52 protein-coding genes, 1 pseudogene and 1 riboswitch (2 of these 54 cut by a window edge) are annotated in these 56946 nt (G+C 62.4%); of the genes and pseudogenes, 23 read left to right on the forward strand and 30 right to left on the reverse strand.

The features are described 5' to 3' along the window. Together kdsA and ACE3PH_RS07225 are read right to left on the reverse strand one after the other, a co-directional pair. Positions 1 to 538: the 5' portion of a 3-deoxy-8-phosphooctulonate synthase gene (gene kdsA / locus ACE3PH_RS07220; RefSeq protein WP_374317369.1), read on the reverse strand. It extends 317 nt beyond the left edge of the window; 538 of the gene's 855 nt are visible here — the first part of the coding sequence; its start codon is at positions 536 to 538; the stop codon falls past the left edge of the window. Positions 539 to 541: 3 nt separating this feature from the next. Continuing rightward, the gene (locus tag ACE3PH_RS07225) at positions 542 to 2197 is read right to left on the reverse strand and encodes a CTP synthase (protein WP_374317371.1); all 1656 of its coding nucleotides are present in this window, start codon (positions 2195 to 2197) and stop codon (positions 542 to 544) included. An 86-nt stretch (positions 2198 to 2283) separates the two neighbouring features. Here ACE3PH_RS07225 and ACE3PH_RS07230 point away from each other — a divergent pair, with 86 nt between their 5' ends. Then, positions 2284 to 2736, forward strand: coding sequence for a GNAT family N-acetyltransferase (locus ACE3PH_RS07230; protein ID WP_374317373.1), 453 nt, complete (start codon positions 2284 to 2286; stop codon positions 2734 to 2736). On the opposite strand, the gene ACE3PH_RS07235 is transcribed toward ACE3PH_RS07230, so the two are convergent. From ACE3PH_RS07235 to ACE3PH_RS07245, 3 genes are read right to left on the reverse strand one after another with little or no spacing between them, the layout of a single operon-like run. Continuing rightward, positions 2737 to 3564: a peptidase gene (locus ACE3PH_RS07235; RefSeq protein WP_374317375.1), complete on the reverse strand. Its 828-nt coding sequence runs from the start codon at positions 3562 to 3564 to the stop codon at positions 2737 to 2739. Further along, positions 3561 to 6275 carry a DNA mismatch repair protein MutS gene (mutS, locus tag ACE3PH_RS07240; protein ID WP_374317377.1) on the reverse strand — a complete coding sequence of 905 codons (2715 nt, stop codon included), beginning with the start codon at positions 6273 to 6275 and terminating at the stop codon, positions 3561 to 3563. Before mutS ends, ACE3PH_RS07235 begins: the two co-directional genes overlap by 4 nt. A gap of 34 nt (positions 6276 to 6309) precedes the next feature. Beyond that, entirely contained in the window at positions 6310 to 7272 is a 963-nt protein-coding gene (locus ACE3PH_RS07245; RefSeq protein ID WP_374317379.1) for an inositol monophosphatase family protein, read from the reverse strand. A 219-nt stretch (positions 7273 to 7491) separates the two neighbouring features. Here ACE3PH_RS07245 and ACE3PH_RS07250 point away from each other — a divergent pair, with 219 nt between their 5' ends. Then, positions 7492 to 8292: an RNA methyltransferase gene (locus ACE3PH_RS07250; protein ID WP_374317380.1), complete on the forward strand. Its 801-nt coding sequence runs from the start codon at positions 7492 to 7494 to the stop codon at positions 8290 to 8292. A 40-nt stretch (positions 8293 to 8332) separates the two neighbouring features. Next, positions 8333 to 9133, forward strand: coding sequence for a serine O-acetyltransferase (cysE, locus tag ACE3PH_RS07255; protein WP_374317382.1), 801 nt, complete (start codon positions 8333 to 8335; stop codon positions 9131 to 9133). 79 nt (positions 9134 to 9212) lie between these two features. On the opposite strand, the gene ACE3PH_RS07260 is transcribed toward cysE, so the two are convergent. Both ACE3PH_RS07260 and ACE3PH_RS07265 read right to left on the reverse strand, forming a co-directional pair. Then, the gene (locus ACE3PH_RS07260; protein ID WP_374317384.1) at positions 9213 to 9989 is read right to left on the reverse strand and encodes an SDR family oxidoreductase; all 777 of its coding nucleotides are present in this window, start codon (positions 9987 to 9989) and stop codon (positions 9213 to 9215) included. A gap of 23 nt (positions 9990 to 10012) precedes the next feature. Then, entirely contained in the window at positions 10013 to 11092 is a 1080-nt protein-coding gene (locus ACE3PH_RS07265) for a phosphotransferase family protein (RefSeq protein ID WP_374317386.1), read from the reverse strand. Between the two features lie 128 nt (positions 11093 to 11220). On the opposite strand from ACE3PH_RS07265, the gene ACE3PH_RS07270 reads away from it, so the two are divergent. Continuing rightward, complete coding sequence (locus ACE3PH_RS07270; protein WP_374317388.1) at positions 11221 to 12144, forward strand: LysR family transcriptional regulator; 924 nt, start codon at positions 11221 to 11223, stop codon at positions 12142 to 12144. Positions 12145 to 12150: 6 nt separating this feature from the next. Here ACE3PH_RS07270 and mog read toward each other — a convergent pair whose 3' ends face one another. Together mog and yjgA are read right to left on the reverse strand one after the other, a co-directional pair. Next, positions 12151 to 12750 (reverse strand): molybdopterin adenylyltransferase, encoded by a 600-nt coding sequence (gene mog / locus ACE3PH_RS07275; RefSeq protein WP_374317390.1) that lies wholly within the window; start codon positions 12748 to 12750, stop codon positions 12151 to 12153. Next, positions 12747 to 13334: a ribosome biogenesis factor YjgA gene (gene yjgA / locus ACE3PH_RS07280; protein WP_374317392.1), complete on the reverse strand. Its 588-nt coding sequence runs from the start codon at positions 13332 to 13334 to the stop codon at positions 12747 to 12749. The genes mog and yjgA overlap by 4 nt, the downstream gene beginning before the upstream one ends. 61 nt (positions 13335 to 13395) lie before the next feature. On the opposite strand from yjgA, the gene pmbA reads away from it, so the two are divergent. After that, complete coding sequence (gene pmbA / locus ACE3PH_RS07285) at positions 13396 to 14793, forward strand: metalloprotease PmbA (RefSeq protein WP_374317394.1); 1398 nt, start codon at positions 13396 to 13398, stop codon at positions 14791 to 14793. Positions 14794 to 14813: 20 nt separating this feature from the next. On the opposite strand, the gene ACE3PH_RS07290 is transcribed toward pmbA, so the two are convergent. From ACE3PH_RS07290 to ACE3PH_RS07330, 9 genes are all read right to left on the reverse strand, one after another. Continuing rightward, positions 14814 to 15164, reverse strand: coding sequence for a TIGR01244 family sulfur transferase (locus ACE3PH_RS07290; RefSeq protein WP_374317396.1), 351 nt, complete (start codon positions 15162 to 15164; stop codon positions 14814 to 14816). 88 nt (positions 15165 to 15252) lie between these two features. Then, the gene (locus ACE3PH_RS07295; RefSeq protein ID WP_374317398.1) at positions 15253 to 15699 is read right to left on the reverse strand and encodes a GatB/YqeY domain-containing protein; all 447 of its coding nucleotides are present in this window, start codon (positions 15697 to 15699) and stop codon (positions 15253 to 15255) included. A 126-nt stretch (positions 15700 to 15825) separates the two neighbouring features. Next, complete coding sequence (gene rpsU, locus ACE3PH_RS07300; RefSeq protein ID WP_009551973.1) at positions 15826 to 16038, reverse strand: 30S ribosomal protein S21; 213 nt, start codon at positions 16036 to 16038, stop codon at positions 15826 to 15828. A 238-nt stretch (positions 16039 to 16276) separates the two neighbouring features. After that, complete coding sequence (gene folK, locus ACE3PH_RS07305; RefSeq protein WP_374317401.1) at positions 16277 to 16792, reverse strand: 2-amino-4-hydroxy-6-hydroxymethyldihydropteridine diphosphokinase; 516 nt, start codon at positions 16790 to 16792, stop codon at positions 16277 to 16279. Further along, positions 16785 to 18368: a polynucleotide adenylyltransferase PcnB gene (gene pcnB / locus ACE3PH_RS07310; RefSeq protein WP_374317403.1), complete on the reverse strand. Its 1584-nt coding sequence runs from the start codon at positions 18366 to 18368 to the stop codon at positions 16785 to 16787. Before pcnB ends, folK begins: the two co-directional genes overlap by 8 nt. Continuing rightward, positions 18365 to 19033, reverse strand: coding sequence for an HAD family hydrolase (locus tag ACE3PH_RS07315; protein ID WP_374317404.1), 669 nt, complete (start codon positions 19031 to 19033; stop codon positions 18365 to 18367). Before ACE3PH_RS07315 ends, pcnB begins: the two co-directional genes overlap by 4 nt. After that, positions 19030 to 19779, reverse strand: a complete 750-nt coding sequence (locus ACE3PH_RS07320; protein ID WP_374317406.1) for a DnaA regulatory inactivator Hda — start codon at positions 19777 to 19779, stop codon at positions 19030 to 19032. The genes ACE3PH_RS07315 and ACE3PH_RS07320 overlap by 4 nt, the downstream gene beginning before the upstream one ends. Before the next feature lie 5 nt (positions 19780 to 19784). Then, positions 19785 to 20885, reverse strand: a complete 1101-nt coding sequence (locus ACE3PH_RS07325; RefSeq protein ID WP_374317408.1) for an AI-2E family transporter — start codon at positions 20883 to 20885, stop codon at positions 19785 to 19787. A gap of 49 nt (positions 20886 to 20934) precedes the next feature. Next, positions 20935 to 21669: a hypothetical protein gene (locus tag ACE3PH_RS07330; RefSeq protein WP_374317410.1), complete on the reverse strand. Its 735-nt coding sequence runs from the start codon at positions 21667 to 21669 to the stop codon at positions 20935 to 20937. 156 nt (positions 21670 to 21825) lie between these two features. On the opposite strand from ACE3PH_RS07330, the gene plsY reads away from it, so the two are divergent. Together plsY and ACE3PH_RS07340 are read left to right on the forward strand one after the other, a co-directional pair. Next, entirely contained in the window at positions 21826 to 22467 is a 642-nt protein-coding gene (gene plsY, locus ACE3PH_RS07335; protein WP_374317412.1) for a glycerol-3-phosphate 1-O-acyltransferase PlsY, read from the forward strand. Positions 22468 to 22493: 26 nt separating this feature from the next. Beyond that, the gene (locus ACE3PH_RS07340) at positions 22494 to 22913 is read left to right on the forward strand and encodes a glutaredoxin family protein (RefSeq protein ID WP_374317414.1); all 420 of its coding nucleotides are present in this window, start codon (positions 22494 to 22496) and stop codon (positions 22911 to 22913) included. Here the strand turns inward: ACE3PH_RS07340 and ACE3PH_RS07345 are convergent. The 4 genes from ACE3PH_RS07345 to dcd all read right to left on the reverse strand — a co-directional run bounded on the left by ACE3PH_RS07345 (position 22874) and on the right by dcd (position 25706). Beyond that, complete coding sequence (locus ACE3PH_RS07345; protein ID WP_374317416.1) at positions 22874 to 23500, reverse strand: L-threonylcarbamoyladenylate synthase; 627 nt, start codon at positions 23498 to 23500, stop codon at positions 22874 to 22876. The two genes, ACE3PH_RS07340 and ACE3PH_RS07345, sit on opposite strands and share 40 nt — an antisense overlap. Before the next feature lie 47 nt (positions 23501 to 23547). Beyond that, positions 23548 to 24411 (reverse strand): 3',5'-nucleoside bisphosphate phosphatase, encoded by an 864-nt coding sequence (locus ACE3PH_RS07350; protein ID WP_374317419.1) that lies wholly within the window; start codon positions 24409 to 24411, stop codon positions 23548 to 23550. Positions 24412 to 24487: 76 nt separating this feature from the next. Further along, positions 24488 to 24853, reverse strand: a complete 366-nt coding sequence (locus ACE3PH_RS07355) for a DUF1801 domain-containing protein (RefSeq protein WP_374317421.1) — start codon at positions 24851 to 24853, stop codon at positions 24488 to 24490. A gap of 283 nt (positions 24854 to 25136) precedes the next feature. Next, a complete protein-coding gene (gene dcd, locus ACE3PH_RS07360) occupies positions 25137 to 25706 on the reverse strand; it encodes a dCTP deaminase (RefSeq protein ID WP_374317423.1) in 570 nt (189 codons plus the stop codon). 180 nt (positions 25707 to 25886) lie between these two features. Here dcd and ACE3PH_RS07365 point away from each other — a divergent pair, with 180 nt between their 5' ends. Next, positions 25887 to 27128 carry a nitrate/nitrite transporter gene (locus ACE3PH_RS07365; RefSeq protein ID WP_374317425.1) on the forward strand — a complete coding sequence of 414 codons (1242 nt, stop codon included), beginning with the start codon at positions 25887 to 25889 and terminating at the stop codon, positions 27126 to 27128. A gap of 64 nt (positions 27129 to 27192) precedes the next feature. On the opposite strand, the gene ACE3PH_RS07370 is transcribed toward ACE3PH_RS07365, so the two are convergent. Further along, positions 27193 to 28923, reverse strand: a complete 1731-nt coding sequence (locus tag ACE3PH_RS07370; protein ID WP_374317427.1) for a protein kinase — start codon at positions 28921 to 28923, stop codon at positions 27193 to 27195. 212 nt (positions 28924 to 29135) lie between these two features. Between ACE3PH_RS07370 and nirB the strand changes: the two are divergent. The 4 genes and pseudogenes from nirB to ybiB all read left to right on the forward strand — a co-directional run. After that, positions 29136 to 30791 (forward strand): annotated as a pseudogene (nirB, locus tag ACE3PH_RS07375) (nitrite reductase large subunit NirB); the annotation flags it as partial. 54 nt (positions 30792 to 30845) lie between these two features. Further along, the gene (locus ACE3PH_RS07380) at positions 30846 to 31652 is read left to right on the forward strand and encodes a type IV pili methyl-accepting chemotaxis transducer N-terminal domain-containing protein (RefSeq protein WP_374317429.1); all 807 of its coding nucleotides are present in this window, start codon (positions 30846 to 30848) and stop codon (positions 31650 to 31652) included. A gap of 82 nt (positions 31653 to 31734) precedes the next feature. Then, positions 31735 to 34557, forward strand: a complete 2823-nt coding sequence (locus ACE3PH_RS07385) for a molybdopterin-dependent oxidoreductase (protein ID WP_374317431.1) — start codon at positions 31735 to 31737, stop codon at positions 34555 to 34557. 42 nt (positions 34558 to 34599) lie between these two features. Further along, on the forward strand, positions 34600 to 35532 hold the full coding sequence (gene ybiB, locus ACE3PH_RS07390; RefSeq protein ID WP_374317433.1) for a DNA-binding protein YbiB: 933 nt from the start codon (positions 34600 to 34602) through the stop codon (positions 35530 to 35532). A 9-nt stretch (positions 35533 to 35541) separates the two neighbouring features. Here the strand turns inward: ybiB and ACE3PH_RS07395 are convergent, their stop codons facing one another. After that, positions 35542 to 35880, reverse strand: a complete 339-nt coding sequence (locus tag ACE3PH_RS07395; RefSeq protein ID WP_374317435.1) for an ArsR/SmtB family transcription factor — start codon at positions 35878 to 35880, stop codon at positions 35542 to 35544. A 170-nt stretch (positions 35881 to 36050) separates the two neighbouring features. Between ACE3PH_RS07395 and ACE3PH_RS07400 the strand changes: the two genes are divergently transcribed. The 9 genes from ACE3PH_RS07400 to ACE3PH_RS07440 are packed head-to-tail and all read left to right on the forward strand — an operon-like array spanning position 36051 to position 44779. Further along, a complete protein-coding gene (locus ACE3PH_RS07400; protein WP_374317437.1) occupies positions 36051 to 37109 on the forward strand; it encodes an efflux RND transporter periplasmic adaptor subunit in 1059 nt (352 codons plus the stop codon). A 14-nt stretch (positions 37110 to 37123) separates the two neighbouring features. Next, positions 37124 to 40357 carry an efflux RND transporter permease subunit gene (locus tag ACE3PH_RS07405; protein ID WP_374317438.1) on the forward strand — a complete coding sequence of 1078 codons (3234 nt, stop codon included), beginning with the start codon at positions 37124 to 37126 and terminating at the stop codon, positions 40355 to 40357. Positions 40358 to 40359: 2 nt separating this feature from the next. After that, entirely contained in the window at positions 40360 to 40569 is a 210-nt protein-coding gene (locus ACE3PH_RS07410) for a DUF2892 domain-containing protein (protein WP_374317440.1), read from the forward strand. 40 nt (positions 40570 to 40609) lie between these two features. Next, entirely contained in the window at positions 40610 to 41032 is a 423-nt protein-coding gene (trxC, locus tag ACE3PH_RS07415) for a thioredoxin TrxC (protein ID WP_374317442.1), read from the forward strand. 14 nt (positions 41033 to 41046) lie between these two features. After that, positions 41047 to 42423: a TolC family protein gene (locus tag ACE3PH_RS07420; protein WP_374317444.1), complete on the forward strand. Its 1377-nt coding sequence runs from the start codon at positions 41047 to 41049 to the stop codon at positions 42421 to 42423. 43 nt (positions 42424 to 42466) lie between these two features. Then, the gene (locus tag ACE3PH_RS07425; protein WP_374317446.1) at positions 42467 to 43750 is read left to right on the forward strand and encodes an NAD(P)/FAD-dependent oxidoreductase; all 1284 of its coding nucleotides are present in this window, start codon (positions 42467 to 42469) and stop codon (positions 43748 to 43750) included. Further along, entirely contained in the window at positions 43747 to 44082 is a 336-nt protein-coding gene (locus ACE3PH_RS07430) for a rhodanese-like domain-containing protein (RefSeq protein WP_374317448.1), read from the forward strand. Before ACE3PH_RS07425 ends, ACE3PH_RS07430 begins: the two co-directional genes overlap by 4 nt. A gap of 35 nt (positions 44083 to 44117) precedes the next feature. After that, positions 44118 to 44309, forward strand: a complete 192-nt coding sequence (locus ACE3PH_RS07435) for a DUF2892 domain-containing protein (protein ID WP_374317450.1) — start codon at positions 44118 to 44120, stop codon at positions 44307 to 44309. Between the two features lie 17 nt (positions 44310 to 44326). Further along, positions 44327 to 44779, forward strand: coding sequence for an OsmC family protein (locus tag ACE3PH_RS07440; RefSeq protein WP_374317452.1), 453 nt, complete (start codon positions 44327 to 44329; stop codon positions 44777 to 44779). Positions 44780 to 44802: 23 nt separating this feature from the next. Here the strand turns inward: ACE3PH_RS07440 and ribB are convergent, their stop codons facing one another. From ribB to ompR, 3 genes are all read right to left on the reverse strand, one after another. Next, entirely contained in the window at positions 44803 to 45456 is a 654-nt protein-coding gene (gene ribB, locus ACE3PH_RS07445) for a 3,4-dihydroxy-2-butanone-4-phosphate synthase (protein WP_374317454.1), read from the reverse strand. Between the two features lie 83 nt (positions 45457 to 45539). After that, positions 45540 to 45695: riboswitch (FMN riboswitch) on the reverse strand. A 39-nt stretch (positions 45696 to 45734) separates the two neighbouring features. Beyond that, positions 45735 to 47078, reverse strand: a complete 1344-nt coding sequence (locus ACE3PH_RS07450; protein WP_374317456.1) for an ATP-binding protein — start codon at positions 47076 to 47078, stop codon at positions 45735 to 45737. 10 nt (positions 47079 to 47088) lie between these two features. Beyond that, on the reverse strand, positions 47089 to 47808 hold the full coding sequence (gene ompR, locus ACE3PH_RS07455) for a two-component system response regulator OmpR (protein WP_374317458.1): 720 nt from the start codon (positions 47806 to 47808) through the stop codon (positions 47089 to 47091). Positions 47809 to 47989: 181 nt separating this feature from the next. Between ompR and ACE3PH_RS07460 the strand changes: the two genes are divergently transcribed. Both ACE3PH_RS07460 and ACE3PH_RS07465 read left to right on the forward strand, forming a co-directional pair. Then, entirely contained in the window at positions 47990 to 48535 is a 546-nt protein-coding gene (locus ACE3PH_RS07460; protein WP_374317460.1) for a hypothetical protein, read from the forward strand. 53 nt (positions 48536 to 48588) lie between these two features. Then, positions 48589 to 49608: a hypothetical protein gene (locus ACE3PH_RS07465; RefSeq protein WP_374317462.1), complete on the forward strand. Its 1020-nt coding sequence runs from the start codon at positions 48589 to 48591 to the stop codon at positions 49606 to 49608. 10 nt (positions 49609 to 49618) lie between these two features. On the opposite strand, the gene recD is transcribed toward ACE3PH_RS07465, so the two are convergent. The 3 genes in view from recD to recC are tightly spaced (each overlapping or abutting the next) and all read right to left on the reverse strand, a layout consistent with a single transcriptional unit that may run on beyond the window. Further along, positions 49619 to 51613, reverse strand: a complete 1995-nt coding sequence (recD, locus tag ACE3PH_RS07470) for an exodeoxyribonuclease V subunit alpha (RefSeq protein WP_374317464.1) — start codon at positions 51611 to 51613, stop codon at positions 49619 to 49621. Further along, complete coding sequence (gene recB, locus ACE3PH_RS07475) at positions 51610 to 55341, reverse strand: exodeoxyribonuclease V subunit beta (protein WP_374317466.1); 3732 nt, start codon at positions 55339 to 55341, stop codon at positions 51610 to 51612. Before recB ends, recD begins: the two co-directional genes overlap by 4 nt. Further along, a protein-coding gene (gene recC, locus ACE3PH_RS07480; RefSeq protein ID WP_374317468.1) for an exodeoxyribonuclease V subunit gamma crosses the window boundary here: on the reverse strand, positions 55338 to 56946 show its 3' portion. 1901 nt of this gene lie beyond the right edge of the window; only the last 1609 of its 3510 coding nucleotides appear in the window; its start codon lies beyond the right edge, outside the window — the gene reads right to left on this strand; its stop codon occupies positions 55338 to 55340. The genes recB and recC overlap by 4 nt, the downstream gene beginning before the upstream one ends.

The following is a 56946-nucleotide window of genomic DNA, read 5'->3' on the forward strand; positions in this document are numbered from 1 at the left end:
ACACCAGGTTGTTGTAGCCAAAGCTGGCCCCACGCTCGCAGGCCATGAAGTTGTCGTCGTTCAGACCGGCAGCACGTGCAGCAGCACGGGCCTTGTCGATGACGTTCTTCATGTCGCCAGGGGCCAGGAACTGCCCCTTCTTGATGTTCACGGGCTTGCCACACTGGGCAACCGCGTGGATGAAGTCGGTCTGGCGGCACAGGAAAGCAGGCGTCTGCAGCACATCGACCACGGCCGCTACAGCCGGGATCTCGGCCTCCGAGTGGACGTCCGTCAGGATGGGGACATTCAGCTCGCGCTTCACCTTGGCCAGGATCTCCAGCCCCTTTTCCATGCCAGGGCCACGGAAGGAGGTACCGGAAGACCGGTTGGCCTTGTCGTAGCTCGACTTGAAGATGAAAGGAATGCCCAACTCGCTCGTGATTTCCTTGAGCGTACCGGCGGTGTCCATCTGCAGTTGTTCCGACTCGACCACGCAGGGGCCGGCAATCAGGAAGAACGGGTGCTCAAGACCAACGTCGAATCCACAGAGTTTCATAGATCAGGCTTCCTTGGTTGCAGCCTGGTGGTCCAGGGCAGCCTTGATGTAAGCAGTGAACAGCGGATGGCCATCCCACGGCGTCGACTTGAACTCGGGGTGGAACTGCACACCAACGTACCAAGGGTGAACCGTCTTGGGCAACTCGATCATCTCGGTGAGCTTTTCACGCTGGGTGATGGCCGAGATGACCAGACCGGCTTGTTGCAGCTTGTCGAGGTAACGCTCGTTGGCTTCGTAGCGGTGACGGTGACGCTCGGTCACAACCGGGCCATAGATGTCATGGGCAATGGTGCCGGGCTTCACGTCGGAGCTCTGAGCACCCAGGCGCATCGTGCCACCCAGGTCGGACGAGGCGTCGCGCTTTTGCACGGTGCCATCGGCGTCCAGCCACTCGTCGATCAGCGCGATCACCGGGTGCGGGCAACCGGGCTCGAACTCGGTCGAGTTGGCATCGGTCAGGCCAGCCTTGTGGCGTGCGTATTCGATGGTGGCCACCTGCATACCCAGGCAGATGCCCAGGTAGGGAATGCCGTTTTCACGCGCGAACTGCGCAGCACAGATCTTGCCTTCCACGCCACGCTTGCCGAAGCCGCCCGGCACCAGGATGGCGTCGAACTGTGCAAGCGACGAGACGGTTTCGGGCGTCAGTGTTTCGGAATCCACATAGCTGATGTCCACGCGGACATGGTTGTGGATGCCGGCGTGACGCAGGGCTTCGTTGAGCGACTTGTACGAATCCGACAGGTCGGTGTACTTGCCGCACATGGCGATGCGCACCGTGCCCTTCGGGTGTTCGACCTCATAGACCAGCTTGTCCCAGCGCGACAGGTCGGCTGGTTTGGTCTGCAGTTGCAGCTTGGCGCAGATCAGATCGTCCAGGCCTTGCTCGTGCAGCATGCGTGGCACCTTGTAAATGGTGTCGGCATCCCACACGGAGATCACACCAGAAGATGACACGTTAGTGAACAAAGAGATCTTTTCGGCCTCGTCTTCCGGGATGCGGCGGTCAGCACGGCACAGCAGCGCATCGGGCTGGATACCGATTTCGCGCAGCTTCTGCACCGTGTGCTGGGTCGGCTTGGTCTTCAACTCGCCAGCGGCCGCAATGAACGGCACATAGGTCAGGTGCACGAAGGCCGCGTTGCCGGCGCCCTGCTTCAGGCTCATCTGACGCACGGCTTCCAGGAAGGGCAGCGACTCGATGTCACCAACCGTGCCACCGATTTCCACGATCGCCACATCCACAGCCTCAGGCGTACCGACACCGGCGCCACGGCGGATGAAGTCCTGGATTTCGTTGGTGATGTGCGGGATGACCTGAACCGTCTTGCCCAGGTAATCACCACGGCGCTCCTTCTCGAGCACGCTCTTGTAGATCTGGCCGGTGGTGAAGTTGTTGGTGCGCTTCATCCGGGTGGTGATGAAACGCTCGTAGTGGCCCAGGTCCAGATCGGTTTCGGCACCATCGTCGGTGACGAACACTTCGCCGTGCTGGAAGGGAGACATCGTGCCCGGATCAACGTTGATGTACGGATCCAGCTTGATGAGGGTGACATTCAGGCCACGCGATTCGAGAATGGCAGCCAGAGACGCGGCGGAGATGCCCTTACCGAGAGAGGACACCACCCCGCCGGTGACGAAGACAAACTTGGTCATTGCGCGGTTGCGTTGGCGGTTCACGCCGGACGCTGCGTTGGTAAAGCGGCATTATAGGCGGAGCGCAGGGATGCCACTGGCGCAAAATGTCCGAAAACAGCGCAAACATGATGAACGACAGACTGACTTACCGCGACGACGCGCCACTTGATGTCGATACGGTCATCGCACTTTACAAACGCACCAGCCTGGGCGAGCGACGCCCTGTGGATCGGCCTGATGTGTTCCAGTGCATGCTGGACAACGCCAACTTGATCGTGACTGCGTGGGACGGCCATCAATTGGTGGGCATTGCACGCACCATGACGGATTTCAGCTATGCGGCGTACCTGTCGGATCTGGCCGTCGACGAGGCATACCAGAAACAGGGCATTGGCCGACGCCTCATTGATGAGACACGCCAGCGTCTCTGGCCTGAGTGCATGCTGATCCTGCTCGCCGCCCCCGCCGCCAACGACTACTACCCGAAGATCGGATTCGAGCCCCACCCGCGCGCATGGACGATCGGCGGGCGGAAGAAAAAACCCTCAGCGGGCTGATCAGGCGTCAGGGCCGGCGATCCGCACCAGCGGGTTCATGGCCTGATGCTGGCGTGGTGCCGTGTTGGGCTGCAGATCACCCTCGGCGTGTCCCCAGGTCGGCTCGGGAATCGAGTCGAACACATCGCGCAGACGCTGCCCCCAGCTGCTGCGGATCATGCGGAAGTAGGCATTGCTGTCATCGATGTTGATCAGCTTGTCCACCTTCAGCGTGTCAGCCTCGTAGACCATCAGATCCAGCGGCAGCCCGACCGACAGGTTCGACTTCAGGGTCGAGTCCATCGAGATCAGGGCGCACTTGGCGGCTTCCTGCAGCGGCGTATTCGGCGTGACCACGCGGTCGATCACGGGCTTGCCGTACTTCGACTCACCAATCTGGAAGTAGCAGACCCCATCAATGCCCGCTTCGACGAAGTTGCCGGCGGCATAGATGTTGAACAGGCGCATGGTCTCGCCCTTGATCTGTCCACCCAGAATCAGGCTGCAGTTGAAGTCGATGCCATGCTTCTTGAGCGCATCGGCGTCACGCGCGTGAACCTTGCGCACGGCACTGCCCACGATGCGGGCACAGTCGAACATGCTGCGGGCGTTCCAGATGGTGATTTCTTCGCCATCCGGCCCCTCGATGGATTCGTGGCCGAGCAACTGCTTGACCGCCTGGGTGATGGCCAGATTGCCCGCCGACAGCAACACCATGACCCGGTCACCGGGCTTTTCATACACCGTCATCTTGCGGAAGGTGCTGATCTGGTCCATGCCAGCATTGGTTCGTGAATCAGACAGGAAAACCAGGCCGGCATTGAGGCGCATGGCCACGCAGTAGGTCATGATGAAATCACCGTTTTGAGTCGATACAAGGCATCCAGGGCCTCGCGTGGGGTCAAGGTATCAGGATCGATGCTGGCCAGCAAGCTCAGCGTCTCAGCCTCTGCATCCGTCATGGCGGGGCCCGAAGCCGATGGCATGTCGACACCTGCCGAGGCGGGCAGCACGACATCAGCATGCTCGGCCGCAGCAAACAGGTCGATCTGGTCTTCGGCGTGCCGCTGTTGGGCTTCCAGCGCCTCCAGCGTGGCGCGAGCCTGACGGATGATGGGGTGTGGCATGCCGGCCAGTCGGGCCACCTGCACACCATAGCTGCGACTGGCGGGGCCAGGCTGCAACTCGTGCAGGAAGACGATGTCGTCACCCGACTCGGCCACCCCCACATGCACATTGAGTGCGCGGGGGTGTTTTTCGGGCAAGGCTGTCAGCTCGAAATAGTGGGTCGCAAACAGGGTGAAGGCCTTGTTGCGGTCATGCAGATGGCTGGCAATGGCACCGGCCAGAGCCAAGCCATCGAAGGTCGACGTGCCCCGCCCGATTTCATCCATCAGGACCAGCGAATGCTCGCTTGCACCGTGCACGATGGAAGCCGCCTCGGTCATCTCCATCATGAAGGTCGACTGCGCATTGGCCAGGTCATCAGCCGCTCCGATGCGGGTGTGGATGGCATCGATCGGCCCCAGTCGACAGGATGCAGCCGGCACAAAAGAGCCCATGGCCGCCAGCAACACGATCAGGGCCACCTGGCGCATGAAGGTCGACTTACCGCCCATGTTCGGGCCGGTGATGACCAGCATGCGGTGATTGGCATCCAGCCGGCAGTCGTTGGGCATGAACGCGGTGCCGGAGGTTTCCAGCAAGCGCGCCTCGACCACCGGGTGACGCCCCTTTTCAATGTCGATGCAGGGATGGTTGACGAACTCCGGGCGTACCCAGCCCAGCGTGGAGGCGCGCTCGGCCAGGGCGGCCAGGGCGTCCAGCGAAGCCAGGGCTCGCGCCAGGGCACTCAAGGCAGACAGATGCGGCTGCAACACATCGATCAGTTGCTCGTAGAGCCACTTCTCACGCGCCAGCGAACGCTCTTGCGCCGACAAGGCCTTGTCTTCAAACGCCTTCAACTCGGGCGTGATGAAGCGCTCGGCGTTTTTCAGAGTCTGGCGACGCTGGTAGTCCATGGGGACCTTGTCGACCTGGCCCGCAGAGACCTCGATGTAGAACCCGTGCACCTTGTTGAATTGAACCCGCAGGTTGCTGATGCCTGTGCGGGTTCGCTCACGCGCCTCCAGGTCGAGCAGGAAGGCGTCGCAGTTCTGCGCAATGCCACGCAACTCATCCAGGTCTGCATCAAAGCCCGTGGCGATGACGCCACCGTCGCGCAGCAGCACCGCCGGCGTTTCAGCCAAGGTTTGCTGCAGGCGCAGCGCGATGTCCGCGTCGGGCTGCAGCGCCGCATGCAAACGCTCCAGCAGCGGGCAGGCCTGGTCAGTTGACCGGGCGCCTGGCACGCTCAGGCGCAGCGTTGGCAGCCCCAGCAAGGTATCGCGCAGCCCTGCGAGCTCACGCGGACGAACCTGACGCAGGGCGATGCGGGCCGTGATGCGCTCGACATCACTGAGGTTGCGCAGGGCTTCACGCAAAGCGTCAAAACCCTGCTCTGGCGACGGAGGTTGCAGCAGGTTGATGAGCGCATCGTGGCGCTCGGATGCCAGACGTCGGTCGCGCGGCGGATGGGTGACCCACTGGCGCAGCGTGCGGCTGCCCATGCCGGTGCGACAGGTGTCCAGCAGCGACAGCAAGGTTGGCGCATCTTCGCCGCGCAGGGTTTGCGTCAGCTCCAGATTGCGCATGGTGGCCGGCGGCAACTCCAGCAGGTCGCTTGAGCGCGGCACATCCAGACTGGCCACGTGCGACAGCGCCCTGCCCTGCGTGTGTTCGGCGTACGTCAGCAAGGCCGCTGCAGCCGCATGGCCGAGGGTCAGATCCTGGGCGTTGAAGCCCTGCAGACCGGCCACCCCAAGTTGCTCGCACAGCTTGCGCTGCCCAAGGCCACCATCGAACTGCCAGCTCGGGCGCGACGTGAGCGCCGTGCGAGACAGGCCCAGGGCTTGTTGCAAACCCGCCGGGGCCTTGTCCCGATCAAAGAGCACTTCTGCCGGCTGCAGACGCGCCAGCCAGCCCGGCAGCTCGCGCTCTGCACACTCACTCAAGCCCAGCCGCCCACTGGACAAACCCAGCCAGGCCAGGCCACAACGGCCGGGCGCATCGGCGCGACCGCGCTTTTCCACCACAACGGCCAGCAGCAAGGCATCTGCCCGCTCGGACAGCAATTCCGAATCGGTCAGCGTACCCGGGGTGACCACCCGCACGACCTTGCGCTCGACCGGGCCCTTGCTGGCGCCCACCTCACCCACCTGCTCGCAAATCGCCACGGACTCGCCAAGGCGAATGAGCTTGGCCAGGTAGGTTTCGACGGCGTGAACAGGCACGCCAGCCATCACCACGGGCTCCCCGGCCGATTGGCCACGGGTGGTCAATGTGATGTCGATCAGGCGGTTGGCCTTGCGCGCATCGTCGAAGAACAGCTCGTAAAAATCCCCCATGCGGTAGAACACCAGGGTATCCGGGTGCTCATGCTTGATGCGCAGGTACTGCTGCATCATGGGGGTGTGCGCACTGAGATCAGGAGCGGCTTGCTCCTTGATGGGCTGCGTCATGTGGAAAACAGGCGCGGGGCGCCGGGTTCAGTGATCAGAACGGGGCGTCGCCACCACGCGGGGTGACCTTGATGCGGGTGCGAGTCGGCTTGGGCTGACCCTCGTCGGCTGCAGCAGCCTTGCTCAATGCCGCTTCCGGCGTTTCGCCGTCGGCATCGGTCTGCTCTGCAGCTTCGGCAGCCAACTGTTCAGGCATGGTGCTGTACTGCGTCAAGGTCTTGACCAGTTGACCGTAGATACGCGGCGAGCCCGCCACCAGTTCGCGGCGATACAGGAAGTCAGCCTCACCCGTGAAGTTGCCCACCAGGCCACCGGCCTCAGTGATGATCAGCGAGCCTGCGGCGACATCCCAAGGGCTCAAGCCGGTCTCGAAGAAGCCGTCATAGAAACCGGCGGCCACGTAGCAGAGGTCCAGCGAGGCGGCACCCGGGCGACGCACGCCGGCGCATTGCACCATCACTTCTTCGAACATCTTCATGTAGCGCTGGAAGTTGTCGCCCTTGCGGAAAGGGAAGCCCGTGCCGATCAGGGCTTCGAGCATGCGCGAACGCTTGGACACGCGGATGCGGCGGTCGTTCATGTAGGCGCCGCGGCCCTTCGATGCATAGAACAGGTCATTGCGGCTGGGGTCATACACCACAGCCTGCTGCACCTGACCGCGGAAAGCCAGAGCAATCGACACGGCATAGACCGGGAAGCCATGGATGAAATTGGTGGTGCCGTCGAGAGGATCGATGATCCAGACGAAGTCGCTGTCTTTGGCGCCCTGGGTGTTGCCCGACTCTTCGGCCAGGATGCCGTGCCCTGGATAGGCTTCCAGGATGGTCGAGATGATCGCGTCTTCTGCTGCCTGGTCTACTTCGGTCACGAAATCATTGTGCGACTTGGCCGTGATGGTCAGGCGCTCCACATCGAGCGATGCCCGGTTGATGATCGCTCCAGCTGCGCGGGCAGCCTTGATGGCGATATTGAGCATGGGATGCAGGGCTTGGGACATGACTAGACCTTGGGAACGTCAGATGGGACGGACAAATGGCACTGGATGGCACAAAGAGGCACTTGTACACCAACACCGGCGGCCAGACGGACGCAAACCGGCTCGGAACAAGCAAAAAGACGCGCAACGATGACCAAAGAGCGAGGAGAATTGCGGATTCTATCCATTTCGGCTGAATCTCTCAAGCGCATGAAGGATTTAGCGGACATTGTTGAAGTCATGACGACCGTTGATGCCATCACGCCCGACCCCACACGTTTCATCCTGATTGGCACCAGCCACCCTGGCAATGTCGGCTCGACAGCACGCGCCATGAAGGTCATGGGTTTTTCGGATCTGGTGTTGGTGCGCCCGCGTTTTGCAGATGTGCTGAGCCAGGAGGAGACCGTGGCCATGGCCAGTGGTGCCGCCGATATCCTGACCCGTGCCCGCATCGTCGACACGCTCGAAGAGGCACTTGATGGCATCACCTACGCCATTGGCACGGCCATGACGCCGCGCGACTTTGGCCCCCCTACCCTGACGCCCCGCAGCGGCTTCGCAGCCCTCGCTGAGCACGCGCCTCGCCATCGTGTCGGCCTGGTCTTTGGCAGCGAACGCTATGGCATGGCCAATGAAGATGTGTACCGATGCCATGCAGTGATGAGCATCCCCACCAACCCTGGGTATGGATCGCTGAACCTGTCCCAGGCCGTGCAGTTGCTGGCCTACGAGTGGCGCCAGGCCCTGGGAGGTTTCACGGTGGAGGCCCGCACGGCCGAACCGGATCTGGCCGATGGCGGCGCCGTGCAGGGTCTGCTGTCACACTGGGAAAAGGCACTGATCCACCTGGGTTTCCTGGACCCCAGTGCGCCCAAGAAGCTGATGCCACGACTCAACCAGTTGTTCAACCGGGCGCAACTCCGGCAGGAAGAAATCCACATCCTGCGCGGCGTGGCCAAGCACATGCTGGAAGCGACACCTCGCCACCCCAACCCAAGTGCTGCCGCACCGACAGACGGGTCTTTGCCTGACCGGTAAACTCGGGCACCCAAGACAACAATAAATAGAGACACCGCCCATGTTCTTCGCCCGTCTGAGAGAAGACATCCGCTGCATCCTTGAACGTGATCCTGCCGCCCGCTCGGCCTGGGAGGTCCTCACCTGTTATCCCGGCCTGCATGCCCTTTCGATGCACCGGGCCGCTTACTGGTGCTGGACACATGGCTTGAAATGGCTGGGTCGCTGGATCTCTCACTGGGCTCGGTTTCTCACCGGCATTGAAATTCACCCGGGCGCACAAATCGGCCGACGCGTATTCATTGATCACGGCATGGGTGTCGTCATTGGCGAGACGGCCGAGATCGGCGACGACTGCACGATCTACCAGGGCGTCACCCTGGGCGGCACCTCGCTGACCAAAGGCTCGAAGCGCCACCCCACGCTCGGCAAGGGTGTCATCGTTGGCGCGAACGCGCAGGTGCTGGGCGGCTTCACGGTGGGAGACGGTGCCCGTGTTGGTTCAAACGCGGTGGTCACCAAGCCGGTTCCAGATGGCGCCACGGCGGTAGGCAACCCCGCCCGCATCATCGTCGCCAAGAAAACGGTGATGGATGAAAAGCAGGCGGAACGGGAAGCGGTGGCCGCCCGCATGGGGTTCTCTGCCTATGGTGTCACCGAAGGCGATGACCCACTGGCCCAGGCTCTGCGCGGTCTGATCGACAACGCATCGACCCACGAGCATCAGATCACATTGATCTGGCAGGCCATTGAAAAGCTGGCCAATGCCGCCAACAGCGACGACGCCCGCGGCTGCATGCCTTGCGACGCACGCAAGACCGAAGACTTCGACGCCGAAGGCATGAACCAGTTGGTCAAGTGAGGATCGCGGCACCTGGGCGTGCCACACAAGACAAAGGGCCCCTCGGGGCCCTTTTCACTGGCTGGCTGACAACATCAGCTCAACCCAGCAGGTAGCCGCCATCCACATTCAGGCAGGTGCCCGTGGTGTAGCTCGCTGCATCGCTGGCCAGGTACAGCGCTGCGCCGGCCATTTCAGACGGATCGGCCACACGGTTCATCGGTGTATGCGCCATCACCATCTTCAAAATGGCGTCGTTGGTGGTCAACGCTGATGCGAACTTCGTGTCGGTGGCGCCCGGCAGGATGGCGTTCACACGCACCTTCATCGGTGCACACTCCTTGGCGAAGGCGTGCGTCATGGAGATCACGGCCGCCTTGGTGATGGAGTAGATGCCCTGCGCCATGCCAGGAATGACGCCGTTGACCGAAGCGATGTTGATGATCGAACCCCCACCATTCTTGGCCATCAGCTTGGCACCCTTGGAGCACATGAAGAAGTAGCCACGGATGTTGACATCCACGGTCTTCTGGAAGGCCGACAGGTCGGTGTCGGTGATGTGCCCGAAGTAAGGGTTGGTGGCAGCGTTGTTGACCAGGATGTCCAGGCGACCGAACTGCTGCTCGACCGCGGCAAACACGGCATCGATCTGCTCCATCTCACCCACATGGCAGGCCAGCACGGAGGCCTTGCCACCCGCTTCGCGGATCGATGCAGCCACTGCCTCACACGGCTCGGCCTTGCGGCTGGAAATAATCACATGGGCACCATGGAGCGCCAGCAGGCGGGCAATGGCTTCACCAATGCCACGGCTTGAGCCGGTTACCAGGGCGACCTTGCCGGTCAGGTCAAACGTCGAAGCTGCAGTCGAAGTCATCAAACATCCTTACTCAAAAACGATCACAGAGCCGAGCGCGCGATGGTCTCTTCGCAGCGCTTGCCCAGGTAGTTCACAAAGAAGCCGAACGAAGCAAAGGCCGGGTTTTTCGCGTTGCCCTCGCTGTAGCGCTTGTAGATCTGCTGGGCGATGCCTGCCAGACGGAACAGGCCGTAGACGATGTAGAAGTCGAAATTGGCCACACTCAGCCCGGTGCGTTCGCCGTAATAGGCGATCACCTCGTCACGGGTCAGCATGCCGGGGGCATTGGTGGGCTGACGGCGGCTTTGCTGGAAGACCGGATCATCATCGGCCTGCACCCAGTAGGCCAGCGAACTGCCCAGATCCATGAGGGGGTCACCCAGGGTGGCCATTTCCCAATCCAGCACACCGATCACATGGGTCGGGTCGGCAGGGTTCAGTACCACGTTGTCGAAACGGAAATCGTTGTGAATCAGCCTGATGGCGACTTCACCCTGCGGCTGCTTGGCTGCCAGCCAGGCCATCACGGACTCCATGTCCGGCACGTCCTGCGTGCGCGCTGCACGGTAGCGCTTCGTCCAGCCTTCAATCTGGCGTGCGACATAGCCTTCGCCCTTGCCCAGGTTGTCGAGGCCACAGGTCTTGGGGTCCACCATGTGCAGGGCAATCAGCTTGTCGAGCACATTCAGGCACAGCTGGCGGGTCTTGTCCGCATCCAGACCGAGCTCAGGTGGCAGATCACGGCGCGGGATGGCGCCATCGAGACGCTCCATCACGTAGAAAGGCGCGCCGATCACCTCTTCGTCTTCGCAGATGGCATAGACCTGCGGCACCCATGGGTAGACCGGCAGCAACGCCTTCATGATGTGCGCCTCGCGGGCCATGTCGTGTTGCGACTTGGCAATGTGACCCAGCGGCGGACGGCGCAGGATCATGTCTTGTGAAGGAAAGCGCAGCAGATAGGTCAGGTTGGAAGCACCACCAGAAAACTGATACACCTCAGGCACCGTATCAGCCAGCAGGCCCTGCCCCTTCAGGTAATGGGCCACAGCCACGGCATCCAGTTCTTCACCCTTGCGAACCGGGCCGGCGCCTTCAACGGGAGCGAGTTGTTGCGTCATGAACGTCGTTTCCTTTTCTGTATGGGTAAGCGCATCCCGAGGCCATCTGGCCTCTGAACAGCGGCGAGTGTAGAAAAGCCTTCAGCAATGAATCAAATGAATTGTTTGAATTCTTTTATATTCTCACCATGAATTTGAGCAAGCTTGATCTCAATCTATTTCTGGTGTTTGACACCATCTACCACGAGGCCTCGCTGACGCAAGCCGCACTCAAGCTGAACCTGAGTCAGCCAGCTGTCAGCCACGCCCTGGCGCGCCTGCGTGACCACCTCGGCGACCCCCTGTTTACGCGGGAAGGGCGTCGCATGGTGCCCACAGCCTACGCCCGCACACTGGCCCCATCCGTGCGCAGCGCACTCAACAGCCTGCAAAGCGGCCTCAAAGGCCCAACAGACTTTGCGCCAGAACAGGCAGAGCGCAGCTTCGTGATTGGCATGTCGGATGTGGTGGAAGCGATGATCCTGCCCGGCCTGCTGGCCAATTTGCAGCGCAGCGCCCCCAAGGTCACCGTCACCAGCATCCGGATGGAACGACATGAGATGGCGGCCAGCCTGCGCGGGAACCGGGTTGACCTGGTGCTCGATGTGGCACTGCCCGTCGAGGCAGATATTCAGCACACGCGCCTGATGCTGGAGCGCCTCGTGGTGGTGGCCCGTCACGGGCACCCCCAGCTGGAAGCCGGGCCGCTCACGTTGCCGGCCTACCTGGATGCCAACCACATTCTGGTGTCATCCCGCCGCAAGGGGCTGGGTCTGGAAGACTTCGAACTCAGTCGCCTGGGCATGCGGCGACGGGTGGGTCTGCGCTGCCACCATTACTTTGCGGCTTGCCGCGTGGTCAGCCAGACAGATCTGCTGCTGACGATCCCGGAGTACTACGCCCGCATGCTGCAAAAGCAACTGGGCTTGCGCATCGAACCGTTTCCGATCAGCAGCCCGCCGGAGCTGGATGTTCACCTCTACTGGCACGCCAGCGCCGACGCAGACCCCACCAATGTGTGGCTGCGTCAACAGGTTGCGCAGGCCATCATTGACGCCGCACAACCAGCCTGAAGGCATTCAGGCCTGCACAACGCGCTGCGCCGACTTGGGACGGAAGGCAGCGCACACCACGCCGTCCGTTTCGATGTAAGGGCCGCCAATCAGGTCGATGCAATACGGCACCGCTGCAAAGATGCCCGGCACGATCGAGCGCCCTTCAGCATCACGCAGTCCTTCCAGCGTCTCGGCAATCGACTTCGGTTGCCCGGGCAAATTCAGAATCAGCGATTGCTTGCGGATCACGGCGGTCTGGCGAGAGAGGATCGCCGTCGGCACGAAACGCAGGCTGATCTGGCGCATTTGCTCACCAAAGCCCGGCATTTCCTTGTCTGCCACGTCCAGGGTCGCCTCGGGCGTGACATCACGGGGCGACGGGCCAGTTCCACCGGTGGTCAGCACCAGGTGGCAACCTTGCTCGTCCACCAGTTCACGCAAGGTGGCTGCAATGCCGTCTCGCTCATCCGGAATCAGCCTGGGCACCCACTCGATGGGGTTGCGAACCGCACGCCCCAGCCAGCTCTGCAGGGCTGGCAGACCTTTGTCTTCATACACACCCGTGCTGGCGCGATCCGAAATCGACACCACACCAATCTGAACGGTTTCCAGCTCCGTGCTCATGCCTCGTCCTCGTCGCCGTCTTCCATGCCCTCGTGGTCGTCCTCCTCGGGCCCTTCAATGTGCTGTTTGACGAACTGGAACAACTCGCGAAAGCCGCGTCCACTGCGCTTTTCGGGCTCGGCAGCGGCGTCCTTGCGCGCATTGCGAATCAATGCACGCAAGGCCTGGATGTCGGTGCCAGGGAAATCGCCGATCCAGCGCGTCAGGGCATCGTCACTGGCAATCAGCTCGGCGCGCCAGCGCTCGGCGTCGTGCAATGCCAGGGCGTTGCGTGCATGCCCCAGCTCGAACGCTGCAATCGCGTCCTTGATGGGCTGTGGGTCGGCACTGCGCATGAGCTTGCCGATGTACTGCATCTGGCGGCGGCGCCCTTCGTGGGATTTGGTCCGGCGGTAGGCATCCAGCGCTTCACGCAGCAGTTCTGGCATCTCAATGGCGTCGACGCGGCTCTTGGGCATCGTCACCAGCGTCTGGCCCATGGACTGCAATTCGTGGCTGTCACGCTTGCGTTGGGACTTGCTGGGACGGCTGTAACCGTTCGCGTCGACTTCATCGTCGGGGTGAGTATTCTGGTCGTGATTCATGTCCTCGCTATGATACGAGTTCGCACCTCCTCTTTTGTCTTCATCGACGCGACACGCATCAATGGCCGCCAACAAATCCTCCAAGTCGACATCCGCCTCTGCCAACCACGGTTTCGCGCACACGCAGGAGCAGTTTCAGCAACTGATCGAAGACACCCTGCATCTGGCCCGCAAGCTCGGCGCCACCGATGCGGCGGCCGAAGTATCCGAGGGCATGGGCCTGTCGGTGTCGGTGCGCAAACAGAAGCTGGAAAACGTCGAGCGCAACCGCGACAAATCGATCGGCGTGTCGGTGTACATCGGCCAACGCCGCGGCAATGCCAGCACCTCCGACTTTTCTCCCGCCGCACTGGAGCAGACCGTGCGCGCGGCCTACGACATCGCCCGCTACACGGCGGAAGACCCCGCAGCCGGCCTGCCTGAAGTCGAAGACCTGGCGCTGGGCCGTGCCGCCCGCAAAGACCTGGACCTCTTCCACCCCTGGCACATTGACGCAGGCGATGCCGCGGAACTCGCCCGCCGCTGCGAAGCGGCCGCCCTCGGAGTCGATCGCCGCATCACCAACTCGGAAGGCGCCTCCGTTTCGGCACAACAGTCCCACTTTTTTGCAGGCAATACCCGCGGCTTCCGTGGCGGCTACGCCTCATCCCGCCACTCCCTGTCGGTCTCACCCATTGCCGGGCGTGGCAACGACATGCAGCGTGACTTCTGGTATTCGTCAGAGCGATCAGCCAAGGACCTGTCCAAGCCAGAGGCCATCGGTCGCTATGCCGCCGAACGGGCCCTCGCACGTCTGAAGGCCCGCAAGATCGCCACCTGCGAAGTGCCCGTGCTGTTCGAGTCGCCCCTGGCGGCCGGCCTGCTTGGCGCTTATGTGCAAGCCACCAGCGGCGGCGCACTCTACCGCAAAGCCACCTTCCTGCACGACAGCCTGGGCCAGCAGGTACTGCCCACACACATCAACATCGTTGAAGACCCCCATATCCTCAAAGGCAAGGGCAGCGCGCCCTTTGACGATGAGGGCGTGGTCACCCGCAAGCGCAAGGTCGTGAAAAATGGCGTGGTGCAGGGCTATTTCCTGTCCAGCTACTCTGCCCGCAAGTTGGGCATGCAGACGACCGGGCACGCCGGCGGCTCACAGAATCTGGTGTTGCAAAGCCGCCTGACCAACCCGAAGGACAACCTCAAGGCCATGCTCAAGAAGCTGCACTGCGGCCTCTTCGTGACGGAGTTGATGGGCCAGGGCGTCAACTACGTGACGGGCGACTACTCCCGCGGTGCGGCCGGCTACTGGGTGGAAAACGGCGAGATCGTCTTCCCCGTGGAAGAGATCACCATCGCCAGCAACCTGAAGAACATGTTCCAGCAGATCGTGGCCGTGGGCGCCGACGAGTACACCTATGGCAGCAAGACGGTCGGCTCGATCCTGATCGAGGACATGAAGATCGCCGGCCACTGAGCTCGGCGATCTGCTTCGACTCAGTTGTCCAGGGCCAGTGCCTGCATGTACAACTTGGTCGAACGTGCACCACTGCGGCAGAACATCAGCAAGGGGCGCGGCAGCTCCTTGAGCAAGGCTGCGCATTGGGCGATCTCTTCGGGCGACTGGTAGCCGCCCTGCACGGGCAGGTGGGCGTAAGCCAGGCCTGCCGCACGCGCTGCTGCCTCAATGGCGGCGCTGGTCGGCTGATCCGGACCACCTTCGGCATCAGGCCGGTTGTTGATGACGGCCTTGAACCCTGCTTCGGCGGCCGCTGCCATCGCTTCCGGGGTCAGTTGCGGTGCGGCATACACGTCAGGGGCGATGGGCTGCAAGGTGATGTTGCTCATGATCGAGTCATTTTCCGAATAAACACAATGGGTGCTAGCCTAGCAGTTCGCAGGGGCACGGCATCGCAATACCCCTGCCCACCACATATCAGCCAGCCAGGGCTGCCTTGACGGCGGCAGACACCTGCCCCATGTCGGCCTTCCCAGCCAGACGCTGCTTGACCACGCCCATCACCTTGCCCATGTCGCCAGGGCCGGTTGCACCCATCTCGGTCACGATGGCCTTGACGGCGTCAGCCACCTCTTCGGCACTCATCCGCTGAGGCAGATACACCTCCAGGATGGCCATCTCGCTCTTTTCCTTGTCAGCGAGGTCAGCTCGGCCACCCGCCTCGTACTGTTGGGCAGCGTCCTTGCGTTGCTTGATCAGTTTGTCGACGATGCTGACGATCATGGCGTCATCGAGTTCCACACGCTCATCGACTTCCTTTTGCTTCATGGCTGCCAGCAGCATGCGGATCGTGCCCAGGCGCTCGGCTTCCTTGGCGCGCATGGCGTTCTTCATGTCATCGGTGATGCGTTCTTTGAGGCTCATGGTGACTCCAGTGATGGGTGCAAAAGAGATTTACAAAAGACAAAGCCCGCTTGGGCGTCCCCGCGCGGGCTTGTTGTCAGTTTCAGGCCGGGGCTTGCGCCGCACCGGCTGGAACAAAGAAGCTGATCAGTACAGCTTCTTGGGCAGCTGCATGCTGCGCACGCGCTTGTAGTGACGCTTGACGGCAGCGGCCTTCTTGCGCTTGCGCTCAGAAGTCGGCTTTTCATAGAACTCGCGGGCGCGCAGTTCGGTCAGCAGACCCAGCTTTTCGATGGTGCGCTTGAAGCGGCGCAGGGCCACGTCAAACGGTTCATTTTCCTTGACACGGATGGTCGTCATGTACGGTTCACTTTCTGTATGAATGCATTCACTGGGTCGATGACACTTGACGTGCCTTGCGCATGCTGCCGGTTGCAGACCACCCGGGCCAGGGCCCGTTCCCGGTTTCCGCGGAGGAAACGGGCATTGCCCCACGAGGTGTACCGCCTGCGCGCATGCATCAATCGGTCAGATGTTTTGGCATCAAACTCGAATTGACCCACCAACAAAGCCTGCGATTCTACCCCGATTTTCAGTGTTATTCCAGAGAAATGCCTTGCTCAACTGCCAATTTCGCGCGATAAGCGGCATCAGGCAGCACTGGATCGGTCTTTTCGGGTGGCAATTGAGCCAGCAATTCGGCCAATGGCTCCAGCACAAACGCCCGCTGGTTCATGCGCGGATGAGGCAAAGACAGAGCCGGCGTATCGCGCTCGGCTCCGGCCATCCACAGCAAATCCAGGTCCAGCGTACGCGGTGCCAGAGGCTTCGGCCGCTCGCGGCCATGCATCAACTCGATGCTCAGCAGCGCCGACAGCAACTCGTGCGGCCCCATGGCGGTCTGTACGGCGGCAACGGCATTCAGATAGTCTGGCCCGTCGGTGCCCACCGGTTTGGTCACGTAGAACGACGACACCCCTTCCAGGGATGTCCAGGGCAGCTCATCCAGTTCGACCAGTGCCAGGCGGAGGTTGTCGTAGGTGGCGCCCAGATTGGCACCCAAGGCGACGTAGGCACGAAAACGGGCGGGGCCGGCAGAAAAACACTCACTCACCCGCATCACCCCCGATCGGACGAGGATCTGCCCCGCCCTCGGTCGGCTTGCGGCGACGCCGACGACGCTTCTTGGCGGCAGGCGCGGTGGAATCCACAGCGTCCTCATCAGACGGTGTCGCGGCAACCGCGGCAGGTCGACGCGCTGCCTGCACCCGACGCGCCGACTCCTGGTTGCGGGCCTGCTCCATCAGATCACGCCGCTCTGGCATGTCCGCCATCGAAAACGCTTCCCACCAGGTCGACAGTTGGGTCTCGATTTCACCCGACTGCGCACGCAGACGCAGGAAGTCGAAGCCAGCGCGGAACCGGGGCTGCTCGACCAGGGTTAAAGGGCCACTGCCCACACGCTTTTCGAAGCGAGGCTGCATGCTCCAGATCTCGCGCATGTCGGCCGCCAGCTTGCCTCGACCAGAAATGTCGCCTATACGGGCGTTGAAAACCGTGTCGATGGCCGTTTGCAATGCCGGGAAATTGGGCTCTCCTGCCGCCACATTGCGCTTCCAGTGATCGAGCACGTCATGCCACAGCAGACAAGCGAGGAGGAAACTGGGTGCCACCGGCTTGCCTTCGGCGACACGTCGATCTGTGTCATTCAAGGCCAGGCGCACGAACTGATCTCGCCCTGGGTGACGGCGCGTTTCGTCGAACACGGCATCCAGAATCGGGAAAACGCCGCGGTCGAGGCCCAGCTTCTGCAACTGGTCAAGCGACGCCTGGGCATGCCCTGTCTGGAGCAGCTTGATCATCTCGTCAAACATGCGCGACTGCGGCACATTGGCCAACAGCGCGGCCATCTCCTGCAGCGGTTCACGTGTCTTGGCTTCAAGCTCAAAGCCCAGCTTGGCCGCAAAGCGCACCACGCGGATGATGCGCACCGGGTCTTCGCGATAGCGCACGTCTGGCACGCCGATCATGCGGATCACACGCTTCTTGGCATCCTTGATGCCACCGTGATAGTCCACCACGATCTGGGTCGTGGGGTCGTAATACATGGCATTGATGGTGAAGTCGCGACGGGCCGCATCCTGATCCTGAGGGCCCCAGACGTTGTCGCGCAGCACACGGCCACTGGCATCCACCACATGGGATTTGCCCGCCAGATCATGCTTGGACGTCTTTTCGTTGCCACTCACCTGCTCGGCTGCATCAGCATCCAGGTAGGCCCGGAAGGTGGAGACTTCGATGACCTCGTTCTCGCGCCCCCGGCCAAAGACCACGTGCACGATGCGGAAGCGTCGCCCGATGATGAAGGCGCGCCGGAACAGGCCCTTGACCTGCTCGGGCGTGGCGTTGGTCGCCACGTCGAAATCCTTGGGGCGTAAACCAACCAGCAGGTCGCGGACGGCACCGCCCACGATGTAGGCCTCGTAACCCGCGTTTTGAAGCGTCTCGACCACCTTGCGGGCGCGGTCGTCCACCAGCCGAGGGTCAATGCCATGCTCGCTGGCTGGAACTTCCACCCGCTTGCCCACCGGAATGCGCGATGTCGCCCGCGAGGCCGCCGGCTTACCGCCAGCACGGGCGGTCTTGCCCTGGCTCTTGCCCAGGATCTTGTGAATCAGTGTCTTGATCATGCAAACAGACGAAGAATGCGCCAGCCACGGTCTGTGGCGATGGCTTCCAGCGCAGGGCTGGGATTGGTGGCAACCGGGTCGCTGGCCAGTTCCAGCAAAGGCAGGTCGTTGGGCGAGTCGCTATAGAAGCTGACCCGCTGGAAATCACCCAGCTTCAGCTGGCGCTCAGCCAGCCATTGTTCCACACGTGTGATTTTGCCCTCACGGAAGGACGGAACGCCATCAATTTCACCCGTCACCCGCCCCATGCTATCCCTGACGAGTCGGACAGCCAGCAATTCCGGCACACCAAAAGCCTGGGCAATGGGTCGGGTCACGAATTCGTTCGTGGCCGTCACAATGGCCACCAGATCGCCCTGTGACTCATGTTGCCGCACCAACGACACTGCTTGCGGCTGGATGGCAGGCACGATAACCTCATCCATGAAGCGCGCCTGCAGGGCCTGCTGCTCGACTGGGGTCAACTGACGCCAGATGCTGGTGGTGAACTCGATGTACTCGGACAGTTTCAGCGTGCCTTCGACATACTGACGGTAGAACCCGTCATTGCGCGAACGGTAGCTCACAGGGTCTGCCAGCCCGATGCGAATGAGAAATTCACCAAACTCGTGGTCCGAATCCAGCGGCAAGAGCGTGTGGTCGAGGTCAAAAAGGCAAAGATTCATGGGTTCTCCAGTGCCAGCATCTGCTTGAGCAGGGGCACGGTCACGGTACGGTGCTCAGCCAGAGCAAATCGGTCAAGGCGGTCCAGCAGGCCCATCAAAAAAGCCAGATCACGGCTGTAATGGCTCAACAGGTAGGACACCACCCCGTCAGCCAGTGCCATCCCTCTGCGTTGTGCCTCGGCCTGCAAGACGGTGCGCACACCGTCCTCACCCAGCGCGGACACAGCAAAGATCTGCCCCCATCCTAGCCGGGTACGCAGATCATCGCGCACGGGCAGATCAACTGGCGGAACATGACCGGCTGCAATGATGGATACACCCCCACCTTGCGCGCCGCCACCCGAGCCAGCCGCCCATTCGATGAAGAGATTGAACGCAAGGTGCTGCATCTGTTCATCAAGTTGCTCGCAGTCGTCCATCAGAGCCAGCGACGGCGCCATGGGGTCATCGGCGTCCCACATCTGGCAGCCCTGACCACTGATCCAGATCACGCCATAGCCCATGGCCAAGGCGCGAGGCACCATGGCACGCAGCAAGTGGGTCTTGCCTGCACCTGCAGCGCCCCAGAGGTAGGCTGAAGGCAAGCGGCCTGTGCTCGACTCATCCCCCCCTTGCGGCCAGCGTCGCAGCCAGTCCAGCAATTGCCCGTTGCCATCAGGCAGAAAATCATCCAGGCCCGGCAGGGAAACCGGTCCGAGATCAAGCGGGATCTGGCGCATGCCTTGCGCCACAGACGACACCATCATGACGGTCAGTCCTGCACCGAGTCACTGGCCCGTTGGTACAAAAAGCTGGCGCGGTAAATCATCAAGGCACGACGCCCCAGCACCACCAGCAAGGCGCTGACGGGCAGCGCCACCAGCACGCCCACAAAGCCAAACCATTGCCCGAACAGCATCAAGAAAAAAATCACAGCGAGCGGGTGCAGGCCAATTCGCTCACCCACCAGGCGAGGCGTCAGAAAAAAGCCTTCCAGGACCTGCCCCAGGCCATACACCACGGCGACAGACAGGACAGGCTGCAGCAAAGCGCCGCCTGCCGCACTGAACTGCAGCACCCCACTGAGCAAGGCCAGTACCAGCCCGACGCCAAAGCCCAGGTAGGGAATGCACACAGCCAAGCCGGTGAACACGCCAATCGGCAAGGCAAGATGGAACCCGCAAAGTGCCAGGCCCACGCTGTAGAACATGGCGAGCACCAGCATCACCAGCAACTGCCCTCTCAGGTACTGGCCCATCACGTCATCGCACTCATCGAGCACGTCAGACAAACCAGGGCGCCAGCGTGGTGGCAACAGGCCCCACCCCAACTGGGTCAGGCGACTCCAATCAAGCAACCAATAGAAGGCCAGCATGGGCACCAGGACCAGGTTGCCCAGCACGGCCATGATGTTGCTGCTTCCTGACAAGAAGGAATCAAGGAACGCTGAAGCCCACTGCCCTGCGTGATCCGCCACCCAGGGCATCACCACGACACGCGCCTCGGCCATGGAGGCGGGCAGATGCACCCCCCATTGCATGAGCCAGGGGGCCAGCACAGCCCACAGCCGCTCCAGCAACGGCGGCACCTGGCTGCGCAGCATGGGCACCAACTGAGACACGATCGGCACCAGCAGCAAGACCACAACCAGCGTCAGCAGCAAGGCCAGACATAGCCACACGGCTATGGCCAGGGCCCTGGGTACACGCTTGTCTACCGAGCGTTCGATCAGAGGCTTGAGCACATACGCCAGGATGAAGCTCAGCAGGAACGGCAACAGCACGGAAGAATTCACCCACACCAAAGCCAAAAGGCCTGCGATGAGCAGGCCCGTCAAGCAGCGTTGCAGGAGTGTCGAACTGATTGGAAACATCACAGGCCGATTCTATCGACCTGGCACCCCATATCACCGTCGTAAAACGTCAACGTGCATCGCTTCGATAAATCGCCCTGCGTGCATCTTCCAGTGACTGCTCCAGCGCAGCCTGATCACGCATGCCGACCGGGCGCGCCTGCCATTCAGCCACGATGGCGGCTTCTCTGCGTTTGTATTCAGCCAATTGGCGTGCCTCGCGATCAGTTTGAGCCTTATCTGGCTGCGGCACCGCCTCCAGCAGCGTTGATCGGTAGGCATCCATGCGCTGGCGCCGGGCAGCCTCGTCGGGCTCGACGTCACTGATGAGTGCAGCCGCCAGCATTTCAGCCTCTCCCCCAGTCACCTCGGCCTGAGCCAGCCGTTGTGGCAGATCGTTCAGCAACTGCTGGGCCAACGCACGCCTCTGAGCCACATCCGCCGAGTCTTTCAAGGACTGCCAAAGCGCAAACCGCTTCTGAAACCGGACATAAGTAAGCAGGCGCTGCAACTCGGCCTCAGGTCGTGCCTCGCTGGCTGAGGCCTCCTTCAAGGCTCGCCATTCTTCGGCCGTGAAGTCCGACGGCCGGCCATCCGACAGCACGACAGGGTCAAGCCGACCAGCCCCCGGGGCCGATTCGGCGGTTGAAGATGGCCCCGCCGCGCCGCTGGTCACAAGCACATTGCCTGAGCCTGTGTCCGCATGCGTCTGCAGCCACCAGACGAGCAGGCCGACCACGGCGCCACCCACCAGGGCAGCGAACCAGGCGTGTTGCCAGAATTTTGCGCGTTGAATACTGATCATGAATCGGCTCTCGGCATAAGGACCAAGGCGGCGATTGTGGGCAATACTTCACAAACGAAACCATGGGATAAACCCATGTGCCACCGATTCGGGTGCCACTACACTGGCGCCCTGTTGTTGTTGGCGCCGATCTGGCGCCCTGCCCCGGATTTTCAGATGGAAGCTACTCACTCGTTCGCCCCTCAACTCCTGCTGGTCATTGGCGCTGTCGTGGCCTACCTGATCGGCTCGCTCTCGTTTGCCGTGATCGTCAGCCGCCTGTTTGGCCTGGATGACCCCCGTACCTATGGTTCGGGCAACCCTGGTGCGACCAATGTGCTGCGCTCCGGCAACAAAGGCGCAGCAGTCCTGACCTTGCTGTTCGATGCACTCAAGGGCTATCTGCCCGTTTTCGCGGTGATGCAACTCCATGGCAACGTGACACTGGCTACCGTCGTCGGCCTGGGCGCGTTCATTGGCCACCTGTGGCCGGTTTTCTTCAAGTTCGAGGGCGGCAAGGGCGTCGCGACCGCAGCAGGCGTCCTGCTGGGTTTTGCGCCGGCACTGGGTGGCCTCGTTTTACTGGTCTGGATCGTGATGGCCGTGGCGTTTCGCTACTCTTCGCTGGCTGCCCTCACTGCGTCTCTGGCCGCACCCGTCATCCAGTATCTCGGTTGGGGATTCAACAGCATGACCATCGGTGTCATCATCATGAGCGCCCTGCTGATCTGGCGCCATGAAGCCAACATCCGCAAGCTGCTGGCTGGTCAGGAAAGCAAACTGGGCCAAAAGGCTGCCAAAGCCGGCCCAAGCGCCTGATCCGCACCGCGACCACTGAGCCCAACGTGGCCCGAAACACCCGACCAATGCGCCAGTGGTGGGTGCTCGCCGCACTGATCCTGAGCACCTGGTGCCTCAGCCAAGGCTGGTCTTGGTGGCAGGAGCGGGACACGATTCGCGCCTTGCAACGCAGCGTGCAACCCGGCGACATCGTGATCTACACAACCGCAGACTGCCCCTTCTGCGCTCGAGCCAAACGCTGGCTGACAACCCATGCCATCCCATGGCAGGAGTGCCCCATCGAGAGCCAGCAGCGGTGCCAGCACGACTATGCGGTTCAGGGTTCGCCAGGGGTGCCGCTGCTGCGCGTGAGACAAACCTGGCACCTGGGTTTTGACCCAGAGTGGGTCAGGCTGCTTGTCGAGACAACACCAGCCAACAGCCGTCAGGCCAGCCCCAGTCTGTCGAGTGAGCCCCGCCCCTGACGGATCAATTCGGGCTCAGGCCCGCAGAGGTCGAGCACGGTACAAGGCTGAGCCGGACACGCACCCGCATCGATGATGCCCTGCACCAGCTTTTCCAGCCGCGCGCGGATCTCCTGCGGGTCATTGAGGGGGTCTTCCTCACCCGGCATGATCAGCGTCGAAGCCAGCAAAGGTTGCCCGAGGATCTCCAGCAGCGCCTGCGTCACGGGGTGCTCGGGCACACGCAGACCTATGGTGCGCCGCGATGGATGCGATACCCGCCGCGGCACTTCCTTGGTGGCCTCCAGCACGAACGCATAAGGCCCCGGTGTGCCCAGCTTGAGCAAGCGATATTGCTTGTTGTCGACGATCGCATAACTGGCCAGCTCGGAGAGGTCCCGACACAGGAGACTGAGCAGGTGACGCTCATCAACCCCCTTGATGCGCCTCAGCGCATCCACAGCGGCCTTGTCATCCAGATGGCAAACCAGCGCATAGCTGGAGTCGGTCGGGATGGCCAGCACACCACCCTTGTGGATCAATTCCGCAGCCTGCTTGAGCAGACGCTGTTGCGGTTGAACCGGATGAACTTCGAAATATTGAGCCATGGCTTGAGACTACACCTCTCACCCAAAGCCGGCGTTGTTTTCCTGGCTCAGGGGTGCAGGATGCGCTGTTCGAGCGCTTCCCATACGGGGGTGACACGACCAGGCAAGTCAGGCAAACGCCCGAGGTCAATGTGGCTTTCACCCGGGTCATGGAAGTCGGATCCACGCGAGGCCAGCAGATCAAACTCACAGGCCATGTCGGCGTACTTCACGTATTCCGAAGCCGTGTGGCTGCCGGTAACCACTTCAACCCCCTGCCCGCCCAATGCCTTGAACTCGGTGAAGAGCGCGTACTCCTCGTTGGGCGTGAAATCGTATCGCCCTGGGTGGGCAATGATGGCGACGCCGCCGGCACCGACGATCCAGCCAACGGCATCGGACAAGGTCGCCCAACGGTGTTCGACATAGCCTGGCTTGCCTTCCGTCAGGAAGCGGCGGAACACCTCATGCGTCTCACTGCACACACCGGTTTCAACCAGATAGCGCGCGAAATGGGTACGCGAGATCAGGTCCGGATTGCCCACATAGCGCAACGCCCCTTCATAGGCCCCTTTGATACCGACCCTGGCCAGGTCATCACTCATCTCGCGTGCCCGGCGCTCACGTCCGCCGCGGGTGTGCTCCAGACCACGCTGCAAAGCCTCGTCATATGGGTCAAACCCAAGCCCGACGATGTGAACCGTCTTGCCAGCAAAGGTCACGGACACCTCGGAGCCAGACAGGAACAGCATGCCCTGCGCAGCCGCAGCCGCCCTGGCCCGCTGGACGCCACCCACCTCATCATGGTCCGTCAACGCCCACAGATCGACACCATTGAGACGCGCGCGCTCCGCGAGCTGCTCAGGCGTGAGCGTCCCGTCGGAAACGTTCGAGTGGCAGTGGAGATCGGCATTGAGGAGATGCATGGTCATGGCAGAAGTATGCGACCATTCTATGAAGCCAGCCGTGTCTTACGCACGGCTTGCGCCAATAACCCCACGGGCAGTGTCAACGCCCCCAGGCCCTCAGGCATGCTGTGGTGAGATCCTTGATCAACTGCTCGTCCACCGCCTGCCGATACCGCATCTTGAGGTGCCGCATACCGCGGCCTGCCCCCTCCAGCTCGGGGAAGTCGCTCAACAAGAGCACCCCGTTGAAAATCTGCAGATGGGCGTTCTTGTTGTACAGGACGATCGCCATGACATTGTCGCGGTCATTGACAAAGCACAGATTGCCCCACTTCACTTCCTGACGAAGCTGTGGCGCAGCAGACAGGATCGCCTGCTGAATGGCTTGAGCCGTGTCTCGCTGTTCAGGACGAAGACTATCGAAGAACGCGTTGACAAGAGCGGGTGACTGCAGGGGACGACGCATGACGAAGACAAACCAGGATTGGGCACGATTCGCGGCGCGACTGCCCACCCCGCCCTCTTCGCGGCACACGGACCGTGCCGCGCAGCGCACACTCAACATGTACGCAGATCGATTTGCCCGATTTGCAGTGAGCAGTGTTCCGGTACCTGCCGGTACCTCACGCTGATGCGCCAATCGTAACCGAACGTAATCACCCGGTACTGAGCGGACAGCACGTGACCGCCAAAAAGACGCTCATTTGCGGCTTTTTAACGGGTGAAATCACACAGAAGTCAGATGATCATCAGGTCTTAGGCAAAGTCACACCGATTTGGCCCTGGTATTTGCCGCCGCGATCCTTGTAACTGGTCTCGCAGACCTCATCGCTTTCAAAGAACAGGACCTGCGCACAGCCCTCGCCCGCATAGATCTTGGCGGGCAACGGCGTGGTGTTGCTGAACTCGAGGGTGACATACCCCTCCCACTCAGGCTCGAACGGTGTCACGTTGACGATGATGCCGCAACGCGCATACGTGCTCTTGCCCAGACAGATGGTCAGCACATTGCGCGGAATGCGGAAATACTCGACGGTGCGCGCCAGTGCAAAGCTGTTGGGCGGGATGATGCACACATCGCTGTGGATATCGACAAAGCTCTTTTCGTCGAAATTCTTGGGGTCCACCACGGTCGAGTGGATGTTCGTGAACACCTTGAACTCGGGTGCACAACGGATGTCATAGCCATAGCTGGAAGTGCCATAGCTGACGATCTTCTGACCATCTGCCGAATGGCGAATCTGGCCCGGCTCAAACGGCTCGATCATGCCGTGCTCTTCGGCCATGCGACGAATCCAGCGGTCTGACTTGATGCTCATGAAATCTCCTGATGTGCAGGCGTGATTGTCACAGATTGGCGAGCGTTTACCCCCGATGCACCCTGATGTCAGCAAGATTCACATTGGTGCATCGCACCCGTTTCGGGCATAAAGTTTGCTTATTCATCGATGCAAATCAAGCGCACACCAAGTAGGTGCGCCAACACGCTGAGGACATCGATGAGTAACTTCAAGACCTTTCTGAAGTCGGGTCATGCCCCGACTTTGTTCGCTTCATTCCTGTACTTCGACTTCACCTTTGCCATCTGGGTGTTGAACGGCGCCATGGCACCGTTCATCAGTGAAACATTTCACCTGAGCCCCGCGCAAAAAGGCTTCATGGTGTCGGTACCCATTCTGGCCGGCGCCCTGATGCGCTTCCCCCTGGGCATCCTCTCGCAATACATTGGCCGCAAGAGCGCAGCTCTGGTGGAGATGGGCCTGATCATCCTGGCCCTGGCATATGGCTACTTCTTCGTGAACTCACTGGACACCGTGATCACCATGGGCGTCCTGCTGGGCATCGCCGGCGGCAGCTTCGGTATCGCCCTGTCGCTGGGCTCGGGCTGGTTTCCACCCAAGTACAAGGGCCTGGCGATGGGCATTGCCGGTGCTGGTAATAGTGGCACGGTGCTGGCGGTGTTGTTCGCCCCGCCGCTGGCAGCCAAGTTTGGCTGGCAGACTGTGTACGGTCTGGCCGCCTTCACGATGGTGATCCCGATGATCGTGATGGCGATTGCAGCCAAGGAGCCGCCTGACCGCGAACATCAGACCTTCCGCGAACACATTGCCTGCCTGTTCGAAAAAGATGGCTGGGCTTTCAGCCTGATCTACGTGATCACATTCGGTGGCTTCATTGGTCTGGCCAACTTCCTGCCCACCTATTTCTATGACCAGTTCAAGGTCACCAAGGTGGAAGCCGGGCAACTCACCATGCTGGCCACACTGATGGGCTCCGCCACGCGCGTGGTCGGCGGCTGGATGTCGGACCGCTGGGGTGGCGTGAACGCACTGACCGCCGTGCTGGCGATGGTGATCGTGTCCCTCGTCATTTGCGGCACGATGGGCGAGCAACTGGCCCTGACGACCCTGCTGTTCATGTTCTGCTTTGGTGCGCTCGGCGCAGGTAATGGTGCCCTGTTCCAGCTGGTGCCGCTGCGCTGGCCGCTGACCACTGCGGTGGCCGGCTCCATGATCGGGGAGCTGGGTGCCCTGGGTGGCGGCTTCATTCCCAATGCGATGGGGCAATCCAAACAGCACTTTGGCACCTATTTCTACGGCTTCCTGGCGTTTGCTGCGCTGGGGGTGATCGTCCTGCTGATGCTGCGTGTGATGCAAATCCGCTGGACCCGCACCTGGGCCGAAAAGGGTGGCCGCGCCCGCACCACCGGTGCCACGGCAGCCGCCTACCAAGGCCGCTGAGGCCAACGCCGGTTCCATGCAAAAGGGCGACCCTGGGGTCGCCCTTTTTTTATTAACAAGGCCCTCACACCTTGGGCAAGAAAAGCAGCCAGTAGACAAGCAACACATTGACCAGCACAGACAAGCCCAAGCCGATCTTCCAGACAGCAGCAGGGTCGCGCGCCAGGAGCGGGCTGGCCAGCGGCGCAAGCAAGGGGCGAGATGCGCCTCGATCAAGTGCCAGGAGCATTTCTTCAGCAGTCTCGAAGCGCTGCACCGGATCACGAGCGACGGCCTTCAGCACAATGTTGTCGAGCCAGATCGGCACATCCGGACGCAGGCGCGAGGGTGCGATGGGATCGCGGCGATACCGCCCTGTCTGATAGGGCTCCACCTCGCCATAGGGCAAGCGCCCGGTCAACCACTGGTAGAGCGTCACGCCCAGGGCGAACAAGTCACTCTGACTGCTGACCTTCGCCTTGACTGGATCATCGCTCCACTGCTCAGGGTTCATGTAGCTGGGCGTACCGGCATGCAACTCCCTCAGTGCTGCTGGCTCCTTGCCCGACAAGGCCACCCCCAGGTCCAGCAGCCGCCAATGCCCGTCGTCACCCAGATGCAAGTTGTCGGGCTTGATGTCGCGGTGGATGACGCCGTGCTGATGAAGCCGACCGACCGCACGGGTGATGACCTGCATCGCAGCCACGATATAGGGCACATCAAAACGCTCCTCCGCAGCCAGCAAGTCGGCCAGACTCCGGCCCGCATGCCATTCAAACAAGGCGTAGAAGGCGCTGGGCGCCGCAGGCTCCACGACCTTGACCAGGCCGACGGCATCACGCTCGGTCACCCGGGCCCCAAGCCAGGCTTCGTGGGCCAGCATGCTGCGCTCTTCCGGGTCACTGGCACGTGATTCGTGGAGGGTCTTGAGGGCGAACAGGCCGCCCGTCCGCTCATCCTCCACACGGTACAAGCGGTGCACACCGTTGCTGAACACGGCATCTCTGACCCGATAGCCGTCAATCAGGTCGCCAGCCTGCAACCTCGAAGGAACCGGCAGCTGCCGCCCACGGCGCTCGGCATCCTCCAGTTGTGCCGAAGCCAGCCCCTTGATCCGGATGACCAATGCCGTGGCATTGTCTCGCCCACCACTGGCCAATGCGGCCGATACCAGATCACGGCTGGCTCTGGCTGCATCATCCTGGCTGGCCAAGGCCAGAAGCTGCTTGCGCTTCAGGTACCCATGCACCCCGTCTGAGGTCAGGACGAAGACATCGCCTATCTGCAGGTCGCCATCGACATAGTCGATGCGCACCCCCACATCCAGCCCCAGTGCCCGCGTGAGTCCGTTTTGAAACTCACCCTGGCCGAGCGTGTGGTCGGTGGTCAGTTGCACGCACTCGCCACCGCGGATCAGGTAAGCGCGGCTGTCGCCGACGTGTGCCACGGTGTACCCGTGCCCACGCAACACCAGGGCCGTGAGCGTGGTCATGGCCGCCGCCCCTTGCTGGCCGCTCAAACCCTGACGGCGGCGATTGTGATCGAGCAACCAATCATTTTGCGCACCGATCAGACGGTCCAGCGCCACCGAGGTGTCCCAGGTGGCGGGGGTCGCGTAGTAATCGGACAGGAGCCCCAGCACGGAACTCTGGGCCGCCTCCAGACCGAGGCCGCCGGTAGACACGCCATCGGCCACAGCGGCCAACACCCCCCACGCCTCCTCGTGGGGCGCAGGCCGCACCACATCGGCGAAATCTTCCAGCCTGTCGCGGGGGCCTTGCTCGCTGGCAAACCCCACGTCCATGTCAAAACTCATGTGATCAACCGTTCTCAGCGTATCGTTTTATGCACCACGAGCGTGCGTTGCCGCCCGGAGGTGCAAGACAGAAGCAATTTGCTGGCCGACAAACAAGCAATGGCCTAGCAATTCGGACAGGATCCCAATATGGTGCGCAAGACTCATATTTGGCCTCGTTCTTGCTTGATATCGCGCATAACTATTTCGATATCCCGCTGCGGAGTTTCGCCATGAAGAAGATGCGCCTGGTAATGGTGGGCAATGGCATGGCCGGCGTGCGCACACTTGAGGAACTGCTCAAGGTCGCACCAGATCTCTATGAGATCACCGTCTTCGGTGCCGAGCCTCACCCCAATTACAACCGGATCATGCTGTCGCCCGTCCTGGCTGGCGAGCAGACCATCGACGAGATCATCCTCAACCCGGTCAGTTGGTACGAGGAACACGGCATTCGCCTGCATCTCGGCAAGAAGATTGTCAGCGTCGACCGTGTGAAGCGCGTCGTGACCGCCGAAGATGGCACCACGGCAGAGTACGACCGCCTGCTGCTGGCCACCGGGTCATTTCCCTTCATCCTGCCGGTACCAGGCAAGGAGCTCAACGGAGTCATCGCCTACCGAGACATCGCCGACACCAACAAGATGATCGAGGCCGCACAAACGCATACCCATGCGGTGGTGATCGGTGGTGGTGTGTTGGGCCTGGAGGCTGCCAACGGTCTGAAGGTCCGCGGCATGAATGTGACCGTCGTGCACATCGGCCCGTGGCTGATGGAGCGACAGCTCGACGAGGTGGCCGGCAAGATGCTGCAGGCCTCACTTGAAGAGCGCGGTCTGCAGTTCCTTTTGAACGCCCAGACAGAGTCCCTGATTGGCAATGCCAGTGGCCAAGTTGCGGCAGTGCGCTTCAAAGATGGCCTGGAAATACCTGCTGACCTGGTCGTGATGGCTGCAGGCATCCGCCCGAATACGACCCTGGCTGAAAAGGCCGGCGTGCTGTGCAACCGGGGGATTGTGGTCACCGACACCATGCAGACCGTGACCGACCCGCGCGTCTATGCCGTGGGCGAATGTGCTGCCCACCGTGGCATTGCGTATGGTCTGGTTGCGCCGCTCTACGATCAGGCCAAGGTGTGCGCCAACCACCTGGCTCTCTACGGGATTGGTCGCTATGTCGGCTCGCAGGTATCGACCAAATTGAAAGTAACCGGGATCGATCTGTTCTCGGCAGGCGATTTCATGGGGAATGCAGATACGGAGTCGATCACCCTGTCGGACCCGTTCTCCCACGTCTACAAAAAACTGGTCCTCAAGGGCAACAAGCTGGTGGGTGCGTGTCTGTACGGCGACACCGTCGACGGCAGCTATTACTTCCACCTGATTCGCGAAGGGCGGGACATTTCCGAGCTCCGCAACCAGTTGATGTTTGGTGAGCCGACCCAGAACGACACGGAAGCAGAGCACCTGCGCCAGGCCTTGACGCTCCAGGCTGACGACGAGGTCTGCCGCTGTGCCGGGGTCACGAAAGGCACCATCTGCACGGCCATCGATCAGCATGGGCTCATGACCCGCGAGGAGATCTCCGCCCACACCAAGGCGTCGACAGGCTGCGGCTCGTGTGCCGGGGTAGTCGACAAATTGCTGGAACTGGCCACGCAGGCCAGTGATGAACTGACTGAGCCCGCACTGTGCGGCTGCACCAGCCTGTCCGAGGGCGCACTTCGCAGCGCCATCAGGGACAAGGCGCTGCACAGCGCTTCCGAAGTTCGCATCATGCTGGGCTGGCGCACGCCATGTGGCTGCGCCACCTGCAGACCGATCATCCAGGAATGTCTGGATGAGATCTGGCCCACAGAGGTCCATCAGGACCCGGTCCAGAAGCTCTTGGCCCACGAGCCCGTGCACTGAATCACAAAACCGCTGAGTAAAAGGAAGTCAATCATGCAGTTCAACCTGTCGCGTCGCGGCGTGCTCAAGGCCGCACTGGGAAGCGTTCTGATCGTCCCAGCCCTGCCAGCTCTGGCCGGCATCAACAGCATCAACGAGGCCATCAACAAGGCAGGTCGGCAGCGCATGCTGTCACAACGGATGGCCAAGGCCTGGCTGGCCATGGGGCAAGGTATCGAGGCGACCCGCGCGGAAAAGGTGCTCAATGATTCGATGGCCCTGTTTGACCGCCAGTTGGTAGAGCTGAAGGTCTATGCCCCGAGCGATGCCATCAAAAACACCTACACAGAGCTCGATCAGGTGTGGAGCGAGTTCAAGACGGCATTGGTTGGTTCGGCCCCGGACAAGGCCAACGCCAACCGCCTGATCCAACTCGACACCAAGGTGCTGAAACTGGCACAACAAGGAACCGTTCAACTCGAGCAGGTGTCGGGCAAGAGCTCGGGCCATCTGGTGAACCTGGCTGGCCGCCAACGGATGCTGTCGCAACGCACGGCCAAGTATTACCTGAGCCAAAGTTGGGGTGTGAATGTGCCAGAGGCAGCCAAGGAGCTCAGCACCGCCCGCCAGGAGTTTTCAACAGCCCTGCAGACGCTCAGCAACGCACCAGAAGCCACCAATGCCATCAAACAGGAACTGGGTATTGCCAGCCAGCAATGGATCTTCTTTGACAATGCACTGAACCGGCTGAACGACCCCAGCAGCAGCGCTTCGCGTCGCGCTGCCGAGGTGTTCTCCACCAGCGAAAACATCTTGCAGTTGATGGATCAGGTCACCAGCCTGTACAGCAAACTGGCCTGATATCCCGATCAAACGACAACACAGGGCTGCCCGCACGACGAGGCGGCCCGCTCGCTGAGAAACCCACGTTAAAAGGACACCCATGAGTTCGATCGGCACAACCGAAACGCGCGCCACCTGCCCCTACTGCGGGACGGGTTGCGGGGTTCTGATCGAGTCCTCTGCGGGACGCATCATCAATATCAAGGGTGACCCTGATCACCCGGCCAATTTCGGCAGGCTGTGTACCAAGGGCAGCACGCTGCACCTGACTGCTGCGGAGTCCATCCAGAAGCAGAATCGACTGGTTTCGCCCATGCGCCGGGATACCCGTGGCGGCCAGCCTGAGGCCATTTCATGGGATGAGGCCATGGCCGAGGTCACGGCCCGCTTTGCGGCCATCATCCGTGAACACGGCCCCAGTGCAGTTGGTTTCTATGGCGCAGGCCAGTTGCTGACGGAGGACTATTACGTCCTCAACAAGGTCGTCAAAGGCCTGATTGGCACCAACAACGTCGACACCAACTCCCGCCTGTGCATGAGCAGTGCAGTCGCCGGCTACAAGATCACGCTGGGCTCAGATGCGCCACCGGCCTGCTACGAAGATTTCGACCACGCGCAAACCATCTTCATTGCGGGCTCCAACACCGCCTACGCCCACCCGATCCTGTTCCGTCGGATTGAAGCTGCCCGCGAGGCCAATCCCTCGATGAAGCTCATCGTGGTTGACCCCCGTCGGACGGAAACAGCCGAAGTGGCCGACCTGCACCTGCCAATTCAGCCTGGCACCGACATCGCGCTGTTCCACGGCATGCTGCACATTCTGCTGGCAGAAGGTTTGGTGGACCGCGCCTACATAGCCCGGCACACGGAAGGGTTTGATGCGCTGGAAGCCCTTGTACGCGACTATGACCCCGAGACGGTGGCTCAAGTGTGCGGCATTGCCCGAGATGACCTGATCCAGGCCGCCCGCTGGTTTGGCCGATCGACCCCCACCTTGTCGCTGTACTGCCAGGGGCTCAACCAGAGCACCAGTGGCACACACAAGAACGCGGCGTTGATCAACCTGCACCTGGCCACAGGGCAGATTGGCAAGCCAGGTGCAGGCCCCTTCTCGCTCACAGGTCAGCCCAATGCCATGGGTGGCCGCGAAGTGGGCGGCATGGCCAACCTGCTGAGCGCCCACCGGGACCTGAGCAAGCCCGAGCACCGCGCTGAAGTCGCTGCGCTATGGAAGGTGCGCGACGTGCCTGCCAAACCGGGCAAAACCGCCGTTGAAATGTTCCAGGCTGCGGCCCGTGGTGAGATCAAGGCATTGTGGATAGCCTGCACCAACCCGGCGCAGTCGATGCCTGATCAGCACATGATTCGCCAGGCGCTGGAAACCGCTGAGTTCGTGGTTGTGCAGGAAGCCTTTGCGACCACAGCCACCTGTGCCTACGCGGACGTGCTGCTGCCTGCCACCACCTGGGGTGAAAAAGATGGCACGGTGACCAACTCGGAACGCCGCATCAGCCGGGTGCGCCCCGCCCTGCCCCCGCTGGGCGAGGCACGCCATGACTGGGACATCCTCAGCGACTTTGCGCGACGGCTGGAGATCGCCATGCCGGACCTCACTCGCCACTACCTCCCGGGGGTGGAGTCGCTGTTCAACTATGACAAGCCCGAGACCATCTGGAACGAGCACCGCGAGTCGACCCGAGGCCGTGACCTCGACATCACAGGCCTGAGCTACGACATACTGGAAGGCCAAGGGCCCCAGCAGTGGCCCATGCCGGAAGGTGCCACGCAAGGTCGCCTGCGGCTGTATGCCGATGGGGTCTACCCCACCTCGAGCGGCAAGGCTCAGTTTGCTGCAGTGGCGCTCCAGTCCCTGGCGGAAGAGCGGAGCGCAGACTTTCCGTTCGCGCTGAACACAGGGCGCTTGCGTGACCAATGGCACGGCATGAGCCGCACGGGCAATCTGGGACGCCTGTTCGGCCATGTCAGCGAGCCTGTGATCGACATGAACGCCGAAGACATGGCCCGCCTAGGCATTGCCGCCGGTGATCTGGTTCAGGTCACTGCACGACGTGGCGATATCGTGGTCACGGCACAGCCCAGCGATGCCATCGCCCCCATGCAATCCTTCATGGCCATGCACTGGGGCCAGGAGTTTCTGGGAGGGCACGATGCCCAAGGGCAAGTGCGCTGCGGCGTCAATACCCTGACGCTGCCTTTGACCTGTGCCAAATCGCGCCAACCTGAGCTGAAAAATGCAGCTGTCACCATTGCCAAGGCGGACCTGCCGTGGCGTCTGGTTGGTTTGGCCTGGTTGCCCAAGGACGAAGCCCTGCGTGTGCAGAACGACTTGCGCAACCTGATGCCGAGCTTCTCGTTTGCGAGTTGTGTACCTTTCGGGCGCGAGTCGGATGCCCACCAGGTCGTCGGCGTGCTGTTCCGGGCCGCATCTGCCACGCCTGCAGCACCCGCCCTGGTCAAGCGCATTGAAGGCCTGCTGGGCATCGCTGGCCCAGACCTGCTGGTCTACGATGACCCCGCTGCAGGGCAACGCCGCACCATGCGCCTGCACCAGACCGACGACGGCCAGATGCTGGAGGCGTTCCTGCTGACAGGTGACATCAGCGCCGAAGCATGGATTCGCCCACTGCTGCAGGATGCACAACCTGCGGACGAATTTGGGCGTGCCCTGCTCGTGCCGGGTGCCTCGCCACCGGTGGCCACGGCGTCTCGAGGGCGTCAGGTCTGCACCTGCTTCAATGTGACGGAGCCCGTGATCATCAGCACATTGGAGTTCTGCCATGGCAGCGCGGATCAACGTCTGGCCACGCTGCAAAGCGAACTCAAGTGCGGCACCAACTGCGGTTCATGCGTGCCGGAACTGAAGAAATTGATCAAGCTTCATCCGGCCAAAGAGGCTGCTTGAGCCAGTCACCTTGATAATCAGGCAACTCTGCGAAAACTGACCATGAGCATTGCTGCCTACATCAAGGTGGTTGGCCGAGGCAAGGAAGGCGCCCGCCCCCTGTCTGCCGACCAGGCCTACGATCTGTTTACCCAGGTGCTGGACGGCAAGGTGACCGACCTTGAGGTGGGTGCCTTCTGTCTGGCCATGCGTATCAAAGGAGAGTCGGCCGAGGAGCTCGATGGCTTCGTCCGCGCTGTCCACGAACGCTGCATCAGCCTGCCCCTGGCTGCCGATGGCGTGGTGATCCTGCCAAGCTACAACGGCGCACGCAAGTTGCCCAACCTGACCGCTTTGCTCGCGGCCGAGCTGGCCCGACGAGGGGTGCGCGTGCTGGTGCATGGCATGAAAAAAGACCCCACGCGGGTGACCACAGCCGAGGTGTTTGCGGCCCTGGGCTGGCCCCAGGCATCGACGGCTGCCGATGTGGAACAGGCATGGCAGGCAGGTCGGCCCGTCTTCATGGATACCGCCACCCTGTGCCCGGGGTTGGCCCGTCTGCTGGACGTCCGCTGGACCATCGGCCTGCGCAACCCTGGTCACACAGTCGCCAAGTTGCTGAGCCCCATACCAGTTGCCCCCGGGCAACGCGCTGTTCGGGTGGTCAACCATACTCACCCCGAGTACGCAGACTCACTGACGAGCTATCTGCAGCATGTGGGCGCGACAGCCCTGCTCATGCGCGGCACCGAAGGCGAACCCGTGGCCGATGCCCGCAGACAGCCTCGTTTCGAGGTGTTTGTCGATGGTGAGCGCCATGCTGCCTTGTCGCGTGCGCCGGAAGAAGGCGTGTTGACCACCCTGCCAGACCTGCCCGAACAATTTGATGCGGCGACAACCGCCGCTTATATCCACGCCGTATTGGCTGGCAACAAGCCCTTGCCGGCAGCCATTGCCACACAAGCAGACTGTCTGACCCAGACCCTGCGTGCGTGACGCATTCGTTCACTCCGGCTGGATGAACACATTGCGCTGGCGCGCTGCGTCTTCGAAATGGCGCGCCAGATTGCCGCACACCAAGTCACACAACGCGTAGACCGAGTCGTCGGCAATGCGGTAGTACACCGCTGTACCACGCGCCTCCTTCGCCACCAGACCATGCTTGGTCAACATCGACAGATGCCTGGAGATGTTGGCCGAGGTGTATCCGCATGCTTGCGCGAGCTCACCCACATTGCGCTCGCCTGAGCGCAGCAGGTTCAGGATCTGAAGCCGGGTGGGCTCAGACAGCGCCTGGAAATACGACGCCACCTGCACCAGGGCCTCGGGGGGCAAACTCTTCATGCTGGAACACACTTGATCGGGTAAGGTCGTCATGATGCCCGAACGTCCTTCCATCTGCACGGATTAGTCAATTGGCTTATTGACTATTTAGCTGTTTAGTTAATAATACAGCAAACAACTCGCTGACACCACCCCTTGCGAGTGAGCTTGGCGACATCAAGGAGATTGCCGTGAGCCTGTCACGTACCCGGACCAGCATCCTCACCCTGAGCCTGATGGGCTTGACCAGCTTTGCGCCTGCTTTGGTTCAGGCACAGGGCTTGACCACTGCCCCCGTGAAATCGAGTCAGCAGGGCAAGCAAGTGGGCTTTGATGGCGTGGTTGAAGCCGTGCGCCAAACCATGGTGGCTGCTCAGGTGCCTGGCGCCATCACCGCCATTGACGTCAAAACCGGCGACCACGTCAAGGCCGGGCAAGTGCTGCTGCGCATCGATGCCCAGGCTGCCAACCAGAACGCATCGGCCAGCGAAGCTCAGGTTCAGGCTGCGAAGGCACAACTGAATGTCGCGACCAAGGAAGTGGAACGCCAGCGGCAGTTGTATCAAAAGCAGTACATCAGCCAGAGTGCACTGGACCGCGCAGAAGCGCAATACCAAGCCACTCAGGCACAGGTCAAGGCGCAACTGGCCCAGGCTGGCGCAGCCAGGACCCAGTCGGGCTACTTTGTCATCAAGGCCCCCTATGACGGTGTCGTGGCGGATGTTCCCGTTGTCCTGGGCGACATGGCCATGCCTGGCAGACCGCTGATGACGGTATACGACCCGAAAGCCATGCGCGTGACGGCCGCCGTGCCACAGTCTGCCGCGCCACTCGCGGTGTCGACAGATGGTGCCAAGGTCGAACTGCCTGCCGGTACCCAAGGCGGAGCTGTCTGGCTCACCCCCAGCCGCATTCAGGTGCTCCCGACGGTTGATCCTGCAACACATACCGTGCAGGTCCGCATGGACCTCGCTGCAGGCACCCAGGGTGTGACGCCCGGCATGTTCGCGCGCGCATGGTTGCCGGCACAAGGACAGGAGGCGCAACCTGCTCGCCTGTATGTGCCCGCCAAAGCCGTGTTCAAACGGGCCGAGGTGAGCGCCGTGTACGTTGTCAACAGCGATGGCAAACCCATGATGCGCCAGGTACGCACGGGCTCGCAGTCGGGTGGCCTGGTTGAAATCCTGTCAGGCGTATCTGCTGGCGAGCGTGTGGCCACCGAGCCCCAGGCTGCGGCACGGTCACGCTGAGCGGAGGCGTCGTCATGAAGGACCAACTCGGCATGTCCGGTCGCATTGCGGCCTTCTTTCAGAAAGCCCAGATCACGCCCTTGCTGGCGCTGGTCGCACTGCTGTTGGGTCTCTTCGCGGTAATGGTGACACCCCGCGAAGAAGAGCCGCAAATCGACGTCACGATGGCCAATGTCATCGTGCCCTTCCCCGGCGCGTCCACCAAGGATGTGGAGCAGATGGTGTCGACCCCTGCCGAGCAGGTGTTGTCGCAAATGACAGGGGTCGAGCATGTCACGTCGATGTCCCGCACTGGCGTTGCCATCCTGACCGTTCAGTTCAAGGTCGGCGTGACCCGCACGGAAGCCCTGGTCCGTCTGCACGACACCTTGCGCGACAACACCGACTGGTTGCCGCGTGGTTTGGGTGTCATGGAGCCCATCGTCAAGCCAAAGGGCATTGATGATGTGCCCATCGTGGCACTGACGCTGTTCAGCACCAACCCGAACACGGGTGCGTTCGATCTTGAACGTGTGGCACACAGCATCGAAGCGGATCTCAAACGTGTTAAAGGCACCCGTGAAGTCACCACCCTGGGTGGACCGGGCCGCGCCATCATGGTTGAAATCGATCCGGCCCGGCTCAACAGCACAGGTGTCACGGTAGCCGATCTGCGCATGGCGCTGCAATCAGCCAACATGGGTCTGCCGGTCGGCGATCTGATCTCGGGCAACCGCACTGTGGCAGTCGAAGCGGGGCCCTTCCTGAAGGATGCGCGTGATGTCGGTGAGCTCCTTGTCGGTGTGCAAGCCGGCAAACCCGTTCACCTGCAGGATGTCGCGCGGGTAGAAGATGGCCCCCTGCCGCCAGCCAGGTATGTGTGGCATGGCACCACGGCCAAAGCCAGTGCGGAAGCTGCTTCAGCCGTGCCCGCTGGCGATTACCCCGCCGTCACGATTGCCGTGACCAAGAAACCCGGCGAGAACGCCATTGATGTGGCCAATGCCTTGATGGCGCGCGTTGACGCCCTGAAAAACACGGTCATCCCGCAAGACGTGCGCGTGGCTGAAACGCGCAACTACGGTGCCACCGCCAACGACAAGGCCCAAAAGCTCATTCAGAAACTGCTGTTTGCCACCGCGTCGGTGGTCGCCCTCGTGTTTCTGGCCTTGGGCCGCCGTGAAGCCGCCATCGTGGGCAGCGCCGTGATCCTGACCTTGACGGTCACGCTGTTTGCTTCGTGGGCTTGGGGTTTCACGCTCAACCGCGTTTCGCTGTTTGCCCTGATCTTCTCGATCGGCATCCTGGTGGACGACGCCATCGTGGTGGTGGAAAACATCCACCGTCACCAGCAACTGCATCCTGGCAAGTCGCTAACGGAGATCATTCCGGGCGCGGTTGACGAGGTGGGTGGCCCCACCATCCTGGCCACCCTGACGGTGATCGCCGCGCTGCTGCCCATGGCCTTCGTGAGTGGCTTGATGGGCCCCTACATGAGCCCTATCCCCATCAACGCCAGCATGGGCATGCTGCTGTCGCTGGCTGTCGCCTTCATCGTGACACCGTGGTTGTCGCGCCTGTGGATGTCCAAGGTGCCCTCTCATCACGAAGGGCTGGCTGGCAAGATCGGCCCGGTTTTCCAGCGCATTTTCACCCCGCTGCTGGACGAGCAGCGAGGCGCCCGCAACCGCAACTTTCTGGGGCTGGGTGTCGCTGGGTTGATCGCCATCTCGATGGCCCTGCCTGTGGCGGGCCTGGTGCTGCTGAAGATGCTGCCGTTCGACAACAAGTCGGAGTTCCAGGTGGTGGTCGACATGCCCGCAGGCACCCCAGTCGAGAAGACGGCTGCCATGATGCGCGAACTCGGCAACTACCTGCGTGACGTGCCGGAGGTGACGGATTTCCAGGCCTACGCCGGCACCGCCTCGCCCATCAACTTCAACGGGCTGGTGCGCCAGTACTACCTGCGCAGTGGCGGCGACGTGGGTGACATCCAGGTCAACCTGGTCGATAAGCATCACCGCAAGGAGCAAAGCCACGCCATCGCCACACGGGTGCGCCCTGCCCTGCAAGCCATCGGGCTGCGCTATGGCGCCAATGTGAAAGTGGTGGAAGTGCCGCCCGGCCCACCCGTACTGGCCCCGATCGTCGCTGAAGTCTATGGTCCGGAAGCCGATGGTCGCCTGGCTGTCGCGAAGGCTGTTCGCACGGTTTTCAGCCGCACGCAAGGCGTGGTCGATGTGGATGACACCTCGATTGCCGCTGCGCCGCGCACACTGTTGCTGGTCGATCGCAGCAAGGCCGCAGCCCTGGGCATTCCTCAAGCACTGATTGTCTCGACTCTGCGGGCTGGTCTGGCAGGCGAAGCCACCACCTACCTGCATGATGAGTCGAAGTACCCCGCAGCGGCCTTGATCCAGTTGCCACCAGAGCAGCAAGGCAGCCTCGATACGCTGCTGCAACTGGGGGTACGCAACGCCCAAGGCCGCATCGTGCCCATCCGCGAGCTGGTGACCGTGACCGATTCGCTGCGCGAACAACCGAGCATCCACAAGGACCTGCTGCCTGTGACCTTCGTGACCGGCGACATGGCCGGTCATGTAGACAGCCCCTTGTACGGCATGTTTGGCATGCGCAGCGCACTGGCCGCCATCCAGACCCCAGATGGTGGCAAGCTGGAGGAATACTTCATCCGCCAGCCGGACGACGCCTACCGTGGCTACGCCATCAAGTGGGACGGCGAATGGCAGATCACCTATGAAACCTTCCGTGACATGGGCGCAGCCTATGCGGTTGGTCTGATCCTGATCTATCTGCTGGTGGTGGCCCAGTTTGGCTCCTACCTGACGCCCTTGATCATCATGGCGCCCATCCCGCTGACCATCATCGGCGTGATGCCCGGGCATGCCCTGCTCGGTGCGCAATACACGGCCACATCCATGATCGGGATGATCGCCCTGGCCGGGATCATCGTGCGCAACTCCATCCTGCTGGTCGACTTCATCAACCTGCAGGTCAAGGCGGGCGTCGACTTCAAGCAGGCCGTCATCAGCTCGGCCATCACTCGGGCCCAACCCATCATGCTGACCGGGCTGGCTGCCATGCTCGGCGCCTTCTTCATCCTCGATGACCCGATCTTCAACGGTCTCGCCATCTCATTGATTTTCGGGATCTTCGTCTCCACCGTGCTCACGCTGGTGGTGATCCCACTGCTTTACTACTCGGCCTACCACCACCGTCTGGCCGCCATCACCCATCAAGGAGAGTGAACATGACTTCCTGGCAAATCGTGCGCGTCGTCGCAGGCTCCTTCGTTCTGCTGTCCCTGGCGCTGGGCATCCCCGGCAGCCCCATCTTTGTCAGCCAATGGTGGCTGGCCTTCACCGCCTTTGTCGGTGTCAACCTGCTGCAAAGCGGCTTCACCAAGTGGTGCCTGATGGAAACCCTGCTGCGCAAGTTCGGCGTTCGTCCTGGCTGCTGAACACCCGACCACCCACTCGTTCGACCGAGGAGACCCCGCCATGCATCTCGCCTGCCCCCACTGCGCCGCTACCAACCGCGTGCCTGAGGAACGTCTGCAAGACCAGCCGGTCTGCGGGCGTTGTGGTGCCGAGCTCATGGCTAGCCATCCGTCCGCAGTCAGCGAGGCACATCTGCCCGCTTATCTGAAAGGCACCGAGCTGCCTGTTCTGGTGGACTTCTGGGCAGACTGGTGCGGCCCCTGCAAGTCAATGGCCCCCCACTTTGCGGCAGCCGCACAGCAAATGCCCATGGTGCGCTTCGTGAAGGTGGACACCGATGCAGCCCCTCAAGCCAGTACCACCTATGCCATACGCAGCATCCCGACCCTGATTCTGTTCAAGCACGGCCACGAGGTGGCCCGGCTGTCTGGTGCAGTTCCAGCCAACCAGTTGATGACCTGGATCCGCCAGCACATCGCTTGAAGGAGATTTGCGAGATGAAACAACGCCTTCTTGTCACCGCCATCGCACTGACGCTGTGCAGCAACTGGGCACAGGCTGGCACCTTGCTCGATGCGTGGCGAGCCGCGCAACAGCATGACCCGGAATACGCCGCCGCTCAAGCCGCACACGGTGCCGGTGCCACTCGAAGAGACCAGGCCCGCTCGCTGTGGCGCCCCAATGTGCAGCTGACTGGCTCGGTTGCCTATATGGGCAACGAAACCACGACCGACGGCGCACAGTTTGCGGCCCCTGACGTCGGTTTCTCGAAGACGGAAAATGTCTCGTTCAACACCTCCATCACCCACGGAACCGCAACCGATTGGGCCCTGTCGGCCCGGCAGCCCCTGATCAACCGCGAGCGCTTGGCACAAAGCCGCCAGCTTGATCTGGCTGCCGACGCGGCCGACCTGCAGTGGCAGGATGCCCAGCAGGCGCTCATCTTGCGCACGGCGCAGCGCTACTACGACGTTGTCTTGGCGAGCGCCACCCTGGATGTGCTCCAGCGTCAGCAAACGGCCGTGGACAAAACCTTGACCGAGGTCGAGGACCGCTTCAAGCTGGGCGACGTGCCAGTCACCGACACGCACGAAGCGCGGGCGCGGGCCCAAGGTATCTCGGCGCAGGTGCTGGCCGCGCAGTCCGATCTGCAGATGCGCGACGTGGCTCTGGCCGATCTGACCGGTCTGTCCGCCAAGGACTTGCAGCCTCGGGCACCGTCAGCCACCACGGTGGCAGATTTGCCGGCGCTGGACACGGCCCTGAGCAGCACCCAGTCCAACAACCCAATGTTGCGGCTGCAACAGGTCAACCTGGCATCCAGCCGCGAGGAAGTGGCCAAGCACAGCCCGGTTGGCAGCACCAGTCTGGACCTGGTGGCACAGATCGGCCGGGAGCGTCTGAGCGGCAGTGGCGACTTTGGCGATGCCAGCAATTCCGCCAACAAGCGCATGATCGGTGTGCAACTGACCATACCGCTGTTCACCGGCGGATACCGCAGCGCGCGCCAGGAAGAATCGTTGCGCCTGGCAGACAAGGCGCAGGCAGACCTCGAACTCACCCGCCAGCAAGTGGCCCAACAGACCCGTGCTGCATGGCTGGGTCTGACGGTGGGGGCCCAACGCATTGCTGCCCTGGAACAGGCCCGCACGGCCAGCCAGTCTCGGCTTGATGCGACCCGCGTGGGCCATGGTGTGGGACACCGGACCACCCTGGACCTGCTCAATGCCGAGAACGATGCCGCTCAGGCGGAGCTGACCGTACTGCAGGCGCGCGTCACCTACCTCATGGACCAGCTGCGACTGGCAGCGCTGGAAGGACAGCTCAACGAACAAACACTGGAGATGCTGTCGGCATCTCACAGCAAGCCCTGAGATTCACGCAATCGGTTTCCACAACGCCATCAGGAGACAAGCCATGGCACACATCGTCGTACTTGGAGCGGGAACAGGCGGCATGCCTGCGGCCTATGAGTTGCGGGCCAAGCTGGGCGCGCCACACAAGATCACCGTGGTCAATGCCGTGGACTACTTCCAGTTCGTACCGTCCAACCCCTGGGTGGCTGTGGGTTGGCGAGAGCGTGGTGACATCACCTTCCCGATTCGCCCGCACCTCGAGCGCAAGGGCATCAACTTCGTGGCCCAGCCTGTGACACGCATCGACGCCGAGCACAGCGCCCTTGAGTTGAATGACGGCAGCCGACTGGCCTACGACTATCTGGTCATCACGACTGGTCCAAAACTGGCATTTGACGAAGTATCAGGTGCAGGCCCGCACGGCGGCCACACCCACTCCATCTGCACCGTGGACCATGCCGAAAAGGCTTTCGCCGATTACGAAGCCTTCCTGAAGGACCCCGGCCCAGCCATCATTGGCGCCATGCCGGGTGCGTCGTGCTTCGGTCCGGCATACGAGTTCGCCTTTGTCTTCAACACCGACCTGCGACGTCGCAAGCTGCGCAACAAGGTTCCCATGACCTATGTGACCAGCGAGCCGTATATCGGTCACCTGGGGTTAGGCGGGGTGGGCGACTCCAAATCCATGTTGGAAAGCGAACTGCGCAACAACGACATCAAGTGGATCACCAATGCCAAGGTGACCAAGGTCGAAGCCGGCAAGATGTTCGTGACCGAGATGGACGACCTGGGTCAGGTGAGGAAAGAGCATGAGCTGCCCTTCAAGTTCAGCATGATGCTGCCTTCGTTCAAAGGCGTGGACCCGGTGGCTGCCGTGGAGGGCTTGTGCAACCCCCGGGGTTTCGTGCTGATTGACGAATATCAGCGCAGCAAGAAGTACCGCAACATATTCTCGGCAGGTGTCTGCGTGGCCATTCCGCCGGTCGAGGTGACCCCGGTCGCCACGGGTGCCCCCAAGACGGGTTACATGATCGAAACCATGGTCACGGCCATTGTCCACAACATCTCAGCCGACCTCGCAGGCGAACCCGCCACCGCCAAGGGCAGCTGGAATGCCATCTGCCTGGCCGACATGGGCGATACCGGTGCTGCCTTCGTGGCCCTGCCCCAGATCCCGCCACGCAATGTCAACTGGTTCAAAAAAGGCAAATGGGTTCACCTGGGCAAGATCGCCTTTGAAAAATACTTCATGTACAAGATGAAGACAGGTACATCGGAACCCATCTATGAGAAATATGTGCTCAAGGCGATGGGCATTCACCGACTGGAAGATCAACAGCCATGAACTGGTTAGACCGCATCAAAAGCGCCCTGCAAGGCCAGCCTGAAGACATGCCGGAGCACGCCATGCTGATCGATGTGCGCTCCCCTATGGAATTCCAGAGCGGGCACGTTGACGGCGCCTTCAATTTGCCGCTCGAAACCGTTGCTGCCCGCATTGAGCAGATCGTGCCCGACAAGTCGACCCCGATCGTCATGTACTGCCAGGCCGGTGGCCGATCCGCCATGGCCTGTTCAATCCTGCAGCAGTTGGGTTACAACTGCGTTGCCAATGGCGGCGGCGTGGGCGGCTTGGCCCTGCGCCTGCAACGCGACATCCGCCGCGGCGGATCCTGATTTTTCATTGACCTCAAACCTGAAGGAGTACTTCCATGTCCCCTAACGTTGGCGGCGCAGACCGCATTGTTCGCATCGTCGCTGGTGTGGCCCTGATCGCACTGGCAGCCACCGGCACCGTGGGTGTCTGGGGTTACATCGGCATCGTGCCGCTGGCCACCGGCCTGCTGCGCATCTGCCCGGCATACTCCATCTTCGGCGTCAACACCTGCGGCATGAAGAAGTAAAACCCGCACCCCACCCTATGGACAGTCCAAACTTCACGATCGAACTGCGGGAACAGGCGGATTACCGCTTCGAAGTTCACTTCGACAACCCCGCTGTGCCCGCTCTGATCACAGACGAGAACGCCCCCCTGGGTGGGGATGCCGGCCCCAATCCATCGCGCATGCTCACCACAGCGGTGGCCAACTGTCTGTCGGCCAGCCTGTTGTTTGCCATGCGCAAGTTCAAGAACCAGCCTGAGCCCTTGCGTGCTGTGGCCACCACCACCATGGGTCGCAACCAAGACAACCGGATGCGCATTCAGCACATCGCAGTCGACTTGCATCTCGGTGTTGCCGCCAGCCAGATCACCATGCTGGAGCGCATCCTGGCCCAGTTCGAAGACTTCTGCGTTGTCACGCAAAGCGTGCGTGCCGCCATCCCGGTGGACATCCGTGTGATCGACGCCACCGGGGCCGTGCTCAAAGGCTGAACCTCAAGGGCTCAGCGAGGCACTCAGGCCGCTTGCTGCAGACTGAGTTCGCGCTCGGCCTGCATGTGGGCAGCCAGCTCGGCGACCGACACGAGCGGCAGCCCATGCACCTCGGCGTAGTCGCGCACCTGCTGACCACGCATCATCGTGCCGTCGGGGTTCATCAACTCGCACAGCACCCCGGCCGGCCGCAAACCGGCCAGTTCAGCCAGGCGAACCGTGGCTTCCGTGTGGCCGCGACGACCCAGCACGCGCTCGGGATGCGCGCGCAGCGGAAAGATGTGCCCAGGTCGCACCAGATCTGACGGCTTGGCGTCTTTTGCCACTGCGGCGCGAATGGTGGTCACGCGGTCAGCGGCCGACACCCCCGTGGTCACCCCGTGGCGCGCTTCAATCGTCACGGTAAACGGCGTGCCATGGCGACTTGTGTTGCTGCCCACCATGGGCGCCAGCTCCAGCCGGTCGGCTGTTTCGTGGTCCAGACACAGGCAGACGATGCCGCTGCAGTCATGGATGAAACGCGCCATCCAGGGCACGCTCATGTGATCGGCCGCCATGACAAGGTCGGCCTCGTCTTCTCGGTCGGGGTCATCGGTCACCACAACAGGTCGACCGGAACGGATGGCGGCCACGGCTGCTGCCACGGCGGGATAACGCAAGGAAAGGTCAATGGACATGAAACGCTCCAACAAAATGCACTCAGAGACGTTTCAGGGATGCGCAAAGCGCAGCTGCACCTGACTGGAGGTGCGGCTGATCTCGACGCCTTCTTTCATCCGGACTGTGACCGTCGGCCCCGGCATTGGACCGGGTCTGCTGACCTGCCAAGGCGGGAGCCCTGGCAGCGCTCGCGGGCTCGCAGAGACAAGCCCTGCCTACCGCCGGTGGGGAATTTCACCCCGCCCTGAAGACGCGCCGACCTGACAGCCGGCTCGCCAAGTATACGGCTGGCCGCTTAGCCCTGCCGGCGGTCGGGGCTCCAGTGCAGGCGAGCGATCAGGCCGCCGCCCTCACGCGGCAACAACTCAAAGGCCGCACCATAGGCCTGCGCCATGCGATCGACAATGGCCAACCCCAGCCCCGCACCAGTGACCTCGCCACGCGCGGCATCGCCCCTCGCAAAGGGGGCCTTCAGGGCTTCACACTGGTCTTCGGCCAGACCGGGACCACGGTCACGCACCTCCAGCCACCAACCCGAACCAGCCGGGCCCGTTGCCACTTCGATGGGTGGTGCGCCATGGCGCTGCGCATTGTTCAGCAGGTTCAAGACGATGCGCCGTATGGTGTGAATCGGCAACTTCTGTGGCGCCAACCCTGCCAGATCACAATGCACGTCAGGCTGTCCAGCTGTTTGCCCGGAACACACCTGCACCACATCAGCCACCAGGTCGTTCAGATCGACATCGGCCAACTCCTCGGCGCCCCAGCCGCCGACCTGACTGGCCCGGGTGAAGTCCAGAAACTGCCCCAGCAAACCGTCCAGGGTGTCAATATTGCGGTTCAAGCTGCTCAGCAAGGCCGGATCGCCTTGGCCGGACAACATTTCGGAGACCAGGCGCATTTTGGTCAACGGCGTACGCAAGTCGTGCGACAGACCTGCCAGCATCACCACCCGCTCTTGCTCGTGCGCCAACAGGCCATTCACCATGTCATTGAAGGCCTGAGAGACCGTGGCGATTTCGGTGGGGCCATCGGTCGGCAACTGTGGAGGCTGCTCTCCACTGCCCAGTGCCCTGGCAGCGCCCACCAGATCCTGCAAAGGGCGATTGATGCGGCGCTGGATGAGCCACGCGCCGAAAATGGCGAGCAACGCCGTGCCTGCGCTGCCAACCAGCCAACCAGGCGAAACCGAATGCGCAGGGATCAGACCGGGCATCACAACCCAGTAAGGCACGCCATCGACGATCAGCCGCACGGCCATGACCCCTCCCTGCTCGCGTCGCCACAGCACTTCCGCCCCCTGTGCACGCAACTGGCTTGACACCTGCTGCACGAACTGACGCTCCAGCGGGGTCAGGTGGCGTTCTTCATCCGTGGGGTCCTGCGCATCATCGGCATCCAATGGGCGCGCCTGCGCGTTATAGCGGTCCACAAAGTCTTGTCGACCAGCCGGCGCCATGGCGCCAAGGCCCCTGGCAACCGCCAACACATGCCGAGACGTGGTCTGTGCAGCCAAGGCTACGCGGGGCTTGACGACGGCCTCACGCAACAGGATCGCGCTGGCCAGTTGGCCAAGCAGAATCAGCCCCACAAAAAGGAGCAAGTTTCGATAAAAAAGCGAACGGGGCCACCAGTTCATCAGGCGCTCCTCATTCCGAGTCAGGCTGTGGCACAAACACATAACCCACGCCCCACACCGTCTTGATGTGCCTGGGGGTCGCGGGATCCTCTTCGATCAGCTTGCGCAGACGCATCACCTGCACGTCAATGCTGCGGTCGGTGGCCTCGTGCTCACGCCCCCGGGTCAGCTCGATCAGCTTCTCTCGCCCGAGCGGCCTGTTGGGGTGGCTTGCCAGCGCAAGCAGCAAGCCGAACTCGCCACTAGTCAGCGGCAGATCCTGCCCGGCACGCTCCAGGCGCCGCTCGGCCACGAGCAAGGTGTAAGAGCCAAAGTTGATAGGCGCATCGCCGGCCGGGCCGGCGTGCAGGCCCAACATCCGCTGCCTGCGCACCATGGCCTGCAGCCGGGCCAGCAACTCCCGCGGGTTGAACGGCTTGGGCAGGTAGTCGTCAGCGCCCATTTCCAGCCCGACGATGCGGTCCACCGGATCACCCCGCGCGGTCAACATCAGAATGGGAATCGTCTCGCCCAAGGCCCGCAGGCGGCGACACAGGGACAGGCCATCCTCGCCCGGCATCATCACGTCCAGCACGAGCACATCGAAGTGCTCCCGGCTCAGCAGGCGCTCTGCCGCAGCCGCATCGGCTACCGCACGGACAGCCAGGCCTTGCTCGCTCAGGTAGCGCTCCAGCAAGGCGCGCAACTCGGCTTCGTCATCAACAATCAGGATACGGGGCGCATCGCTCATGGAGCGCATCATAGGGAAACCAGGCGCTCGCCTCGGCCCAGCAGGACGGAATTCATGACAAATCATGACAAAGCCCGGTGCCTGCTCATACATCGACATCAAGTCGGCCGGGCATGCCATACATCGGTGACATCTGCCAGGCACAGTGGACCCATCCACTCAAGCCACACGGAGCACCAACATGACACACCGCATTCCCCACACGCAGTTGACCAACTGGGCCGGCCTGGCTGGCGCCATCCTGATCGCCGTCGCTTTGCCTGCCCAGGCAGGCCGGCTGCGCGCCGTCCATGACAACGCAGAAGGCGGTCAGACACGGGTGTTTGGCGCTGCCCATGCAGGTGAAGCCGGCAGTGCTGTGCGGGGCTCGCGCGTGGTCACCGACGGCGAAGGCAATGTTTCGGCCACCCGCGGCGCCGCAGTGCAAGGCGCTGCAGGAGGAAGCTTCCGTCGGGGTGCGCGCAACACCCGTGCCGCTGATGGCTCGGCAACGCACCAAAGCGGCATGTCCGCCACTGGCGCCAAAGGCACCATCGACAGCCAGGGCAACGCCACCAAAGACGCCAGCGGCAATGTGACCCAGCAACGCACCACCTCGGCGACCAGTTCCACGACCGGCAACAGCGTCGAAAGCACCTCCTCCTACAACAAGGACACCGGGCGCACGCGCACAACCACCTGCTTCGACTCGTCGGGGGCCACCATCACCTGCCCCTCCGGCAAGTAAAACCGGCCAGCGCCACACCGTCTGATCACCAAGAAAACACAGGGAGGACCATCATGACCACTGCGCCCCAAGTGTCACGCCTTCTCATGGTGTCCGTCACATCCAGCCTGTTTGCAGCGACGTGCTGGTCCGCCGACACCGAGTTGATCACAGCGCCGCAAAGAGTGGCCGCAGCCACCGCCACGGCCAACCATGCCGCCAGTTGCGTGGCCGCCCAGCCCTTCTACTGGGAGATCGGCAATGGCCAGACCATGCTGGCATCCGGCCAGGTTGGCCGCAAGGCACCCGACGCCCATACCGCCATGCCGATTGCATCCGCCTCAAAGTGGGTCTATGGGGCCTACGTCGCCGAACGCCGCCAGGGCAAGCTCAGTGAGGCCGACATCCAGTTCCTCAACTTCCGCAGTGGCTACACCGGCTTTCGAACCTGTTTGCGCGGACAGACCGTGGCCGAATGCGCGTCCAGCCTCATCAACCACCATGGCGAGCGTGATGACGAGGCCATCGGGCTGTTCAGCTACGGGGGCGGCCACATGCAGACCCATGCCACCCAGCAGATGGGCCTGGGCTCGCTCGACAACGACGGGCTGACCCGCGCCATCAAGGCCGGTCTGAGCCCATTGGGCAGCAACTGGGCCATCAACTACACCCAACCGCAACTGGCTGGCGGCATCAACAGCACAGCGGCCGACTATGCTGTCTTTCTACGTGGTCTGATCACGCAGAACCTGCAAATGGGCAAGCTGCTGGGCAGCCACGCGGTGTGCACCAACCCCAGTGTGTGCCCCAGTCAGGCCGTCAAGACCCCTTTGCCCACCACGGAGCAATGGCAGTACTCGCTGGGCCACTGGGTGGAAAGTGACCCCAAGGTGGGCGACGGGTCGTTCAGCAGCCCAGGCGCTTTCGGCTTTTACCCCTGGATCGATGCCCACCGCCGCTTCTACGGCATCGTGGCACGCGCATCGCTGGATGGCGCCACGTCCAGCGATCCGGCCGAGAAGCCCTACTTCAAGTCGATCGCCTGCGGCAGGGACATCCGGGCAGCCTGGCTGAGCGGTGAAGCACGCAATTGATGCCTGACGATCACGACGCCAGCAGGCTCAACAGACCACTGGCGCGCCGCGTGGGCTGCTGCACGGCGGCCTCCAGCAAGCCGGATTGCGGCGCCACCAGCGTGAAGGCCTGCCTGGCCCGCGTGATACCGGTGTAGACCAACTCGCGGTTGAGCACACTGGCCCCGTGCGGTGGCAACACCAGCACGGTGTGCTCAAACTCGGACCCCTGGCTCTTGTGTACGGTCATTGCAAACGCCGTTTCCACATGGGCCAGGCGACTGACGCCCACCGACCGCACCACCGGCCCATCCATGAAATAGGCACGCAAACCGGCACCGGCGACAGGTGAAGGCAACACCACACCGATATCGCCATTGAACACGCCGAGGTTGGCATCGTTGCGGGTGATCATGATGGGCCGACCGACGTACCACTCGCCCTTGGGCTGCAAGAGCCCTGCTTCGCTCAGTGCCTTTTCCACCCGCAGATTGAGGCCAGTTGTGCCCCAATCACCATCACGCACGGCACACAACAGGCGAAAACGGTCAAAGGCCTTCAACACGGCCGCCACCCAGCTTTCATGCGCATCCGCATCGCCAGGCGGTGGACGATTGGTCAGCGTGCCCGCGTAGGCCGCATAACTGGCCGCAGCCCCCTCGCGCCCGCGGACAGCCAGGAGCAGCACATCAGCAGGGGTGGCACTGGTCAAGGCACGCAAGGCCCCACTGCGGTCCTCGCGAAGACACTGCAGGGCCCGCAAGGTGTCACCCCGGTTCACCGCCAGCGCCAACTGCCCAATGGGGCCGCCAAAGCGCCGGCTTTCACGCAACATCACAGTCTGCTGGGCCAGCATGGACGCATCCCCCTCAGAGACCAGGTAGTCGGGTGGCAGCACCTGGCCTGCCACACTCAGGGCATAGCGGGCCGTCTCCGTGCTGTAGCACCCAGCCTCGGCATCGCGACACAAGTCACCCAGTACGGCACCGGCCTCTACGGAGGCGAGCTGATCCTTGTCCCCCAGCAAGATCAGCCGGGCGGTGGGCGGCAAGGCATCCAGCAAGGCGGCCATCATTTCCAGGTGGATCATGGACGCCTCGTCCACGATGAGCACATCGACATCCAATGGGTTCGCGGCATGAAAGCGCAACGCACGGGTGTCGGGGCGCGCGCCCAGCAAGGCATGCAAGGTGCGCGCAGCACCCATGCGCTGCGTGAAGCCACTGAGGTCCAACTGCTCACCCAGACGCTGCCCCAGATCTTCCAGCGACGCGTCAATGGACTGTTTCAGGCGGGCGGCGGCCTTGCCGGTTGGCGCAGCCAGCGCCACACGCAGTTGCTCACGAGCCGGGTCGACGGCATACAGCAAGGCCAGCAAGCGGGCCGCCGTGTAGGTTTTGCCCGTGCCAGGCCCCCCGGTGATGACCGACAAACGCCCACGCAACGCCACGGCACAAGCCAGCTTCTGCCAATCCACCCGGGCATGGGGTTGAGCGCCGGCGTCGGCCACTTCGGGAAACAGCTTGTCCAGCCAGTTGCGCACGGCGCCCTCGTCCACCTCTCCAGCCGACTGGCTGCGCAGATCGATCTGACGGGCCACCGCGCACTCGTGCAGCCAGTAGCGGCGCAGATACAGACGCGGCGCGGTATCCGAGCCGGCCAGCACCAACGGCTGCCCTTCGTCGGCATCCCCGCGTTCCACGGCCCGCACCACCCGCGATGCCTTCAATGGCGCCAACCAGTCAGCCACCCGGCGAGGCAAACCAGGCCAGCAGGCACGCCATGCCTCCTGCCCGGCTTGAGGCCACGCCAGCAGGTCTTCCGGGGCAGATACCAGTTCGGCCAGCGGCAGGCAGGTGTGGCCACGCCCCTCCATCTGGGCCAGCACGGCGACCGTCAGACAAACCGTTGGCGTGACTTGGTCGTCCAACTCCATGACGAACCGGGCCAGCGCCACATCCAGCCGACGCAACCAGCCGGCTTCCGCCCATTGATCGAGCGTGTGCATCATCTCGTGTGGCCTCATATTGCTGGCTCCTCGGGGCTCGCCAGCATGGCATCCAGTGCGGTCAGCAGCTCCAGACACGGCGGCAGGACGTGACTGCCTTGCTCAGGCCCGTCTATGCCCCGCAGAAACAGGTACACCGCGCCGCCAAGGTGCGTTCGGGGCGCATACGCGGCACCCAATCGATGGCGCAACAGCCGGTGCAGGGCGAGCATGTACAACGCGGCCTGGACGTCGTAGCGGTGCTCGGCCATGGCCTCGGTCAACGCGCGGGCGTGATAGGCCTCGCCATCGTTGCCCAGGTGGTTCGACTTGTAGTCCAGCACCCAGTAGCGGCCGCCGTGCTCGAACACCAGGTCGGCAAAGCCCATCAGCATGCCGTGCAACTCCCGCTCGGGCAGGCTCGGCCGCTCCACACCGGGCAGCAAATGGGTACGACACAAGGCATCGACTTCGGCAGCCTGCAAACGGCCAGCAGGCAACCAGAACTCCAGCTCGGGCAGCACGTGGTGGAGCTCGCGCAAGCTGGCCCCTACCCCGCCCAGCGGAGTCCGCGTGACACGGCTCAGCCACTGCACCACGTCGTCCGCCTGCTCGGCCCGCCCCGCGCGCTCACATCGCCTGTGCAAGCGGTCGGCGTTGGCTGTCCCCTCATCGAGCGCGAAGTGCTCCATTGCCAGCCACTCCAGCTGGTCGTGCAAGAAGTTGCCAGCCAGGGCACCACGCGTGAAGCGGTGCCATGCAGGACTGGGCTGCGGCTCCAGCAACAGACTCATCTGCCCCGCCGCCGATACCACTGGTGACGTATTCAGGCTGTCAGCTGCAGGCATGGGCGAGATCGCTGCCCCCGCCTCGGCACTGATTTCGTCATCAGCGGGGCGCGCCTGCAAGGTCGGCAACAGGCTGTTGCCACCCGCCATGGCCCGAACCAGGGAGGAAAAGCTCCCGATGCCCCAGCGGCGATCGAACTGGCCGGCATAAGGCGGGCTGTCCTGCAGGACCTCATCGTCACACCCTGCTGCCAGACGACTGCGGGCCACCGTCTCCGGACGGGTCAGCAGTGTCATGTCATGACAGCCCTCTGCCAAGGCCTGCAAATGCGCCATCAAACCGTCCGGCCCGGTGCCCTGATGGCCCATCAACAGATAGCCCACCGCGCTTTCATGCGTGCGGCACTCCTCGCTGTTGCCGACCTTGAGCGCAGCCACACCCATCCACATCGTATGGCGGGCACGGGTCAATGCCACGTACAGCAAACGCAGGTCTTCACGCAGACGCTCACGGTCGGCCTGGGCCAATGCCGCATCGTCATACTGCAGGCGCAGCTCGCGCTCGCCATCCTCATTCAAGGTGTTCACAAAAGGCGTCTTGCTGCGCTCCACCTTGCGGAAGCTGCATGCGAACGGCAGGCATACCACCGCGTACTCCAGCCCCTTGCTCTTGTGCACCGTCACCACCTTGACCAGATCCGCGTCGCTTTCCAGCCGCACGATCTGCTCATCACTGCTGTTGCGTCGGTCTTCCATCTGCAGAGTCAGCCAGCGAATGAGCGCCTGCTCACCGTCGAGCTGGGCACTGGCCGTCTGCAACAGCTCGGCCAAATGCAGGAAGTTGGTCAGGCGTCGCTCGCCGTCAGGCTCCTGCAACCAGCGCGCCGGCAGATCGAGCTGGTGCAGGGTCTGCCGCAACATGGTCAACACACCCTGACTCATCCAGACGCCGTGCAGCGCTCGCAACTGGGCACTGCGCTCGTCAAAGGCTTCATCATCCGAGGCCAGCCAGGCAAGCTCGTCCAGACTCAGCCCCACGGTGCGCGTAGCCAGGCCCGCCCGCACCAGGCGTACATCCAGCGGGGCAGCCACCGCGCGCAGCCAATGCAGCAGGTCGCGGGCCTCATCACTGTCAAAAACCGAGTCTTTGTCAGACAGGTAGACCGAGGCCACACCGCGGCGACGCAACTCGCGACGCACGGCATCGGCTTCCTTGCCCGTGCGCACCAGCACCGCGATATCGGCCGGACGCAGCCGCTTGAAGGGCTCCCCATCCCGGTCAAAGCCCATGTCCGGGTTGTTCAGCCACGACACGATCTGCTCTGCACAGCACTCGGCAAACCGGGCACGATGCTGATCGCCATGGCTCAATTGCAGGTCGGCCACGATCTGCATGGCCGGTACCACCCTGCCCGCCAGTTGCAGTTGTTCTGGCCGACCATTGGCCTGCACTGGCACAAAGGGCAAGGGGTTCGCGTCACCGTCACGGAAGAGAAACGCCCCTTCGGGCAACTTGCGCTCGCCTTGTTCGAACCAGTGATTCACCGCGCTCACCAGGGCATGGGTCGAGCGATAATTGGTATCGAGCACATAGTGGCGGCCCTCGGTTGCACGCCGCGCCTGCAGATAGCTGTAGATGTCCGCGCCGCGGAAGCCATAGATGGACTGCTTGGGGTCACCAATGAGCAACAAGGCAGAACCGCGCTCGTTGGCCGCCGTGCGGTAGAGCTGGTCAAAGATGCGGTACTGCAATGGCGACGTATCCTGGAACTCGTCGATCAAGGCCACCGGATACTGCGCAACGATGCGCTCACGCAAACGCAGGCCATTCGGACCTGCCAAGGCATTGTCCAGCCGGGTCAGCATGTCGGCAAAACCAAAGGTACCCGCTTGCTTTTTCAGGCGCGCCATGCGCTCGCTCACCCTTGCCACGGCATGCAGCCGCATGGCCACACGTGGGTCAGGCAAGGCATCCAGCTCAGCCAACAGCTGTTCAAAGGCAGCGAAATGCGCGGGGGTATCGGCAGGCAAGATGCCCGTCTTGTGGGCCTCCAGCAGGCCTTCCGGCGTCAGACGCTTGCGTGCCGAGTCCGTCAGCACCAGTCCGGTTTCCGGGCTTCTGGCCCATGCTGCCAATCGGGCCAGCCAGTCTGTGTAGTAGCGGGCGCTGAGCTTCTTGCGGTCCCAGTCGCAGGTTTTGGGTGCTGTCTGGCCGTCCAGCCAGATTTGCATGGCCTGAGCGCGCTCATCCCAGCCCGCCGCCAAAGCCTGCAAGCGCTCGGCCCTGGCCGTCATCTCACGCGCCAGGCACTGACCCAGCGAGCCTTGACCGGCCTCTTTCGGCACAGTCTGGTTGATCAGTTGACGAACATCGGCCTGCAGGTGATCGACGCTGGGCCACAGGCCCAACACCGTGTCCAGCTCGACCCCGGACAAGGGGTAGCCATGCTGGCGCCAGTAATCCTGTGTGGCCTCGGTCAGCAAGGTGCGCTCGTCGGCCACCAGCTCTTCGTCAAAGAGGTTGCCGCTGTCAAAGGCGTGCTCGCGCAACATGCGTTGACACCAGGCATCGATGGTGTGTACCGAGGCATCGTCCATGCCCTCGGCTGCCATGGCCAGACGCCACGCAGCAGCTTGCCGCTCGGCACCCTCTGCATAGTCGGCCATCAGCTCGCGCAACAGGGCATCGTGACTGGCCGGCTGAGCCTCGCCACGGAAACACTGCGCAGCTTCAATCAAACGTGCGCGGATCCGGTCAGACAACTCGCGCGTGGCAGCCCGGGTAAAGGTCATCACCAGAATATCTGCAGGGCGCAGCGGGCGCTCAAAGCCGTGCTCGCCCCCATGGCCCAGGACCAGCCGCAAATACAGTGCGGCAATCGTCCATGTCTTGCCTGTGCCGGCACTGGCTTCGATCAGACGGCTCCCCCACAGCGGGAACGTCAGCGCATCGAGCTTGCAGGAGCTTGTGCCGTTCATGCTGCACCGCCTTCTTCTGCTGACCCTGCACCGGGGTGCATGGTGCACTGGACATGCCCATCGATCCACGTACACAAGGGGCCATACAGGGTTTCAGCCCATCCATCAAACTCGCCGTCAGCACACAGCGCTTCGTAATCCGGGTAGAGCCGGTACAGACACGGGTCCTCGCGTTCCGCCGAGGCGTTGGCCGTCCCCTCATAGACTTGCCATGGCTTGCCTGCCGCATCCAGGGCAGCCAAGGCCGTCCGCAAGGCCACGGGCAAAGGTCGGCTCAAACCCTCTTGCCACGCGTCGATCAGCCCCACCAAGGTCTGTCTGGCATCCACCGGGTCCATGGGCGCCACGTGCAAGGTCGCATCGCGGCCAACCAGCAGGCCAGCCACCTGTTCCCCACAGGCGGCTGCAGCGAGGCTGCGCACCCAGGCCACCACCAATTTGTCCGGGCGGGCAACCCACCCCACACGGGCACGTTTGACTGCCACTTTGCCCGTGTCCAGGTCCAACCACACCGGCGTTCCATCAGCCCCGACTGCCACCCGCAGGTGATCCAGCCAGTCCTCCAGCACCACCGTGCCATGGGTCAGGTGCAAGCGTCTCCGCGGCGCCGGCTCGGCATGTTCGCACTGCATGGCCAGCCACGTTTGCAGCATGGGCTGAACCGTGTCACGCAAGGCCTGGAGCGTGCGCTCCCCCACCCCGCCGAGCGGCAGGCGCCCGGAGCGCTGCAAGCTTTCAAGGCAGCCAGACACCCGGCGGCTGAGCTCGGCCTGGGCTGCAGGCAGCCCCTCTGGCAACTGACTGAGCACAGCGTCACTGACCTCACGAATCAAGCCATACTCTTCAAGCCCAGCAAGGCCAAAAGCCTCGTCATCAAGGGCCTCATCCACATCGCTCTCAAACACCACGCCCAGGCGCTGTTTGAAGAATGCACGAACCGGATGGCGCAGGAAACGAGCGAGATCGACGACCGTCAACGGCACATGCGGATCGGGCTCAAATCGCGGCAAAGCGGGAATGCCTGCGCGCTCAGACAGACTCACCTCTGCGTGCACATGCGCGGCACGCCACTCTCTGGCGTAGGTCACCAAGGGCGAGTTGGGTTCGAAATAACGGCGGCTGAAAGGCTGAAGCGGGTGTTCAGTGGTGCGCTGGGCCAATACCGGCCCCTGCCACCCTGCTGCCAGGTAATCACGCAACTGCGACACCAACACGGAGGGTGGCTTCTCGGTGTTGTCTCGCACACTGCGGCCAGTCCAGCTGACATACAGCACCTGCCGCGCAGAGAGCAAGGCTTCCAGCATCAACTGCCGGTCGTCATCCCGACGCGAGCGATCTCCCGGACGCACCTGACCTGGCAAGCCCATCAGGTCGAAATCACTGCGAGGTGAACGGCGTGGGTAGTCCCCATCGTTCATCCCCAGCAAGCACACCACTTCAAAGGGAATCGCCCGCATTGGCATCAGGGTGCAGAAGGTCACCCCACCCGCCCGGAAGCGCTTGTTGAGGGTGGGCTCCTCCAGCGCGCCCAGCCAGGCTTCACGGGCCACCGACAGCGGCACCGCCGTATCGCCAAACCCGGCCTGCTCACAGGCATCCAGCCAG

Source organism: Aquabacterium sp., assembly GCF_041909175.1.
In the GTDB taxonomy this organism is placed as follows: Bacteria; Pseudomonadota; Gammaproteobacteria; order Burkholderiales; family Burkholderiaceae_C; genus Aquabacterium.

Bases quoted from the DNA above. Each gene is read 5' to 3' on its own strand.
- ACE3PH_RS07325 (WP_374317408.1), bottom strand. From the start codon at position 20,885: ATGTTTCCAATCAGTTCGACACTCCTGCAACGCTGCTTGACGGGCCTG.
- ribB (WP_374317454.1), bottom strand. From the start codon at position 45,456: ATGTCCATTGACCTTTCCTTGCGTTATCCCGCCGTGGCAGCAGCCGTG.
- ACE3PH_RS07380 (WP_374317429.1), top strand. From the start codon at position 30,846: ATGCAGTTCAACCTGTCGCGTCGCGGCGTGCTCAAGGCCGCACTGGGA.
- ACE3PH_RS07260 (WP_374317384.1), bottom strand. From the start codon at position 9,989: ATGACTTCGACTGCAGCTTCGACGTTTGACCTGACCGGCAAGGTCGCC.
- ACE3PH_RS07345 (WP_374317416.1), bottom strand. From the start codon at position 23,500: ATGGCTCAATATTTCGAAGTTCATCCGGTTCAACCGCAACAGCGTCTG.
- ACE3PH_RS07465 (WP_374317462.1), top strand. From the start codon at position 48,589: ATGACCACTGCGCCCCAAGTGTCACGCCTTCTCATGGTGTCCGTCACA.
- plsY (WP_374317412.1), top strand. From the start codon at position 21,826: ATGGAAGCTACTCACTCGTTCGCCCCTCAACTCCTGCTGGTCATTGGC.
- mutS (WP_374317377.1), bottom strand. From the start codon at position 6,275: ATGACGCAGCCCATCAAGGAGCAAGCCGCTCCTGATCTCAGTGCGCAC.
- ACE3PH_RS07225 (WP_374317371.1), bottom strand. From the start codon at position 2,197: ATGACCAAGTTTGTCTTCGTCACCGGCGGGGTGGTGTCCTCTCTCGGT.
- ACE3PH_RS07440 (WP_374317452.1), top strand. From the start codon at position 44,327: ATGGACAGTCCAAACTTCACGATCGAACTGCGGGAACAGGCGGATTAC.
- ACE3PH_RS07410 (WP_374317440.1), top strand. From the start codon at position 40,360: ATGACTTCCTGGCAAATCGTGCGCGTCGTCGCAGGCTCCTTCGTTCTG.
- recD (WP_374317464.1), bottom strand. From the start codon at position 51,613: ATGAGGCCACACGAGATGATGCACACGCTCGATCAATGGGCGGAAGCC.
- cysE (WP_374317382.1), top strand. From the start codon at position 8,333: ATGTTCTTCGCCCGTCTGAGAGAAGACATCCGCTGCATCCTTGAACGT.
- ACE3PH_RS07295 (WP_374317398.1), bottom strand. From the start codon at position 15,699: ATGAGCCTCAAAGAACGCATCACCGATGACATGAAGAACGCCATGCGC.
- ACE3PH_RS07235 (WP_374317375.1), bottom strand. From the start codon at position 3,564: ATGACCTACTGCGTGGCCATGCGCCTCAATGCCGGCCTGGTTTTCCTG.
- pcnB (WP_374317403.1), bottom strand. From the start codon at position 18,368: ATGATCAAGACACTGATTCACAAGATCCTGGGCAAGAGCCAGGGCAAG.
- ACE3PH_RS07320 (WP_374317406.1), bottom strand. From the start codon at position 19,779: ATGATGGTGTCGTCTGTGGCGCAAGGCATGCGCCAGATCCCGCTTGAT.
- recB (WP_374317466.1), bottom strand. From the start codon at position 55,341: ATGAACGGCACAAGCTCCTGCAAGCTCGATGCGCTGACGTTCCCGCTG.
- ybiB (WP_374317433.1), top strand. From the start codon at position 34,600: ATGAGCATTGCTGCCTACATCAAGGTGGTTGGCCGAGGCAAGGAAGGC.
- ACE3PH_RS07355 (WP_374317421.1), bottom strand. From the start codon at position 24,853: ATGCGTCGTCCCCTGCAGTCACCCGCTCTTGTCAACGCGTTCTTCGAT.
- ACE3PH_RS07315 (WP_374317404.1), bottom strand. From the start codon at position 19,033: ATGAATCTTTGCCTTTTTGACCTCGACCACACGCTCTTGCCGCTGGAT.
- ACE3PH_RS07430 (WP_374317448.1), top strand. From the start codon at position 43,747: ATGAACTGGTTAGACCGCATCAAAAGCGCCCTGCAAGGCCAGCCTGAA.
- ACE3PH_RS07395 (WP_374317435.1), bottom strand. From the start codon at position 35,880: ATGAAGAGTTTGCCCCCCGAGGCCCTGGTGCAGGTGGCGTCGTATTTC.
- ACE3PH_RS07370 (WP_374317427.1), bottom strand. From the start codon at position 28,923: ATGAGTTTTGACATGGACGTGGGGTTTGCCAGCGAGCAAGGCCCCCGC.
- ACE3PH_RS07245 (WP_374317379.1), bottom strand. From the start codon at position 7,272: ATGTCCCAAGCCCTGCATCCCATGCTCAATATCGCCATCAAGGCTGCC.
- ACE3PH_RS07460 (WP_374317460.1), top strand. From the start codon at position 47,990: ATGACACACCGCATTCCCCACACGCAGTTGACCAACTGGGCCGGCCTG.
- ACE3PH_RS07230 (WP_374317373.1), top strand. From the start codon at position 2,284: ATGTCCGAAAACAGCGCAAACATGATGAACGACAGACTGACTTACCGC.
- ompR (WP_374317458.1), bottom strand. From the start codon at position 47,808: ATGAGCGATGCGCCCCGTATCCTGATTGTTGATGACGAAGCCGAGTTG.
- ACE3PH_RS07405 (WP_374317438.1), top strand. From the start codon at position 37,124: ATGAAGGACCAACTCGGCATGTCCGGTCGCATTGCGGCCTTCTTTCAG.
- ACE3PH_RS07270 (WP_374317388.1), top strand. From the start codon at position 11,221: ATGAATTTGAGCAAGCTTGATCTCAATCTATTTCTGGTGTTTGACACC.
- ACE3PH_RS07330 (WP_374317410.1), bottom strand. From the start codon at position 21,669: ATGATCAGTATTCAACGCGCAAAATTCTGGCAACACGCCTGGTTCGCT.
- ACE3PH_RS07425 (WP_374317446.1), top strand. From the start codon at position 42,467: ATGGCACACATCGTCGTACTTGGAGCGGGAACAGGCGGCATGCCTGCG.
- ACE3PH_RS07250 (WP_374317380.1), top strand. From the start codon at position 7,492: ATGACGACCGTTGATGCCATCACGCCCGACCCCACACGTTTCATCCTG.
- ACE3PH_RS07350 (WP_374317419.1), bottom strand. From the start codon at position 24,411: ATGACCATGCATCTCCTCAATGCCGATCTCCACTGCCACTCGAACGTT.
- ACE3PH_RS07420 (WP_374317444.1), top strand. From the start codon at position 41,047: ATGAAACAACGCCTTCTTGTCACCGCCATCGCACTGACGCTGTGCAGC.
- dcd (WP_374317423.1), bottom strand. From the start codon at position 25,706: ATGAGCATCAAGTCAGACCGCTGGATTCGTCGCATGGCCGAAGAGCAC.
- rpsU (WP_009551973.1), bottom strand. From the start codon at position 16,038: ATGACGACCATCCGTGTCAAGGAAAATGAACCGTTTGACGTGGCCCTG.
- ACE3PH_RS07385 (WP_374317431.1), top strand. From the start codon at position 31,735: ATGAGTTCGATCGGCACAACCGAAACGCGCGCCACCTGCCCCTACTGC.
- yjgA (WP_374317392.1), bottom strand. From the start codon at position 13,334: ATGAATCACGACCAGAATACTCACCCCGACGATGAAGTCGACGCGAAC.
- mog (WP_374317390.1), bottom strand. From the start codon at position 12,750: ATGAGCACGGAGCTGGAAACCGTTCAGATTGGTGTGGTGTCGATTTCG.
- ACE3PH_RS07450 (WP_374317456.1), bottom strand. From the start codon at position 47,078: ATGAACTGGTGGCCCCGTTCGCTTTTTTATCGAAACTTGCTCCTTTTT.
- ACE3PH_RS07435 (WP_374317450.1), top strand. From the start codon at position 44,118: ATGTCCCCTAACGTTGGCGGCGCAGACCGCATTGTTCGCATCGTCGCT.
- ACE3PH_RS07365 (WP_374317425.1), top strand. From the start codon at position 25,887: ATGAGTAACTTCAAGACCTTTCTGAAGTCGGGTCATGCCCCGACTTTG.
- ACE3PH_RS07265 (WP_374317386.1), bottom strand. From the start codon at position 11,092: ATGACGCAACAACTCGCTCCCGTTGAAGGCGCCGGCCCGGTTCGCAAG.
- ACE3PH_RS07290 (WP_374317396.1), bottom strand. From the start codon at position 15,164: ATGAGCAACATCACCTTGCAGCCCATCGCCCCTGACGTGTATGCCGCA.
- trxC (WP_374317442.1), top strand. From the start codon at position 40,610: ATGCATCTCGCCTGCCCCCACTGCGCCGCTACCAACCGCGTGCCTGAG.
- pmbA (WP_374317394.1), top strand. From the start codon at position 13,396: ATGGCCGCCAACAAATCCTCCAAGTCGACATCCGCCTCTGCCAACCAC.